Source organism: Amycolatopsis eburnea, assembly GCF_003937945.1.
Lineage (GTDB): Bacteria > Actinomycetota > Actinomycetes > Mycobacteriales > Pseudonocardiaceae > Amycolatopsis > Amycolatopsis eburnea.
On sequence record NZ_RSEC01000021.1, the window covers coordinates 1 to 55648 of the forward strand.

Genomic DNA, 55648 nt, shown 5'->3' on the forward strand with positions numbered 1-55648 from the left:
CGACGATGGGCTGCTGAGCGGGCATTGAAACTCTCCTTGAGCTGGGGAAACGGATCGAACGGGTAGACATATGCGATAGGCGGAACCGCGCGACCCTGCAGTTCTTCTTCAGCGCGCCCGCCGGGACGAACGGCGTCTACAACATCGCCGCCGCGCCCCGGGTCGACGAACGCGCGCTCGGCATCGAGTTCAGCGACGGCCCGAACGTCAAGCACCGGTTCTACATCCCGCGCGGCGTCGTCACCGAGACCGACGAAACCGCGATCACGCGGACGTCGGCGATCAAGCTCGGCGTCACCTTCACCGCCATGACACCGATCAACAGCACGTCCGAGCCGCTCGCGCAGTGGTCGATCAACCCGGCCGCCGGCGCCACCGCCGCCGCCGAAGCCGAAGAACAGCCCGCGTGAGCGGGCGAGGGGGAACGCACGAAATGGCGAAGTACAACGTCAACGCCGTCCGCGCGCAGCGCCTGGAAGCGCTGGGGGAGCGCTGGGAGTTCGAGCTGGACGGCGACACCTTCAGCCTGCCGACCGAGCTGCCCCGGGAAGCGGTGGCGCAGTTGTCCGGCCTCGATCCGTCCGATTTGGACGGTCTGCTCGAGGTGCTGCTCGGCGCCGAGCAGTTCGAGCGGCTCGGCCGGCACGCGCTGAGCGTGCAGGACGTCCAGGCCCTGCTGGAGGCCTACGGCCGGGACACCGGTATGGCGCTGGGGGAATCCTCGGCCTCGACGCGCTCCTGAGCGAGCACGGCGAGGCCGTCGAAGCCGACCTGCTCCGGTTCTACCGGGTGGACCTGCTCGACTACTACCGCGGCAAGCTGACGCCGAGGCGGCTGCGGGTGCTGATCCGGCACCTGCCCCGCGAGTCGGCGCTGGTGCGCGCCCTGCACGGCGAGGCGGCCGAGTGGGGCCTGACCGAGCACCTGCTCGCGGGCGCGGTCGACGAGCTCGCGGTGGGCAACTGGCTGTTCGTCGCGGCCAATTCCGCCGAGGGCGCCGACCAGCCGGACCGGCCGCGCCCGGTCCCACGGCCGGGCCTGGAGCCCGAACCCGACCCCGCGGCGACCACCGACGAGATCGCCGCCTTCTTCGGCACCCCAGGGAGGTGAGTTCGTGACGCAGCCGACGTCGGCCATCACCAGCGCGGCGCAGGCCCAGGTGACGGCGTTGATCGACGGCATCCGCGAGTCGATCACGAGCGCCGTCTCCGACGCGGCGACGAAGCTGACCGAAGGGTTCACCGAGCACGTCAACAAGGAACTCGGCGAGATGACCGCCAAGTTCAAGGAGACGCACCCGGCGGTGACCGCGGCGGTCACCGACGTGGTGGGCTTCGCCGACGCGATCAACACCGCCTCGACCGCCGTGCGGGACACCGTCGGGCAGGTCAAGGACGCCGCGGCCGCGATGAAGGAACTGCCGGGCGCCATCAAGGACCTGCGCACCGGGCTGCGGGAAAGCGCGACCGAGGTGCGGAAGCTCGGCTCGGACCTGAAGTCCATGGTGAAGAACGCCCCGGGCGCGATCCGCGACCTCGGGACGTCGCTGCGCGGCGCGCTCACCCAAGGGCTGAACACCGCTCGCCAGGCCGCGACGAGCGCGGGGCAGGCGATCGGCCGGTTCGCCGCACAGGCCCGGAGCACGGCACTGGCCGCCGCGGGCGCCGTGCGGAACCTGGCGCAGCTCGCCGTCGCCTACGCGAAAACCGCGGTCCAGGCGGTGATCGCGACCGCCCGGACGGTGGCGATGGCCGTGGCGCAACGCGTCGTCGCCGTCGCGACCCGCCTCTGGTCCATCGCGCAGGGACTGCTCAACGTCGTCATGCGGCTGAACCCCATCGGCCTGATCATCACCGCGATCACGCTGCTCGTGGCGGCGGTCGTGCTGGCCTACAACCGCAGCACGACGTTCCGGAACATCGTCAACGCCGTGTTCACCGCGGTGAAGAACGTCGTGCTCGGGGCGGTGAACGCGATCCGCGGCGTCGTCGCGGTGGTGTGGCCCTACATCGCGAAGGTCATCCAGGTCGCGGTCACGGTGATCCGCACCTACGTCACCACCTACTTCAGCATCGTCCGGACCGTGGTGACGGCGGTGTTCAACGCGGTCAAGGCGGTGGTCACCGCCGCGATCCACACGGTCGTCGCGACGATCCGCGGCGTCGGCCAGGTGGTCGGCATCGTGCGGAACGCCTTCGACCAGGCCAAGTCCGCGGTGAGCAACGCGATCTCCGGGGTCGTCTCGTTCGTGCGCGGGCTGCCCGGCCGGGTCGTCTCCGCGCTCGGCAACATCGGGAAGACGCTCTACGGCGCCGGGAAGTCGCTGATCGAAGGGTTCATCGGCGGGATCCGCGACATGGCGGGCAACATCCTCTCGGCGATCAAGAACTTCATCGTCGACAAGATCCCCGGCCCGATCAAGAGCGTGCTCAAGATCTTCTCGCCGTCGCAGGTGATGGCGGACATCGGCCGCAACATCGGGGCCGGGCTGACGGTCGGCATCGAGGCGAGCGGCGACCAGGTGTCCGGCGCGATGACCCGGCTGGTGCCGCTGCCGGGCTCCTCGACGATCCGGCCGGCGGTGGCGAACCTGACGAAGACGGTCGCGGCCTCCGCCGTGGGTCCGGTGGCCCGCTCCGCGCCGGGTGGCTCGGTGACGGTCAACGTGCACCCGCGGGCGGGCCAGTCCGAATACGAGATCGGCCGCGTCGCGGCCCGGGAGGTGGCATGGGCGGCGAAACGCTGAGTGCCGTGTCGCTGGCGCTGCCGGTGTACGAAGTGGACGGCTGGGCGGGCAACGTCGTGGACGCCGACGGCGTCGAGTGGTGGGTGACCAAGGAGGACGGCTGGTCGACCGGGCCCGGCGTGCGGCTCGAACTGTCCGACCGGCCGCAGCGCGACGGCGCCTTCGACGCGCCGTCGTTCCGCTCGGCGCGGGTGATCACGTTGGAGGGCACCGCCGTCGCGCCCGACGAAGACGCCCACGAGCGGGCGAAGGACCGGATCGCCGCCGTGCTCGCCGACGGTTCGGTGCCGGCGGAGCTTGTCGTGCGGGAGCGGACCGTGACCCGCCGGGCGCTGGTCCGGCTGTCCGCGGGCACGAAGGTCTCCGACACGACGCCGGTGAGCTTCGACTGGTCCCTGCAGGTCACCGCGCCCGATCCGCTGCGCTACGGCGAAGACGTCCACGAGCTGTCGTGCGGGCTGCCGGAACCGGGGCAGGGCATCACTTTCCCGCTCCGCTTCCCGCTGGTGTTCGGGCAGGCGCAGGGCGGCACGCTGGCACTGGTGAACGCCGGCACGGCGACGACGCGTCCGGTGTGGACGATCACCGGGCCGTGCACGCAACCGGTGATCCGCAACGATTCGACCGGCGAGCGGCTCGCGTTTTCGCTGAGCCTCGCCGAAGGGGACGTGCTGACCGTCGACACGGCCGCGCGGACGGTGTTCCTCGGCACGGCCTCCCGGCGTTCGGTGCTGCAACCGCGGTCGAGCTGGTTCGGGCTCCCGCCGGGCAGCACGGCGATCGGGTTCGAAGCTTTCGACGACGGCGAAGCGGGCACGCTGACCGTCCGCTGGCGCGACGCGTGGATCTGAAGAGCGAGAAGGGGAGCTGGCGATGGCGGAACGGCACGCGGGGTGGGTCGACGGCGTCGACTCGGCCGAAGCGCGGTTGATCACCGGGGCACTGGTGCAGGCGGACGCGACCGGCGACGCGCTCGACCCGCTGCGGGCGCGCCCGGGGATCCGGGACGCGCCGGGCACGCCGGGGACGGTCGCGATCGCGTCGAACAAGCTGCGGGTCAACCCGTTCCAGGCCGTGCTCGCCGACCGGGCCCGGCCGGGCGACGGTCCTTACATCGTCACGCTGGACGCGGTGAAGGAACTGCCCTTCGGCGCTGCGCACGCGTCACTGTCCAGGGTGGACCTCGTCGTCGCCGAGATCGTCAGCGGCGCCTTCGCGGTCAACGTCTACGTGGGGGAGAACGCCGCTTCCAATCCGGTCCGGCCGACGCCGGCCGGATCGCCGGTGCTCGTGCTGGCCGAGGTCCAGGTGCCGCCGGCGGGCACCGCACCCACGGTCGTCGACCGCCGCCAGTTCACCGCCGCCCTCAGCGGGATCCTGCCGGTGCGGGGCGAAACCGACCTCCCGCCCGTCGCGACCACGCACAGCAGCCAGTTCGTCTACCGCCTCGACACCGGCGTGCTGCTGTGCAAGCGCGGCGGCGCCTGGGCGCCCTACCGGCCGCCGCGCGGGGACACCTGGCGCACCCCGGCGCTGCAGAACAGCTGGGTCAACTACGGCAGCGGGTTCACCACGGCCGCCTACACGCTGATGGACGATGGCTGGGTGCGGCTGCGCGGCCTGGTCAGGAACGGCGTCTTCGACAAGCCGATCTTCACGCTGCCGGTCGGCTACCGGCCGGTCGCGCACTGGCTGCTCGGCGTCTCGACCAACCCGGACGCGCACGGCCGCGTGGACATCCTGCCGACCGGTGAGGTGATGGCGACCACGGGCAACGCCGGCTGGTTCTCCCTCGACGGCCTGACGTTCTCCACCTACTAGGCGCCGCACGTGGCCACGTCGTACACCTACCTGATCGCGGACCTGCGCACCGGCGCGATCCTCGACGAACTGCCGCTGGCCGGCGTCCAGTTCGACAAGAAGCTCAACGACACCGGCACGCTGCGCGGGCGGCTGCGGGTCGACGACCCGGAGATCCGGATCCGCGAACCGCGGCTGCTCGCCGAGCCGGGCCGCACCGCGCTCTACGTCGACCGCGACGGCGACCTGGTGTGGGGCGGCATCGTCTGGACCAGCCGGTACAGCGCGGCCGGCGGCGTGCTGGAGCTGACCGCCGCGGACTTCGCGTCCTACTTCGACCACCGGCTGGTCCTCGACCCCACCGACCTGACCCGGCCGGTGTCGTTCACCGCCACCGACCAGCTCGCGATCGTGCGGGGCCTGCTGGACCTCGCGCAGGCGGCCGACGGCGGCGACCTCGGGGTGGCGGTGACCGGCACGGCGACCTCCGGCGTCCTGCGCACGGTCAGCTACGCGTCGGCGGACCTGAAGTCGGTCGCGGAGGTCCTGCGGGACCTGGCCAACACCGACACCGGCTTCGACTTCGCCTTCGACGTCCGCTACGACGAGAGCGGGCAGCCGGAACGCCTGCTGCGGCTGGGGTACCCGCGCCTGGGCCTGCCGGGCGGGGAGCGCGCGTACGTCTGGGAGTACGGCGCGAACCTCGTCGACTTCGTCTGGCCGAGCGACGCCGCGAGCATGGCGACCCGGGTGCTCGGGATGGGCAACGCCGGCGCCGGCGGGGTCCCGGTGGTGCGGTCGGACCCGGGCGCGACGGCGGGTGGCTGGCCGCTGCTGGAAGCCGCGGCCGCGGCGGTGGACACCACCGACGCCGCGATGCTCGCCGCGCACGTCGCCGGGGAGCTGGCCGCGCGGCGGCGGCCCGTCGTGCTGCCCGAGCTGACCGTGCGCGCCGACCTCGACCCGGTCGTCGGGACGTACTCGGTCGGCGACGACGCGCGGATCGTCGTCGACGACCCGTTCTTCGCCGGGGACCAGCTCGACGTCACCGTCCGGCTGCTCGGGCTGTCGGTCACCCCCGGCGACGACGGCGGGCAGGAAGAGGTCGTGCTGACCGTCGAGCCGTTCTTGGAGCCGTCGTGAGCCGCGTCAACCACCCGGACACCCTCGTCACGCTGCTGCGGGAGATCCAGCGGCGCCTGCGCGTGCTCGAAGGCACCCGCCACACCGCCGCGGCGTTCGCGGCGGCGGCCGCCGAGCCGGCCCCGGCCCTGGCCTTCCAGCCCGCGCGCCCGCAGGACTGGCCCGGCACGACCGCGACCGACTGGACCCCGCTCGTCCGGCTGCTCACCCGGCCCGGCGCGTTCGTGGTCGTCCTCGAAGCCGTGGCCGACAGCGGGGGCGAGGTGCGGGTGGTCGTCGACGGCGAAGTGGCCGAGACCGTCGCGGTCACCGGCGACGTCGGCCGCCACGAAGTCGCCGTCACCGCGAGCGCCGAGCTGGTGGTGGCGGCCCGGCGGACCGGCGCGACGGGATCAGTGCGGGTGACGGCCTTCGCGCTCCCCGGCTGAGCGCTGTCCGGAACGAGACAGGTATTCACCGCCCCCTTGACCGGTTCGTCGGGCGTTGCCGAAGGTGTCGGGAGGATGACATCGTTGGCAGGAGGCTCAGTGAAGAGCAAGGTCCTGGCGGGCGCGCTGGCGCTCGCCGTGGTGGCGACGGGGGTGAGTCCCGTCGTCGCTGCGGCTGCCGGGGGTGACGCCCTGGACGCCGTCAACACGTTCATCGGCACGCAGGACGAGGGCAACACCTTCCCGGGTGCCTCGGCGCCGTTCGGGATGACGCAGGTCAGCCCGATCACCTCGCACTACGCCGGCTACCGCTACACCGACACGGCCATCCGCGGGTTCGGGCACTTCTTCCTGTCCGGCGCGGGCTGCTGGGAGCAGGGCGGCCTCGTCTCGACGTTGCCGACGACCGGGGAAGTGGGCCCCGGCAAGGCGTTCGACACGACCCAGCCGTCCACTTTCGACCAGAAGCGGTACGCGGCGCCGTTCACCCACGACGGCGAGGTCGGCAAGCCCGGCTACTACAAGGTCCACCTCACCGGCTACGGCGGCGTCGACGTCGAGACGACGGCCGCGACCCGGGCCGGGGCCGAGCGGTACACCTTCGCGAAAGCGGGGGACGCCAACGTCTTCGTCAACGTCGGGCAGGCGAACGACAAGGAACCGGTGACGGGCAGCAGCGTCCGCGTCGTCGACGACCGGACCGTCGAGGGAACCGTGGAGTCGCAGGCGTTCTGCGGCGGCAAGGCCTACACGACGTACTTCACGACGAAGTTCGACAAGCCGTTCAAGGCGTTCGGCACGTGGTCGCCGACGGGTGGCGCGCCCGGCTCCCGCTCCTCCGAAGGCGGCGCGGGCCTGCGCGGCGCGTGGCTGACCTTCGCCGGCGGCGGCCAGGTCACCGCGACCACGGCGATCTCCCAGGTGGACGCGCAGGGCGCGCGGGTGAACTTGGCGGCCGAGCGGATCCGGTCGTTCGACGCGGCCAAGGACGCCGTCCAGCTCGCCTGGCGCCACGAGCTGTCCACAGTGGACATCAAGGGCGGCACGACCGACGACCGCACGGTGTTCTACACCTCGCTCTACCACGCGCTCCTGCAGCCGCTGACCGCGAACGACGCCGACGGCCGCTACTACGGCTTCGACAAGAAGATCCACCGCGCGGTCGGCTGGACGTACTACGACTTCTTCTCGCTGTGGGACACCTACCGCTCGCAGAACCAACTCCTGGCGCTCCTGCGGCCCAGCCGCGCGAAGGACATCGCGAAGAGCATCCTCGCCATCCACGACCAGGGCGGCTGGCTGCCGCGGTGGGCGTACGCGAGCCAGGAGACGAACACGATGACCGGCGACCCGGTCACGCCGTTCCTGGTCGACCTCTGGCGCTTCGGCGCGCTGTCGGGCGAGGAGGCGCACGCCTACCAGGCGCTCCTGCAGAACTCGCGGGAGATCCCGCCCGCGTCGTCGCCGTTCCAAGGACGCTCGGGCAACGCCAGCTACCAGGCCGACGGGTTCGTCCAGTACGACCCGGACTTCCCCAAGAAGGGGCAGGACACCGACCCGAACCACGGCGCCTCGGCCACCCTGGAGTACGCGCTCGGTGACTGTTCGCTGTCGGTCATGGCCGCCGCGCTCGGCAAGAAGGACGACGCCGCCGCGCTGAAGGAGAAGGGCCGGACGTACCGGACGCTGTGGGATTCCACGCAGACCGACCGCGGCTTCACCGGCTTCTTCCGGCCGAAGGTCCTCGGCGGCGCGTGGTTCTCGCCGGCGGACAAGCCGTACAGCCCGCAGAGCCAGGACGGCTTCCACGAGGGCACGGCCTGGCAGTACCAGTGGCTGGTCCAGCAGGACGTCCCCGGGCTCGTGCAGCGGATGGGCGGCGCGGCGAACACCGGCAAGCGCCTCGACGACTTCTTCGCCTACGACGAGCTGCTGAAGAACCCGGCGACGGCGGTCCGCGAGAACTGGGTCGTCGGCCCGTACGACTACTACGACCAGTTCCGCTACAACCCGAACAACGAACCCGACCTGCACTCGCCGTGGATGTACGCGCTCACCGGGCAGCCGGCGAAGACGTCGGCGGTCGTGCGGGCCGCGCACACGCTGTTCACCAACGCGCCCAACGGCGTCACCGGGAACGACGACCTCGGCACCATGTCGGCCTGGTACGTCTTCAGCGCGCTCGGGTTCTATCCCGCTGTCCCAGGGACCGGGAACTTCGTGCTCAACGCGCCGCGGTTCGGGAAGTCCGTGCTGCACCTGGAGAACGGGCGCGACATCACGATCACCGCGCCCGGCGCCGACGGCTCGAAGCTGCAGTACGTCTCGGGCCTGAAGGTCGGTTCGCGGCCGAGCGACCAGGTGTACGTCGGCTTCGACCAGCTCAAGCGGGGCACGACGCTGGACTTCTCCTTGACTGCCGATGGTGCGAAGGCGACATGGGGCACTTCGCCGTCCTCGGCACCGGGTTCCCCGTGTTCTGACTAGACAGCGGCGCTCACGGACGTGGTCCCGGCCACAGTGGACCACGTCCGTGAGCATCGTCACGGGACCCGGTGTTCCGGTGAGGGCCGTCACGCCTCACACTGGTATCAGCACGTCCGACAGCGCCGTTGACGTCCACAGGCAGTCCGCCGTGGACGGTGCGTCGGGCGTTTTCTGTGTCTAGACCAACGTGGTGAGACCCCACAGGAGGAAGAAGTGTCCAGCAAGGCCGCTCTCGTGTTCCGCGTGGCCGCAGTAGCCGAAGCCCTTTCCTGGGCCGCGCTGCTGGTCGGGATGTTCCTCAAGTACGTCGTCCACTCCGCCGGCGAAGGCGGCGTGCCCGTCATCGGCATGGTGCACGGCGTGATCTTCGTCCTCTACGTGGTCGTCTCCCTGTCCGTGGCGAAGCCGCTCGGCTGGCGCCCGAAGACGCTGGTCCTCGCCCTGCTCGCGAGCATCCCGCCGCTGTTCACGTGGCTGTTCGAGAAGTGGGCGCTGCGCAACGGCAAGCTCGACGGCCCGCAGCGGCTGTCCCACGGCGGTGTCGGCCTGTTCCAGGTGAAGGAACCCGTCGCCGCCTGATCCCAGGACGTGAGAAAGGCCCGCACCGCCCGGTGCGGGCCTTTTCGCTATTCGGTGAAGTCGCCCGCCGCCCGGCGCACCTTCGTCAGCAGGTCGGTCAGCTGCTCGGTCTGCCGCTCGGTGAGCCCGGACAGTCCGAAGTCGATGGTCGTCACGGCCTCGGTCGCGGTCTCGCGGCGCTTGCGGCCCTCGTCGGTGATCTCGACGAGCGTCGTGCGCCGGTCGGTCGGGTGCGGGACGCGCTTGACGAGCCCGTCCTTCTCCAGCCGGTCGACTATGTTGGTGACACTGGTGGGGTGCAGCTGGAGCCGCTCGCCCATCACCCGCATCGGCAGGCTGGCGCTGCGGGCGAAGGTGAGCAGCACCAGTGCTTCGTACCGGGCGAAGGTCAGGCCGTGCGGCTTGAGCGCGCCGTCCACCGCGGACTGGATGATCTGCTGGACCCGCATCACCCCGGTCACCGCGGCCATGGTCCCGGAGGGCCCGATCCGGTCCTCCCAGAGCGCGGCCGCGCGGGCGATCGGGTCGAACGGCAGCGGACGGTTCATGACACGCGAAGTTACCAGCGGGTACCGGCGCGTGTCCTGCGACCGGCGGAAAGAGCACCGAAGAAGGGACTTCCGACCATGATCGTCGCGTTCAGCGTGAGCCCGTCCGGCGGGGAGCCCGACGGCGGAGTCAGCGAAGCCGTGGCCCGCGCCGTCAAGGTGGTCCGCGACTCCGGGCTGCCCAACTCGACCAACGCGATGTTCACGAACATCGAGGGCGAGTGGGACGAGGTGATGGACGTCGTGAAGCGCGCGGTCGAGGCCGCGGGCGAGGGCTCGGCCCGCGTCGGCCTCGTCCTGAAGGCCGACATCCGGCCGGGCTTCGAAGGCCAGCTGGAGGCCAAGGTGGAACGCGTGGAAGCGCGGCTGCGCGAGTCGTGACTACGGCAGCGGCGGGGTGAAGGCGACCGTCCAGCGGCCGTCTTCGCTCGTCACCGTCAGCGGGTAGCTGAACGGCCGTCCGTCTCCGAGCGTGCCCGTCACCGTGGCGCGCGAGGGCGCGGCGGCGTCCGGTCCGAGCGCCACCCGGACGTCGTGGACGCCGTGGTCGGTCAGCACCGCGACGTAGTCCTTCGCGAAGTCGCCGCCGCCGGAGCCGGGGTAGTCGAGGAGGCCGGCGAAGGCGTCGGCGTCGTGCCCGGAAAGCGCGGTGGCCAGGCGTTCGCCCAGCTCTGCGGGCGACGCCGCGCCCGGGTCCGGCTCGTGCACGATGAGCAGCGTCACCGCGCCGATCCACGCGGCGGCGGCGGCGATCGACAGCCCCACCTTCACGTCACGCCGGATGTGCACCCGGCCGAGCCTGCCCCAGCGGCGCCGTCCTGCCAAGCGGACCGGCCGGGGCACCCGGTGAAACTCCTCCGGCGCGCGTGCCAGGATGGAGGGCGTGACACAGCCACGCGGATCTGCAGCGAAGTCAGCGGCCTTGTCCGCCGCCCTGTCCGGCGCGGTCGACCTGTCCGCGCTCAAGGCGCGCGCCGATGCGGCGCAGCGGCAGCCGGCCCCGCAGGCCGGCCCGTCCGGCGGCGAGGGGCCGCCCCCGCCCGTCTCGACCGACGCCGTGATCGATGTCACCGAGGCCACCTTCCAGACCGACGTCGTCGAGCGGTCGCTGCGCCAGCTGGTGGTCGTCGACCTGTGGGCCGAGTGGTGCGGCCCGTGCAAGCAGCTGTCCCCGGTGCTGGAGCGCCTGGCCGCCGAGTCCGGCGGCGCGTGGGTCGTGGCGAAGGTCGACGTCGACGCCAACCCGCGGATCGCGCAGCTGTTCGGCGCGCAGTCCATCCCGACGATCGTCGCGATCGCCGGCGGCCAGCCGGTCGACGCGTTCTCCGGCGCGCTGCCCGAGCCGGAGATCCGCAAGTGGATCAACGCGCTGCTGGACGCCCTGCGCGACAAGCTGCCCTCGATCCGCGAGGCGGAGGCCAACGGCGGCGGCCCCGCCGAGGAGCCCGAGGACCCGCGCTTCACCGAGGCGGAAGAGGCCTTCGAGCGCGGCGACTTCGCCGCGGCCCAGGCGGCGTACGAGCGCATCCTCGACGTCGAACCGGCCAACGAGCTGGCGAAGAACGCGCTGGCCCAGGTCAAGTTCACCGCCCGCGCGGAGAACGCGGACCCGTCGGCGCGCGAGCGGGCGGACGCGGACCCGTCGGACCTCGCGGCCCAGCTCGACGCGGCCGACCTGGAGATCGCGGCGAACGACGTCGAGGCGGGCTTCAAGCGCCTGATCGACGCGGTCCGCCGCACGGCGGGGGAGGACCGCAACAAGGTCCGCGAGCACCTGGTCGCGCTGTTCGACCTCTTCGACCCGGCCGACGACCGCGTGATGAAGGCCCGCCGCGACCTGGCGTCCGCCCTCTTCTGAGCCCGAATGCCGTGAAGGCCTCCTTACCGGCACTTATGACCGGTAAGGAGGCCTTCACGGCGTTTCAGGTCAGGCGTACTGTTTCGAGCAGACCGACGAGCCCTCGAGGTAGCCCTTCCGCAGCGACTCGACCCGGTCGAAACCGCTGTCCGGCCGCTTCCCGTTGACGTCCGCGGACACCAGGCTCTCCGGCTGCAGCAGGTCCGCGATGGCCTCGTCGAGGTCGCCCGCGGACAGCCGCAGGTCACCCGGGCGGTTCGTGAACGCCGCCCACGCGCCCACCAGGCACGCCGTGCGCAGGCCCGCGTTCGCGTTGTCGATCGACGCGCCGACGCCCTTCTGGATGCCCAGCGCGTACCGCGAAGCGACCTCCGAGAACGCCGCGAAGTCGCCCATGCCGCCCGGGTCCTCGCCCTTCATCTCGGCCTCGCGGTCGATCGGCTGGGCCAGCTCCGCGAGCTTCGCCAGGTCGATGCTCACCGTGTTGTCGCCGGGGCAGTACGAGGCCGGCGGCGTGGTCTGGCAGCTGCCGCCGTCGGTGATCTCCGGCGCGGCGACGCCGGCGCCCTCGAAGGCCTTGTCGAGGCTCTTCTTCAGCAGCTCGACGGCCTGTTCGTTGAACTTCGCGTCGCCCTTGCCCTTGTCGCCCTTGTCGAACGGGCGCTCGGTCAGCCGGGCCTTGACGTTCTCGTTGTTCATCGCCGCGCACTCCTTCGGGCCCTTCTCGAACCCGGCCTGGAACGCGTACGTGCGGTCGAACGCCGTGCCGTGGGCGCCGCGGTCGGCGGCGCTGGTGCCCGCCTGGTCGCGGATCAGGAACATCGACGCCATCACCTGGTTCAGGCCCTCGGACGTCGACACCCGGTAGAACTTGCTCTTGTCCTCGGCGACCCAGCGGAAGTAGCCGCCGGCGAAGCAGTCGGCCTGCTGCTCCTTGACCACGGTCGGGGTGCTCTTGGTGATCCCCGCCTTGTCGCCGAGCCGGTACTGGACGGCGTGGCCGAACTCGTGCGCGAGCACGACGACCACCGACATCGGCCCGAACCGCTGGCGCAGCATCGGCAGCAGCACGCCGCGGTCCCACGCCACCGAGTCGTCGACCGGGCAGTAGAACGCGTTCACGAGCTTCTTGACGCTGCCGCAGCCGGTCTCTTCGGTGTCGGACTGCGCGTCGTAGGACAGCAGCGACTTCACCGGCTCGAACTGCTGCCCGAAGTCGGCCTGCAGGTGCTCGGCCCAGTACGTCTGGACGTCGGCGATCGCGGCGGTGGCGAGCTTGTCGTCCTCGCCGCCGTCGGCGTTGCGGACGTTCAGGTCCGGCGACGGCGCGTCCGGCTTGAGGCCGCTTTCGAAGTGCGTCACCGGCAGCCCGGACACCGAACCGGCGCCGGTGTCCTTGCCCGGGTCGCCGCTCGCCGTGCCGCCCTTGTCGTTGCACCCGGTCACGGCCACGGCCGCGACGGCGAGCAACGCGACCAGCGTGCGCCGTCCTCCCCCTGGGATCATCTTCTTCACTCGCTCTCGTACCCACCCGTACCCGACGGGCAGGACCATACCCAGGGCTTACGCGGAGCGTGCACGTTATCCCCGAACTCCTCCCTGCGCACGACCGCCCGCGGCCCGATATCGTCGCTTTCCATGCGTGCAGTCCGCCGGTTCACCGTCCGCGCCAGCCTCCCGGAGTCCCTGTCCGGCCTCGGCGCGCTGGCCACCAACCTGCGCTGGACCTGGCACCCGCCGACGCGCGACCTGTTCGCGTCGATGGACGCCGAGCTGTTCAACGCCGTGCGCGACCCGCTGCGGATGCTCACCGCGCTGCCGCCGGCCCGCCTCGACGAGCTGGCCGTCGACGACGACTTCCTCGCCCGGGCGCGCGAAGCGGCCGAAGACCTGGACAAGTACCTCTCGGAGCCCCGCTGGTACCAGCAGCGCGAGGACGCCGACCTGCCGCCGGCGGTCGCCTACTTCTCCATGGAGTTCGGCGTCACCGAGGCCCTCCCGAACTACTCCGGCGGCCTCGGCGTGCTGGCCGGCGACCACCTCAAGGCCGCGTCCGACCTGGGCGTGCCGATGGTCGGCGTCGGGCTGCTCTACCGCAACGGCTACTTCCGGCAGTCGCTGTCGCTGGACGGCTGGCAGGTCGAGCACTACCCGGTGATCGACCCGAACGCGTTCCCCCTGGAGCTGCTGACCGCGGGCGGGCGGCCGGTGCTGATCGGCGTCGCGATGCCGGGCGGGCGCGAGCTGTGCGCGCAGATCTGGCAGGCCCGCGTCGGCCGGGTGCCGCTGCTGCTGCTCGACACCGACACCGAGGCCAACGACGAGGACCTGCGCGGCGTCACCGACCGGCTCTACGGCGGCGACGCCGACCACCGGCTGCGGCAGGAGATCCTGGCCGGCATCGGCGGGTTCCGCGCGGTGCGGAAGTACTGCGAGCTGACCGGTCACCCGCAGCCGATGGTGTTCCACACGAACGAAGGGCACGCGGGCTTCCTGGGGCTGGAGCGGGCCCGCGAGATCGTCCAGGCCGACGGGCTCGCGTTCGACGAGGCCATGCCCGCGGTCCGCGCCGGGACGCTGTTCACCACGCACACGCCGGTCAGCGCGGGCATCGACCGGTTCCCGGTGGACCTGGTCCAGCGCTACTTCGCCGACGGCAGGCTCGTCCCGGACATCGACCCGCGCCGCGTGCTCGCCCTCGGCGCCGAGGACAACCCCGGCCTGTTCAACATGGCGCACATGGGCCTGCGGCTGGCGCAGCGCGCGAACGGCGTCTCGCAGCTGCACGGGCGCGTCACGCGCAAGATGTTCTCGCGGCTGTGGCCGGGCTTCGACCACGACGAGGTGCCGATCTCGTCGGTGACCAACGGCGTCCACGGCCCGACGTGGGTGGCGCGCGAGCTGAGCACGCTGCTCGGCCGCGAGTGGGGCCTCGACGTCGGCGAGGGGCCGCTGCGCGACGGCGTCTCGGACGCGCAGCTGTGGGAGCTGCGGCGGGAGCTGCGCGAGAAGCTGGTGCACGAGGTGCGGCGCCGGGTGCGCGCGGCGTGGCTGCAGCGCGGCGCGTCCCCGCTGGAGCTGGGCTGGGTGGACTCGGTCTTCGACCCGGACGTGCTCACGGTCGGGTTCGCCCGCCGCGTCCCGACGTACAAGCGCCTGACGCTGATGCTGCGCGACCCCGAGCGCCTGCGCACGCTGCTGCTCAACGAGGACCGCCCGCTCCAGGTCGTGGTGGCGGGCAAGTCGCACCCGGCCGACGAGAACGGCAAGCAGCTGATCCAGCAGATCGTCCGCTTCGTCGACGGCGCGGACGTGCGGCACCGGATCGTCTTCCTCCCGGACTACGACATGTCGATGGCCCGCTACCTCTACCGCGGCTGCGACGTCTGGCTGAACAACCCGGTGCGCCCGCTGGAGGCGTGCGGGACGTCGGGCATGAAGTCGGCGCTCAACGGCGGGCTCAACCTGTCGATCCGCGACGGCTGGTGGGACGAGTGCTACGACGGCAGCAACGGCTGGGCGATCCCGACCGCGGACGGCGTCACCGACCCGCTGCGCCGCGACGACCTCGAAGCGGCGGCGCTGTACGAGCTGCTCGGCCAGCAGATCGCCCCGCTGTTCTACGACCGGTCGGCCGACGGCGTCCCGACCGGCTGGCTGTCGATGGTCTGGCACACGCTGGAGACGCTCGGCCCGCGCGTCCAGGCGTCCCGCATGGTCCGCGAGTACGTCGACAACGGCTACCTCCCGGCCGCCCGCATGGTCGCGGCGGCGACGGGCGACGGTTACCGCGGCGCGCTGTCGCTGGCGGACTACCGCACGAAGCTCGAGGTCTCCTGGCCCCGGCTGCGCATCTTCGACTCGGAGCTCCTGGTGGAGCAGACCGAGCCCCTGGTGGTCGGCACCGAGGTGACGATCCGCGCCCGCATCGACCTGGCCGGCCTCGACCCGTCCGAAGTGGACATCCAGGCGGTGGTCGGCCAGGTAGCCGACGACGACGAGCTGCGCGACGCGGTGACGGTCCCGATGACGGCGGACGGCATCGGCGCGTTCGCGGCCCGGCTGAAGCTGCCGCGGCCGGGGTCGATCGGGTACACGGTGCGGGTGCTGCCGAAGCACGGGTTGCTGGCGACACCGGCGGAGCTGGCGCGCGTCGTCCTGGCCTGAGTCACCAGTAGGGCGGCGGCTACGAGTCGGGCTCCCCGGCGCCGGCCAAGCTGGAGCGGCAGCGCGCCGAAGCGGCGACGCACGCGGCCGCGATGGTCGGTGATGCGGCCGGAGAACTGCAGAAGGTCCGCGTCACGCTGCCCGACCTCGCCAGCGACCTGCGGCGCGCGACGATGGCGGGTACCGAGCGGCCGCTGATGGGCCTTTCGGCGGCCTGACCTGGAGCAACTCCAGCCGGAAATCGCTGCGCACGCGGGCTCCCGCGGCGTTAGGTTGGCCCCATGCGCTTCGGAATCTTCGTCCCGCAGGGCTGGCGGCTCGACCTCGCCGGCATCGATCCCGCGGACCACTGGAAGACCATGCTCGGCCTCGCGAAGCACGCGGAGGCCGGGCCCTTCGAATCGATCTGGGTCTACGACCACTTCCACACCGTGCCGGTCCCGACCGAGGAGGCCACGCACGAGGCCTGGTCGCTGATCTCGGCCTTCGCCGCCGCGACGGAGACCGTGCGGCTCGGGCAGATGTGCACCTGCATGGGGTACCGCAACCCCGCCTACCTGGCGAAGGTCGCCGCCACCGCCGACACCATCGCCGGCGGGCGGGTCGAGATGGGGATCGGGGCCGGCTGGTACGAGCACGAGTGGCGGGCCTACGGCTACGGCTTCCCCGGCGCCGGTGAGCGGCTGGGGCAGCTCGACGAGGGCGTGCAGATCATGCGCGACCTCTGGACCACCGGAACGTCCACACTGGACGGCAAGCACTACCAGACCGACGGTGCGATCCTGCGTCCCCTGCCGCCGCAGGAGGGCGGGATCCCGCTCTGGATCGCCGGTGGCGGGGAGAAGAAGACGCTCAGGATCGCCGCGAAGTACGCGAAGTACACGAACTTCGCCGCCGATCCGGAGACCTTCACCCGCAAGTCGGAAATCCTCGCGCAGCACTGCAAGGATGTCGGGACCGACTACGACGCCATCGTGCGCTCGGCCAACCACAACGTCGTCCTCGGCGAAACCGAGAAGGACGTCCAGGACAAGCTGGCCTGGCTTAAGTCCCACCTCGACAAGTACGCCCCGGCCGACGCCGCCGAGCGCTGGCACGGCAACTTCGTGAACAGCCCGACCACCGGCACGCCCGAGCAGGTCACCGAGAAGCTCGCCGCGCTGGGCGAGCTGGGCATGTCGTACGCGATCTTCAACTTCCCCGAAGCCGCCTACGACCGCTCCGGCATCGACCTGTTCACCGAGAAGGTCGCGCCCGCGCTCGCCTAAGGAACCGCGGGGCTGCCGCCGGTCTGCACGGGCAGGCCGGCGGCGGCCCAGGCGCGGAAGCCGCCGTCGAGGTCCGTCGCGTTGGCCAGCCCGAGCCGCTGCAGGTCGGCCGCCGCGAGGCTCGACGCATAGCCCTCGTTGCACAGCACGATCACCGTCGAGTCCGCCGTCACCGACGGCAGCCGCCACTCGCTGTCCGGCGCCAGGCGCCACTCCAGGTGGATCCGCTCGACGATCACCGCGCCCGGGATCTCACCCTCCGCCTGCCGGTTGTCGAACGGCCGGATGTCGACCAGCAGCGCGCCGGCCTCCTGCAGCTCGCGGGCGCGCGGGGGCGCCACCCGGTCCAGTCCGGACCGGGCCTCGGCCAGGAAAGCATCCACAGCGCTCATGGCCGGACGATAGCGGGCAGGGGCGGGATTTCCGCCGGGACGTCGGCGAGCGTGGCGTACTCCCGCGTCGCCACCAGGGGCGGCGAGTACGCGTGGACGCTGGCCGCGGGCTGGTCGCCGATGCCGGTGACCTGGTGGGCGCGGCCGGCGCCGAAGCCGAGGCCCTGGCCGGCCACGTGCGTGCGGCGCCGGATCGGCCCGCCGGGATAGCGGTACTCCTCGCCGATCTCGCCCTGCAGCACGGTGAACGAGCCGGACGCGCCGCCGTGGTCGTGCGGCTTCGTGTGCTGGCCGGGCAGCCACGACAGCAGCCACAGCTCGACGCCGTCGGTCAGGGCCAGCCGGGCCCACCACCGCCGGTCTTCGTCGAAGCGCAGGATGCCCCGCAGGTTCGCGGTCAGCTCGGTGGTGACGGTGGCGGTCAGGTCGGCCAGCTCACGCGGGGTCCAGAGCAGCCGCGACGGGTGCAGCAGCTCGGGCAGCAGCGGGTCGGTCAGCTGCGGGTGGATCTCGACGGGCGGGCGGACGATCGAAGTGGTCAACGCGGGTGCTCCTCGGACGCGAAGTGATTCGGGACACGGGGGCAGCGCGGCACGCGCACGCGTCGGGGAGGACGCGGGGGATCAGCGGAGCCGCGCCCGCGTACACCCGGCCGAGGCGACGAGGAGCAGGTCGATCGTGCGACGGCGCCAGAACGAACCCCGGGTCACCGGGGTGGCGGGCGCGTCGGCTGACATGCCCGTGATCGTGCCACAACTCCGGCCCGAGCTGCTCTCCCGCGGTGCGGCGTTCCACGAAGTGGGCACGTTCCGACCTGCCGGATCGCCCACTCACCCGGGCGGGTGCGCACGCGCGCGCGACGGCAGACAGAATGGGGCTCGTGAGCGAGCCGATCCAGCCCAGCGAACTTGACGACCTCGTGGTCCGGATGGCCGGTGTCGGCGTCCGCCGGGGGACCAACGACCTCCTCAAGGGCCTCGACTGGTCCGTGGAACTCGACGAGCGCTGGGTGGTGCTCGGCCCCAACGGCGCGGGCAAGACCACCCTGCTGCGCCTCGCCGCCGCCGAGCTGCACCCGACGACCGGCGAGATCGACCTGCTCGGCGAGCGGATCGGCCGGGTCAACATCTTCGACCTGCGCCCGCGCATCGGCTTCACGTCGGCGGCCATCGCCCAGCGCGTGCCGGGCGACGAGCTGGTCAAGGACGTCGTGGTCAGCGCCGGCTACGCGGTGCTCGGCCGCTGGCGTGAGGAATACGACACCCTCGACACCGCGCGCGCCACCGAGCTGCTCGAAGCGATGGGCATCGGCCACCTGGCCGAGCGCACCTTCGGGACGCTGTCCGAGGGCGAGCGCAAGCGCGCCCTGATCGCGCGCTCGCTGATGACGGACCCGGAGATGCTGCTGCTCGACGAGCCCGCCGCGGGCCTGGACCTGGGCGGCCGCGAGGACCTGGTCGCGCGGCTGTCGGCGCTGGCCCTCGACCCGGACGCCCCGGCGCTCGTGCTGGTCACCCACCACGTCGAGGAGATCCCGCCGGGGTTCACCCACGCGCTTCTTCTCCGCGACGGCGGCGCGGTCGTCTCCGGCCTGGTCGACGACGTCATCACCAGCGAAAACCTGTCGAAGACGTTCGACCAGGACCTCGTGCTGGAGCGCTCCGGCGATCGCTTCTTCGCCCGGCGCCGCTAGGGTGGCCTTACCGGCCGGTAGCCTGCTGGCACTTGTTCAACGAGGAGGAGTGACGTGGGAGAGTTCGTAACCCTCGAGGTCAAGGACGGGGTCGGCACGATCCGGCTCGACCGGCCGCCGGTCAACGCCCTGAACGCCCAGGTCACCGCCGAACTGGCCGAGCTGGCCAAGGAGGCCACCGAGCGCGACGACGTCCGCGCGGTGATCCTCTACGGCGGCGAGAAGACCTTCGCGGGCGGCGCGGACATCAAGGAGATGGCCACCCGCACCTACCCGGAGATCGCGAAGTTCGGCGCGAACCTCACCGGCACGCTGGCCGCCATCGCGAACATCCCGAAGCCGGTCGTCGCGGCCATCACCGGCTACGCCCTCGGCGGCGGCCTCGAGCTGGCGCTGACCGCGGACTGGCGCGTCGCCGGCGACAACGTCAAGGTCGGCCAGCCGGAGATCCAGCTCGGCGTCATCCCCGGCGCGGGCGGCACCCAGCGCCTGGCGCGCCTGATCGGCCCGAGCAAGACCAAGGACATCGTCTACACCGGACGGTTCGTCAAGGCCGAAGAGGCGCTGCAGCTGGGGATCGTCGACCAGGTCGTGGCCCCGGACGACGTCTACGCGGCGGCCCACAAGTGGGCGGCGCAGTTCGCGAACGGCCCCGCCGTGGCGCTGCGCGCGGCGAAGGCGGCCATCGACGGCGGTCTCGACGTGGACCTGCCGAACGCGCTCCGGCTCGAGTCGCACCTGTTCGCCGCGCTGTGGGCGACCGAAGACCAGAAGAACGGCATGAAGTCGTTCATCGAAAACGGGCCCGGCAAGGCCACTTTCGAAGGGAAATGACGCCTTGACCGACGTGAACGACCCGGCCCCGAACCCGCACGCCACCGCCGAAGAGGTCCAGGCCGCGTACGCCGACCCCAAGCTGGCGAACGTGCTCTACCACGACTGGGAAGCCGGCACCTACGACGAGAAGTGGTCGATCTCGTACGACGAGCGCTGCATCTCCTACGCCACCGACGTGTTCAACGCCGTCGCGGGCGAGGACGGCCAGCCCTACCAGCACGCGATGGAGCTGGGCAGCGGTACCGGCTTCTTCCTGCTGAACCTCATGCAGGGCGGGGTCGCCAAGAAGGGGTCGGTCACCGACCTCTCGCCCGGCATGGTCCAGGTCGCGCTGCGCAACGCCGAGAAGCTCGGCCTCGACGTCGACGGCCGGGTCGCCGACGCCGAGCGCATCCCGTACGACGACAACACGTTCGACCTCGTCGTCGGGCACGCGGTGCTGCACCACATCCCGGAGGTCCAGGCGGCGTTCCGCGAGGTGCTGCGCGTGCTCAAGCCGGGCGGCCGGTTCGTCTTCGCGGGCGAGCCGACCAAGGTCGGTGACTTCTACGCCCGCAAGCTCGGCCAGTTCACCTGGTTCCTGACCACGCGCGTGACGAAGCTGCCCGTGCTGAGCGGCTGGCGCCGTCCGCAGTCCGAACTGGACGAGTCCTCCCGCGCGGCCGCTTTGGAGGCCGTGGTCGACATCCACACGTTCGACCCGTCGGAGCTGGAGTCGTGGGCCCGCGGCGCCGGTGCGCAGGACGTCCACGCGGTCACCGAGGAGTTCGCCGCGGCGCTGGCCGGCTGGCCGATCCGGACGTTCGAAGCCGCCGTGCCGCAGGAGAAGCTCACCGTGCGCTGGCGGCTGTTCGCCTACCACCTGTGGCTGCGGCTGTCCGCCGTGGACAAGAAGGTGCTGTCGAAGATCCTGCCGCGCGAGCTGTTCTACAACGTGATGATCACCGGGACCAAGCGGCCGTCCTGAGTTGGGTTATTCGTTCAGCCTCGGCGACGTCGCCTACCTGCGCTCCGGCGCGGGTATCGCGGCGCTCGCCGAGGTTTCGTCGTTGCCGCTGACCGACCGGATCGCCTCCGTCGCGGCCGTCCGCCGCCTCGTCGGCGAGGAGCACGCGGCCGCGGTGCTGGAAACCGTGCTGCTGCGCCGGAAAGCCGGGTCCAAAGTGGATTCCGACGGCTGGCTGTTCACTTCGGACGCGTTGCAGCAGGCGAGTGCCACGCCGGTCGCCCGGCATCGCGCCACGCGGCTGGCGGGTCTCGACGTCCACGACGTCACGTGCTCGGTCGGCGCCGACCTCGTCGAAATCGCCCGGGTGGCGCGCCGCGCGCTCGGGTCCGATCTGGACCCGGTGCGCCTCGAAATGGCGCGGCACAACGGAACCGCCGCGGGTGTCGCGTTCGGACTCGCGCGCGCGGACGCGCTGTGCCCGGTGAGCCGTTCGGGCGTCGTCGTCGCGGATCCGGCGCGGCGTGACTCGGCCGGTCGCCGGGCGTGGAAACCCGCCGACTTCGCCCCGCCGCTGGACGAGCTGGTCGACGCCTACCCGGGCCGGGCACTGTCCGTGAAGTGCGCGCCGGGACTGGACTTCGCGCTGACGCCGTGGGCGGACGAGGTCGAGCTGGTGTCCCTGGACGGCCAGGTGCGCGAATCCTGTCTCTGGCGCGGCTTCGGTGAAGGCGTCACCCGCCGGGCGACCGTGCTGCGCTCGGACGGGACACAGTGGACGGTCACCGACGCCGAGCCGGACGAACTGCCGACGCGGGCGCCGGGGGAGTGGATCGTCGACCCCGACGGCGCCGTCGTCCGGGCCGGGCTGGTCCGTCACTACGCGGCGCGGCACGGGTTGTGGCAGCTGGACGAACGCATCGCGTACCTGACCGGCGACACCCCGCCACCGGGCGTGCGGGCGTTCCGGGTGCTGGAGCAGGGGCCCTACAGCGAGAAGGCGCTCAAAGCCGTCCTCAAGCGACACGACGTCGGGCGGCTGGAAATCCTGGTGCGCGGCCTGGACGTCGACCCGGACGCGCTGCGGCGGCGGCTGAAACCCCGTGGTGGCGCGGAAGCTTCCGTGGTGCTGACCCGGATCGGGCGGTCGCCGGTGGCGTTCCTCTGCCGCGCCGAGCGGTGAACGGAAACTTTCGAGGGGTGGAACTCCGGGTGAACGTGACGTAGGTTCCCCCAGGTCGTCAAGTTCCACTGGAGGGTTCGCCGTGTCCGGAAAATGGTCAAGTCTCGTCAAGCTCGCCGCCGCCGCGGCCATCGGCGCCACCGTCGCCTCGGGCGCCACCGCGCTCGCCGGATCGGACGACGCGACCGCCGCCCGCGCCAAGGAGCCGGCCAACATCGGCCAGGTCAAGAACGACGTCAAGGCCTACTACGGCGACTACCTCGACGCCGCGGGCAAGCACCACTACTCCGAGACCAGCCAGTTCGCGAAGGACAGCAACCGCGTCGTCTCCGACGCCAAGCGCTACCTGCAGCAGCAGCTGGGCAAGGTCGAGAACCCGGCCATCGTGCTGGACGTCGACGACACCTCCGAGATCACGTTCGGCTGGGAGGCCGACAACGACTTCGGCTTCGACCCGGTCAAGCAGCAGCAGGCGATCGACAACGGCACGTTCGTCGCGAACAAGCCGGTGCTGGAGCTGGCCAACTGGGCCGTGCAGCACGGCGTCAAGCTGTACTTCCTGACCGGCCGCAACGAGTTCCAGGGCCCGCAGTCGCTGAAGAACCTGGCCAACGAGGGCTACCCGGCGCCCGCGGGCGCGTTCTTCAAGCCGAAGACCACCGCTCCCGACTACCTGCCGTGTGGCCTGACCTGCAACACCGTCCAGTACAAGTCGGGCACGCGGGCGCACATCGAGGCGACCGGCGCGAAGATCGTGCTCAACGTCGGCGACCAGTTCAGCGACCTCGAGGGCGGTTACGCGCTGCGCCCGATCAAGCTGCCGAACCCGATGTACTACCTGCCCTGAGCGCGGAATAACGGCCGGGCCCGGGGTGCTGCTCCTGGTACACGATTCTCGAGGAGCTGACATGCCGGAGAAGAAGGTGCTGGTCCCGGGCCCGGACCACCCGATCACCGTCGAGCCGACCCAGGCCCGCGTGGTGGTCAAGGCGGGCGGGCGCGTCATCGCGGACAGCCGCAACGCGTTCACCCTGCAGGAGTCCACGTACCCGCCGGTCCAGTACATCCCGCTGGCGGACGTCGACGCGAGCGTGCTGGAGCGGACCGACCACGAGACGTACTGCCCGTACAAGGGCGAGGCCAGCTACTACTCGCTCAACGCGGGCGAGGTGAAGGGCGAGAACGCGGTCTGGACGTACGAGAAGCCGTACGACCCGGTCGCGCCGATCAAGGACCACGTCGCGTTCTACCCGAACGTCGTGGACTCCATCGAGCTGGTCGAGGACTGAGCTGGACCTCGATCTGCTGCGCACGTTCCTGGCCGTCCACCGGGCGGGTTCGCTGACCGGTGCGGCACCGTCGCTGGGCCTGTCCCAGCCGACGGTGACCGCGCAGGTCAGAGCCCTGGAGGAGGAGCTGGGCCAGCAGCTGTTCGTCCGCCGAGCTCGGGGCGTGACCCCGACGTCGGCGGCCGACGAACTGGCCGCCCGGATCGCCCCGCACGTGGACGCGCTGGCCGCGGTGACCGTCGGCGACGACCCGTTCGCGGCCCCGGTGCACCTGGCCGGCCCCGCCGAGCTGACCACGATCCGGGTCCTCCCCGCCCTGGCCGGCCTGGTCGCTTCCGGGCTCCGCCTGCGCGTGACGTTCGGCCTGGCCGACGACCTCCTCGCCGGCCTCGCCGAGCGCCGCTACGACCTGGTGGTTTCGACGATCCGCCCCCGCCCCCGCCGCCGCGGCCTGGCGGCGACGCCGCTGACCGACGAGGAGTTCGTCCTGGTCGGCCCCCGCGGCTTCGACGGCGACCCGCGCACCGCACCGCTGGTGGCCTACGCCGAGGACCTGCCGATCATCCGCCGCTACTGGCGTTCGGTGCTGGGCGTCCGCCCACCGGCGGGTCCCGCGGTGGTCGTGCCGGACCTGCGCGGTGTGTTGACGTGCGTGCTCGCCGGGTTCGGCGTGAGCGTGCTGCCGCGGTACCTGTGCGCGGCCGAGCTGGCTTCGGGCGCGCTGATCGCGTTGCTGGAGCCGGAGGAGCCACCGATCAACACGCTCTTCGCGGTCACCCGCGCGGAACCCTGCCGGGCGGGGCCCGCGGCGGTGCGGGACGCACTGCTCGCGGACGCCGCCCGCTGGTGACTCAGATGAGCCGCCGGGTGTATCCCGCGCAGACCAGCCTCTCGAAGGCTTCGCGCACGCGGTCCGGCATTTCCTGGGGAATGGCGAACCCCTTGTCCGCGTAGACGTCGATCCGCTGGGTGTCACCGACCAGCATGTCGACCACGCGATCGACGTCTCCGATGCCGGCGACGTACTCGTCGAGCGGCAGGCTCAGCGACGCGCAGGTGACGGTGACTTCCGGCCAGAGCTTCCGGCAGGTCGCGTACGCACGTCGCTGCTGGTACGGCCTCGAGATCAAGACGGCGGAACCGACGTCGATGCCGCGCCCCGCCAGGACTTGGCGGGTGAAAGTGATGTTTTCCCCGGTGTTCCTGGCATGGGGTTCGACGAGAACGGCGTGTGGTGGCACCCCGAGATCCAAGGCGTGTTCCCGGTAGTGGACCGCCTCACCGCGAGGGAACCGCTCGATCGTGGTCGGGGCGTTCGCTCCGGTGAACACGATCAGCGGGAACGAGCCGGCCTTGAAGAGCCCGGCCGCGCACGTGGCCACCCCGATGTCGTGGCTTCCGAGACCGATGCCGACATCCGCGTTGCGTGGCTCGTGGTGCATGTCGTGGTAGTCCCAAAGTGTTTCGACGTCCGCGCGAAGCGAGTCAGGCAGGGACGCGACGGGCTCGGGCATGAACTCTCCGTCAGTCGGGGATCTTGAAGGTGTACGTCCACGAAAACCGGCTGGCGGCGTGCACTCCGCGGGCGAACTCGACGACGCGTCCGTCGACCGTGCACGTCCGCCGCCGCAAGACCATGACCGGTTCTCCGGCCGGCAGCCGCAGCTGATCCGCCTCGTCGGGGGTCGGCATTCGCGCGTGCACCGTCTCGGTCACGCTGTCGGGTTCAAGTCCGCGGAGGGTGAGGATCAGAAACCCGCCACCCCGGCCGGCGGGACCAGGCGCCGGATCGAGGAGGTGAGTGCCTTCGACGTCGGCGGGCCGGTAGTAGCTGGTCAGCGTGTGAGTGGGCTGGCCGTCGTCTTTCACCAGCCGTGCACGTTCGTACACGGGGGAGCCCACGGGTATCCCGAGCGCCTCGGCGACTTCCGAGTCGGCTTCGACCTGCTGGACCGACTGGGTCTGATCCGTGGGTTCCCAGCCCCGGCCGGAGGCTTCCCGGTCGGCGGCGAACGCCACGACATCGCAGTGCTTCCACTTGCTCTTGGCGTAGCGGTCCGCGCCCAGCCGCTTCATCGGCGGGTGTGCGCGGACGACAGTGCCTCGTCGGCGGACCGGGGTGACCAGCCCTTCGGCCTCGAGGACACCGATCGCCTTCCAGACCGTGTTGACGTTCACCCCGAACTCGGCTGCCAGCTCCGCCTGCTTGGGCAAGGTCGTCTCCGGCGCGTAGTCGCCTCGCTGGATGGCCTCCCGCAGGATCCCCGCCAGCTCCCGGTAGCCGGTAGTCACGCCTTCTCCTTCGCCAGTCGACCCGAATAACGCTATCTCTAGCGGTAGTTCTTGGGTGGCTCGAGGCGCGACGGGAGGAGAAGGGTAATGGGTGCGTCTGAGGAGCGATGGCCCAGGACGCTGCGTGAAGCCCACGACGACTCGCACTCGCGGATGCTGGACCGGGAAGCGCCGATCCGAGCGTGGGTGGAGTTCCGGAGGGTGAACGCGCAGAGCTTCGAGAGGTGGAACGGCTGACTGCGAAGCCGCAGTGGAAGTCCGATTGCGGAACGGGCGGCGCCCTTGCCGAGTAGCGGACGCCGCCCGCTGGTGACTCAGCCCGTGTAGCCCGCGAAGATCTTGCCGAACTCGTACTTCGACTGCGGCACGTTCGTGCACTTGTACAGCGCCCCCGTGCACGCGTTCGCGTCGCGGCCCGCCTCCCAGAACGACAGCATGCCCAGGTGGACGGTCTTCGCGAACGCCACCAGCGCCTTCGCGTCCTTCTGGTAGAAGATCTCGTTCTGCGAGTCGTTGACGCCGATCATCGGGGTCACGCCGACCTTCTTCCACGCCGCCGCGTCGCTCAGGCCGTACAGCGACTTGAGCTGCGCCTGCGTCGCCTTGGCCGCGGAAATCGCTTTCGCGCCCTGGTCGCCCGCGCCCTGGTAGTAGTCCATCGCCATGATGTTCACCAGGTCGAGGTTCACCCCCGCGTCCTTCGCGGACTTGACGACGTTGAGGCCGTCGGCGGTGAGACCGCTCGGAAGCACCGGCAGGGTAAGCGAAATCTTCAAGCCCGGGTTGTTGTTCTGCAGCGTCTTCAACGCCTGGGAGCGCCGGGCGATCGTCGTCGGATCCGCGATCGCCGCGCCCTCGATGTCGAAGTCGGCGTACTTCAGGCCGTACGCCTTGACGACGGCGTCGTACTCGGCCGCGACCTGGGCGGACGTGCTGCACGCCTGTGCCAGTTCGATGCCGGACGCGCCGCCGAAGGAGATCTTGACGTCGCCGCCCGCGTTCCGGATCTTGGCGATTTCCTCCTGCTGCCAGGCCGTGCGCGGGTCGTAGGCGCCGAACCAGCTGGCCTTGCAGCCGTAGGAGTTGACGAACGCGAGCGTGAAACCCTTGACACCGCTGGCGGCCGACATCGCCGACAGGCTGGGTGTCGGCCACGCGCCCATGTCGACGTAGGGCCCGACCGGGATCGGGGAGCCGGCCGCGGCGTTCGCGGGCGCGGAAAAGCCGGTGGCGAGCAGGGCCAGACCGCCCACGGCGGCCAGCAGGGAACGGAGACGCACGGTGGACCTCCACGACGACGAGCGCGGCGGCGGGAATCTGTCCCCATTGGTATAGACCAGTGACCGTGGTGTAGACCATAGACCGAACGGGGTACCCCGATCACCCGGGGTGACGAACGGAACCGGAGATCGTCCCCGCGAGTCCCAGTCCGGCAAGGCAGAGCCGACTGAGGGAGCTCGATGAACACCTGGAAGAGGAAGGCCGCCACGCTCACGGCGAGCGTCGCGGTCGCACTGGGGACGACCGCCGTCGCCGCCGGACCCGCGTCCGCCGCGATCAGCTGCTCGGAGACGTCGAGCGGGAAGCTCGCTTCGTTCTATTCCGGCCTTTCGGCGTCCTACGCCTACGACAGCCGCTTCGCCAAGGGGCCCGCGGTCCCGGAGCTGGACACGTACACGCCGCAGGGCATCGCGACCTGGTACAGCTGGGACGGCGGCAACGACCTGCTCGTCATCGGCGCCTACCGCGCCGGCCACGACGCGCACCTGATCGGCATCGACGCGAAGACCGGCAAGCACGTCGGCACGGTCGCGATCGCCGCCACCCACGCCGGCGGCGTCGCGATCACCCAGGGCTGGGCGTTCGTGGCGGGCGAGGGCAACACGATCCGCAAGTACAAGCTGTCCGAGCTCAAGGCCGCGATGAAGAAGTCCGGCACGCCGTACCTCAAGCAGGTCGGCGAGGCGCGCAAGGTCTACGCCGCGTCGTTCCTGACCAGCTACGGCGACAACCTGTACTCGGGCAAGTTCAACGAGAACGGCCGCGACAAGATGTACCGGTACAAGGTGGGCACCGACGGCTCGCTGACCACGCAGTCCGGCGCGTACGAGGTGCCGACGAAGACGCAGGGCCTGATGGTCACCAAGTCCCGCTTCGTGTTCAGCACCTCGTACGGCAACGACAACCGCGGCAACCTCTACGTCGTCGACGCGGGCTCGCGGGACATCGACAAGGCCTCGACCCGGTGCTTCCGCTCGCCCAGCATGAACGAGGGCATCACCGAGTCGGGCGGGTACGCCTACCTCGTCTTCGAATCGGGCGCCGCGCAGTACGTCGCGAAGAACCCGCGCAACATCATCCGGAACCTCCACAAGGGCAAGGTTTCCGGGCTGTAGGGCTCACGCCGGGGACGGCGCGCGGCGGCGTCCCCGGCTCCGGGTCAGCCACCACTCGGCGGCCAGCAGCGGGAGCACCCAGCCGGTCCACGTCGTCAGGCCGGCGATCGCCTGCCCCATCGCGAGTTCGCTGCCGCCGAACGTCGTCTCCAGCTGGCCGGGCAGCACGGTGGCCCAGACGATCGCCCACACGCGGTTGCTGATGATCGACATGCACAGCGCGAAGCTGCGGACCATCCAGCGGCGGTGCTCGCCGAACCGGCGCGCCCGCGCCGTCCGGTAGCCCTGCACGGTGCAGGTGAACCAGAGCGTCGCCAGCAGGACGTTCGAGACGGCGCCGACCGGGCCGAACGGCGCCGCGAGCGCGATCGCGAACCCCGCGATCGACGCCGGGACCGCGCCGGCGAAGACGTACACGCGGCCGGTGCGGCGGTGCACCACCGGGTGCTTCTGCCGCAGCCACGGCCAGATCTGCAGCGCGCAGGTCACCATCGCGATCGTCGCGAACCCGATGTGCGTCACCAGCACCGGGTAGTACCAGGCGGTGGGCGCCGGGATGCGGGACTCCGCGGGGTTCAGCCCGAGGTACGGCGGCAGGGAGTACACCAGGAACACCGTGACGAGCAGCCCCAGCGGGAACACCCAGGGGCGGCGCCACCACGGCGTCGCCCGCCGGACTTCGCCGATGCTCGCCGCGGTTTCGGTCGTTGTCATGGGATCCCCCTGTTCTCTTACGCTGTATCCGCACCGTATGAAGCAGCTGGTGACCGCGGCAATCCTTCGTGCGGACATTGGGGGAGTACCCTGAAACCGTTCTAGGTCGAGGGACCAAGTGTTCTAGTACGGATCGAGGGTGTTCGTGGCCGAAGCGCCGTACCTGCGGATCGCGGCGGACCTGCGCCGCCGGATCTCCGCCGGCGAGCTGCGGCCCGGCGACCGCGTCCCGTCGACGCGCGCGCTGGTCCGCGAATGGGGTGTCGCGATGGCGACCGCCGCGAAAGCGCTGTCCGCGCTGGGGGAGCAGGGCTGGGTGCGCGCCGTCCCGGGCAGCGGCACCGTCGTCGCCGAGCGGACGCCGGTCAAGCCGCCGCTGGGCCGGGACGTCCTGGTGCGCGCGGCGATCGCGCTCGCCGACGCCGAGGGCCTCTCCGCGCTGTCGATGCGGCGGCTCGCCGCGGAGCTGGGCGTCGGGCCGATGGCGCTGTACCGGCACGTGCCCGACAAGGACGAACTGCTCCGGCTGATGGCCGACACGGCGCTGGGGGAGGCGGAGCTGCCGGAGCCGGGCCCGGTGCCGTGGCGGCCGCGCCTCGAGCTGGCCGCCCGCGCGCAGTGGCGCGCGTACCGGCGGCACCCGTGGCTCGCGCCGATCCTGCTGAACTCGCTCGTCCGGCCCCCGGTACTGGCGGCGGGACTGCGGCTGCTCGACTGGTCGTTGCCCGCGCTGGACGGCACCGGCCTGCGCCGCCGGGTGAAGCTGCAGGTCCTCATGACGCTCAACGGCTGGGTCGGCGGCTTGGCGGTGAGCAACGCGTTCGAGGTCCAGACCGAGCTGGACACGGGCATCACCGGCGACCAGCGGCTCGCGGCGGACCTGGCGCTGCTCACGGGGTACCTGGAGTCGGGCCGGTTCCCGGTGCTCGCCGAGGTGATGACCGGCCTCGAGGACGTCGGCATCGACGAGGCGTTCGAGTTCGGGCTGCGCCGCCAGCTCGACGGCATCGCGGTGCTGCTGGGCGAACACCAGTCGCTTTGACGGATGGCCGTTCGGGACGGCGCCGCCACGCTGGAAGCATGAGCGAGAACACGGAAGAACCCCGCCGCTACAGCCGTCGCCGCCTGCTGGCCACCGGCGGCATCGCGGCCGGCGTCGGCGCGGTGGCCGGGGTCGGGCTGGTGCAGGGCGGCGCGAAGACGCCGCAGATTGGGCCGTCGGCGGCCCGGCGGTTCGCGGGCAAGGTCGTGCTGATCACCGGCGCGACGTCGGGCATCGGCCGCGCGGCGGCCCTGCGGTTCGCGGCCGAGGGCGGCAAGGTCGGCTTCTGCGGGCGCCGCGAGAACCTCGGCGCCGCGCTCGAGCGGGAGATCCGCGCGTCGGGCGGCGAGGCGACGTACGTGCGTGCCGACGTCCGCTCGGAAGACGACGTGAAGCGCTTTGTCGACACGATCGCGGGCAAGTACGGCGGGCTGAACGTGTGCTTCAACAATGCGGGCGTGACGGTCCAGAAGCCGTTGCACGAGTACAGCGCGGCGGAGTGGGACGACGTCGTGGGCACGAACCTGCGCGGCAACTTCCTGGCGCTGAAGTACGAGGTCCCGCACCTGAAGGCGGCGGGCGGCGGCACGGTGGTCGTGACGGCGTCGTCCAACGCGCTGGCCACGGACGCGGGCCGCGCGGCGTACACGGCGTCGAAACGCGGCCTGGTCGGCCTGGTCCAGACGGCGGCGCTGGACTACGCGGCGGCCGGGATCCGCGTCAACGCTCTGGTGCCGGGCACGACGAACACGGAACTGGTGCGCCGGGCCGGCGGCGCGATGGCCCTCCCGGACCCGGTCTGGGAAGCGATGGCGGCGAACTGGGCGCTGTCGAACGTGCCGGGCCTGAAGCGGATGGCCACGGCCGACGAGATCGCGGTCTTCGCGCTGGCACTGGCGTCGGGCGACTTCCCCTACATGACCGGCGCGCAGCTGGTGATCGATGGCGGGAAGACGGCGCACGCCTAAACTGGTGCCGGTGTTGATCACCACGGAACGCCTCACGCTGCACGCGTGATCCGAAGCCTGCTTCGACGGCTTGTTCGCACTGGCCCAGCTCCCGGAGACGGTCCGCTACGTCGGCACCGGCGAGCCGTGGAGCCACGAATACACCCTGGGCAAGCACCGCGCGACGCTGTCGCACTGGGCATCGCACGGCTTCGGCTGGTTCGCGGTTTCGGCTTCCCCGGGCTCGTTCGACGGCGTGGTGTCCTTGGTCCGCCGCAGCGCCACCGAGTCGGGCTTGGGGACGCCCGCGGTGGAGATGGGCTGGTGGATCGCGCCTTCGGGCTGGGGCCGGGGGTATGCCACCGAGGCGACGTCGGCGGTGCGGGACAAGGCTTTCGAGGCAGGCTGGGCGGACCGGCTGCTGGCGGTGTACGAACCGGCGAACACGGCGTCGGCGCGGGTGGTGGCGAAGCTGGGGTTCACCCCGCACAGCAAGTTCACGCTGGACGGGCGGGTCGAGCAGCGGGCGGTGCTGGACCGCCCGCCTGGCTAAGCGGACGCCGGGACCGGCGCGTCGCCCACCCACCGCCGCACAGCCTCCGCGAGCCCGGTGTCGTCCGTACCCTCGGTCACCCAGGCAACATGCCCGTCCGGCCGCAGAAGCACCCCGCCGATGTCCAAACCGGACGAAGCCGCCACCACCTCGACCTCCCCCGACCAGCCGCCGAACGCCCCGGCCAGATCCACCAGCACCGGCCGCCCGGCGTGCAGCAGCGCGGCCAAGTGCGTCGGCCGCCCCGAAACGGTCAACGGCACATCCGGCGCCAACCGCCCCAGCCAAGGGTGTTCACCGGTCTCGTACCGGGCGTCCAGCCCGGTGATGATCTCGGCCAGCGCCCGGTTCCCCGCCGGGTGCGCCGCCACCCGCCGCAGCAGGTCGGCCCACGGCTCGTCGCCCGCCTCCTCCACGGCGACCTGCGCGCGGGTGTTGGCCAGAATCCGCGCACCCGCGGCATGCCGCTCGGCGTGATACGTGTCGAGCAGCCCCGCGGGAGCCGTCCCGCGCACCGTCGCCGCCAGCTTCCAGCCGAGGTTGAACGCGTCGTCCAGCGCCACGTTCACGCCGATCGCGCCCGCCGGTGGGTGGATGTGCGCCGCGTCCCCGGCCAGCAGCACGCGACCGGACCGGTAACTCGACGCCAAGCGGGCCGCGTCGCCGAAGCGGCTCAGCCAGCGGGGTGCGCGCAGCGGAACGTGCCGTCCCAGCACCGCGTCCACCTGGGCCTGCACCAGCTCCAGCGTGACCGGCGTGTCCTTGTCCGCGGGCGGCTCGTCCTCCCGGACGACGATGCGGACGTACCCGGGGCGCGGGATCACGAACACCGTCCGGCCGTCCGGACCGGCCGAAGGTCCGTACGGCAGCTCGCATTCGACGTCGGCGAGCAGCGCGAACCAGCGCGCGGCCACGCCGGGGAAGCCGATCCCGGCCTGCTTGCGCACCGTGCTGCGCCCGCCGTCGCAGCCGGCCAGGTACCGCGCGCGGACCGTGAGTCCATTGTGGAGCGACGTGGTGACCCCGGAATCGTCCTGGGTGAAGGAAAGCAGTTCGTGGCCGCGCAGGATTTCGGCGCCGAGCTCCTGTGCCCGGGCCTCCAGGACCTCCTCGACGCGCGTTTGCGGGATGCCCAGCGAGAACGGGTGATCGGTCGCCGCGCCGTCGAGCAGCAGCGGGCCGGGCAGGCCGGTGACCGGGGCGTGCGGCACCCGGTGTCCCTCGGCGACCAGGCCGTCGGCCAGCCCGCGCCGGGCCAGCAGGTCCAGCGCGCGCGAGTTCAGGTTGAAGCCGCGGCAGTACGGCGGGCGTTCCGGGTGGCGTTCGACGATCGTGGTGCGGACGCCCGCCAGCGCGAGCTCCGCGGCGAGCAGGAGGCCGGCTGGGCCGGCGCCGGCGACGAGGACGTCGGTTTCGAGCATGGTCTTCCCCTCAGGGGTGTTCGGGCCAGGGCAGGGAGCCGGCGCGGATTTCGGCGGCCGTGCGGCGGGCCCAGTCGAGCTCGGCCTGCCAGGCGTGCCGGACGAACTCGACCTCGATCATGAACAGCCGCGGCGCGCCCTTGCCGACCGTCTCGGCCAGCGCGGTGTCGGCGCCCTCGATGCGTCCGGCGAGATGACGCGCCCGTTCCTCGAGCGCGTCGGCGGCGCGCTCCGGGCCCAGCGCGCCGAGGTAGCTCACCGCCGCGACGAACTTCGGGTACTCCGCGACCGGTTCGCGGACCAGTTCGTCGAGCCACGCGATGAACTCCTGGCGGCCGAGTTCGGTGTGCGCGTAGACGGTCCGCTCCGGCCGATTGCCCTCGCGGACGGTCTCGACCGGCTCGATCCAGCGGTGCTTCGCCAGCGACTCCACGGTGTCGTAGAGCGAGCCGGGGTTGATCTTGAAACTCGTGTCCTTGTACCGCTCGCGCAGCGTGGACGCCATTTCGTACGGGTGCATCGGGCGTTCCAGCAGCAGGCCGAGCAGGGCGAGGGCGAGGGTGTTGCGGATCTTGCGGGCCACTAGTCGCTCCCTATCAGTCGGAACCGACTATATGCCCGTCGTCAAGCCCGGCTAGAAGCGCGTGTGCGCCAGCCAGTGCCGGAACAGCTCCGCGTCGCCGGACACGCGGATCCGCGTGTCGTCCGCGGCGAGGCGTCCGCTCAGCGCGAGGAGCAGGTCGGCGGCCCGGCCTTCGACGACCACGTCGGCGGCGGCGGGCTCGTCGCTCACCTCGACCGCCGACGGCGTCCGCCGGGCCAGCCAGGCGACGTCCGGTTCGGTGGCGTGGAACAGCAGCGTCTCGCCGGTGCCCCGCAGCGGCGTCCGGTCCAGCGCCGGGTGCTGCAGCCGGGAGAAGACGGAGACCAGGCCGAGGCCTTCGGCGATGCCGTCCGCGGCGAGCTCGGCGTCGACGGCGTAGGGCGCGCCGGTGGTGAGCGCCGCGTCCGCGCGGTGGACGACCGTCTCGTGGGTCAGCCGCCGCGTCCAGAACCCGGCGCGGCGATCGGGGGTCCAGGTCGACGTCGGGGTCTCGGGGCCGACTTCGGTCACCGCGGCGACGAGCCGCGCGGCGCCGTCGCGGAGCCAATCGCCGAGGCCGGCGAACGCGGGCGGCTCGTCGATCGTGACGGCCTCGAACGGCACGTAGGCCGCCGGGCGGCTCAGGATGATCGCGGCGGACTTGTGGTACGCCACGCCGACGTGCAGGGTCAGGTCCCGCAGTGTCCACTCGGGACACGTCGGGACGCGCGAATCCGGTGCGGCGCCCGCGATCGCCGCCCCGAACCGGTCCGCTTCGCCGAGGAGTGCGACGGCCAGCCGGTCGTGGCTCAAGGTCTTCACCCCGCCACGGTAGCCCGGTCCGCGGCGGCCATGGGGTCATGATCCGCTGCCCCGAAGGGCGGCCGGTCCGTAAGGTAGCGGGGTGACGGGAGAGCTGAAACGCGCCCGCCTGGGGGTTTCGGTCGTGTTCGCGGTGTGCGGTGCCGCGTTCGCGACCTGGCTGGCCCGGGTGCCGGCGGTGCAGGAACAACTGGGTCTGAGCACGGGCGCGCTGGCGACCGGCCTCTTCGGCCTGGCCGCCGGGTCGGTGCTGGCGTTGCTGGGCGCGGGCGCGCTGCTGACCCGGATCGGCAGCCGCGCGGCGGTCGTCCTGGGCGCGGTCGTGCTGTGCGCGGGACTGCCGCTGGTCGCGTTCGCCTGGTCGGCGCCGGTGTTCGTCGCCGCGCTCGTCGTGCTCGGCGTCGGCAACAGCGTGCTCGACGTCGCGATGAACGCGCACGCCGCCCGCGTCGAGGAGGGCTACGGGCGCCCGATCTTCGCCGGGTTCCACGCCTTCTGGAACATCGGCGGCCTCGCCGGTTCGGGCGTCGACGCGCTGATGGAGGCCGCGCACGTCCCGGTGGCGGTGCACTTCCCGCTCGCCGGCGCGGCGCTGCTCGCGCTCGCGCTGTGGGCGGCCCGCACCCGGTTCCTGACCGGCGCCGACCGCGGCCAGGGCGACGCGGCGTTCGCGTGGCCGAGCCGGGCGCTGGTGCCGCTGGGCGTGATCGCGTTCTGCGGGTTCGTCGCCGAAGGCGCGGTCAACAGCTGGAGCGCGGTGTACCTCGCCGACGTCACCGGCGCGACGCCCGCGCTGGCCTCGCTGGGCTATTTCGCCTTCTCGGCGACGATGATCGCGGTCCGCCTGGTCGCCGACCGCGTCGTGGCGCGGACGGGGCCGGTCGCGTTCGTCCGCGTGGCGGCCGCGGTCGCGGTGCTCGGGTTCGCCGTGGTCCTCGCCGTGCCGTGGCCGGTCGTGGGCGTGCTCGGCTTCGCGGTGGTGGGGCTCGGCGTGGCCGGGATCGTGCCGATCGCGTGGAGCGCGGCGAGCCGGAAGCAGGCGGACGCGCCGGGCCGGGCGGTCGCGGCGGTCGCGGCCTGCGGCTACCTGGGCTTCCTGGTGGAGCCGGTGCTGGTGGGCGCGCTGGCGACCCGCGTCGGCCTGCACTGGGCGCTGTCGTCGGCGGTCGTGGTCACGTTCGGGATCGTCTTCCTGGCGCCTTCGCTGCGGGTCCGGTCACGCCAGCCGCTCGCGCAGTAGCCGCCGGAGGGCTTTCCGGTCGCCGCTCGCTTCCACCCGGCCGTCCGCGATCGCGGCGTCGAGGCCGGACGGCTTCTCGAGCAGCGCGTTCAGCGTCGGCGGGTCGGTGCGGATCGCGGCGTCCGGGTTTTCGGGTGCACCGGGCTCGACCGTCAGGCGGCCCGGCTCGGTGCGGACCGTCCACACGCGAGCGTCGAGTTCGACGCGGTAGCAGGCGGCACGGCGGGGCCGCGCGGCACCGCGGAGGAACAGCAGCACGGACGTCGTGCCCAGGTGCGCGTCCGGTGGTCGCGGAATGCCGCCGCCCCACGCCCCGAGGGCGAGCACGACGGGTTCCAGCTCGCGCCCCCAGCCGGTCAGTTCGTAGACCGTGGACCCGGCCGGCGGCGGCAGCTTCCGCCGCGCGACGACGCCGTGCCCTTCGAGTTCCCGCAGCCGGTCGGTGACGAGGTTGGAACTGGCACCCGGCAGCGCGCGCCGGACGTCGGAGAACCGCTGCGGCCCGAGGAGCAGCTCGCGCACGACGAGCAGGGCCCACCGTTCCCCGACGACGTCCAGCGCGCGGGCGATCGTGCAGGCGTCCCCGTAGCTGCGGCTCGTCGGCATGCTTTCAAAGTACAACTTAGTGGTTGTTTTTAACAACTAGAGCGGCGTACGGTGCCGGTATGAGCCGACCTGTCGTGCACTTCGAGATCATCGGACCCGACCCGGCGAGCCTGCGCGGGTACTACGGCGAGCTGTTCGGCTGGGACTTCGACACCTCGGCCCCGGTGTCACCCCAGGTGTCGGAACCCGGCTACGGCTTCGTGGAGTCGGGAACCATCCCCGGCGGCGTCGGCGGCGGCGCGGGGTACGAGAGCCACGTGGTGTTCTACGTGGGCGTCCCGGACGTCGAGGCGGCGCTGGCGGAGGCCGAGCGCCTCGGCGGCACCCGCCGGCTGGGCCCGGACCGCGCCCCGGGGCGCGACCTGGTGGTCGCCCAGTTCACCGACCCGCAGGGCAACCTGGTGGGTCTCGCGGGCCCGGCCGTCGCTCAGCCGGCTCCCTGAACATCGGCGCGGCACGCCGCCAGGAACCGGTCGCCGGCGTCGCTGATCCCCGACAGCACCCGGTCGAGGCTCTCCCGCGGCACGGCCGACGCTCCGGCGTCCAGCTCGGCGAAGATGTCGTTGACGCCGTTGCGGGCGGCCTTCCACAGCTCCTTGCCGCGCCGCCGCGGTTCTTCGGTCCCCAGCAACGCCACCTGGTTGTGCGCCTTGCGCAGCTCGGAGCGCCGCTCGCGCCACCGGGCCTCGATCTCGGCCCGGTTCTCGGGCAGCTTGAGGAACTCCGACCGGACGAGCTGGAAGGCTTCTTCGCTCGCCGCCGACAAGCTCGCGTAAGCCTTCACGCGCTCGTCGCGCAGCCAGCCGGCGTGGTCCGCCGCGCGCTTGCGCTCTTCGGCGCGCTGGGCCGCCTTCAGCTTGCGGCTTTCGACGAACGTGGTGGTGAGCAAGGTGAGCACGACCCCGCCCAGCGTGGCCCCCACGGTGATCAGCTGCGTGGTCGTCCCCGAGTCCATGACGGGATTCTCCCAGCCCGGCCCCGGTCAGGCCGTCGGGCGGCCGGCTCCCGCGTAGTCGTCGCCGTCCTTGCGGTACGAGTGGACCTGGACCGCCTGGCCGGTCTGCGGCGCGTCGATCATCTGCTGGTTGCCGATGTACAGCCCGACGTGGTGGATCTTCGTCGACGGCTCGCCGTAGAAGATCAGGTCGCCCAGTTGCGGGTCGGTCACGTGCGGGACGCTCCGGAACTGCGTGTCGGCCGTGCGCATCAGCTTGACCCCGGCGCTCGCGTACGCCGCCGTCGTCAGGCCCGAGCAGTCGAAGCCCGGGTCGTTGCCGCCCGTGCCGTTGCCGCCCCAGATGTAGGGGAGGCCGATCTTGTCGATGGCGAAGTTGACCGCGCTCAGCACGGCCGCGTTCGGCGCCGCCGCGCCCTGGCCGACCGTGCCGTAGACGTTGACCGTCGCCAGCGTGCGGTGCAGGAACAGCGGCGCCGCCTGCAGCGTGCTGACCGAGTCCCACCACACCTGGCCCTGGGACAGGTCGTGACCATCGGCGCAGAGCGCGCGGCCGGTGGTCAGCGCGGCGTCGTCGATGTTCTGGACATCGGGCTTCCCGCCCGCGTAGCTCGCCTGGTACCTGCCCCAGATCGCCGGGGACAGCTGCAGCGGCCCGGCGGCGTTCGCCGTCGAGACGACCTTGTTGTAGAAGTCGCGCACCTCGATGGTGCCGAGCGCCTTGTCCAGCACGCCGGTGGCGCCGAACTGCCCGCCCTGGGCCCGCCCGTGGTCCGTGGTCACTTTTCCGACCGCGGCCAGCGTCACCCAGGAAAGGTGGCACCCGGGGACGTCCTTGCCGAGCTTCGTCGTCGCCTTCGCGTAGCCGACCATCGCGCGCAGCGGGATGTCGAGCCACTGGCTGGTCTTGGACGCCCAGGCGTCGAACTCGCTCGCCTCCGGCACCTTCGGCGGCGTCGACGTCTGGGGTGGCGTGGTCGTTTTCGCGACAGACGGCGTTGGCGTGCCCGTCGCGGCCGCGTTCGCCGGCTCCTGCTGCTGCTTCGGCGCGAACTGCACCCCGACCACCAGCGCGGCGGCGACCACGACCACCGCGGCGACCACGACGGCGGCCTTCCGGCGGCGGGGCTCGGGGGTCTCCTCGGGCGCTTCGCTCACCGCGCGGCCCCGGTCAGCCGGTCCAGGACGAAGCCGCGCAGGCCGTCGAGGTCGGTGTCCACCGCGACCTCGATCGGGCGGCCGGGGGAGAACTGCGGATCGTCCTCGCCGAGCCGCCGCCGGTCGACCAGGGTCTGCCCGCGCGCCGGGCCGAGCCCGCAGTCGACGTCGACGCGGTAGGTCTCGGTCTTGAGGATGCCCGGCGAGATCGCCTCGGCGACCGCGACGGCGTCGTGCATGACCATCCGGTCTTCGCCGAACACGCGCGTGTAGTGCTGCCGGTAGGTCGAGGTGAGGCCTTCGAGCGTGGCGCCGATCGGGCCCGACGCCGCGAGCTTCGCCAGCCATTCGCCGTCGACGGCGCAGCGGTGGGTCAGGTCGAGCGGCACGAGCACCACGGGCACGTCCTCCTCGACGAGCACCCGCCGCGCCGATTCGGGGTCGCTCCAGATGTTGAACTCGGCGGCGGTCGTGCTGTTGCCGAACGTCACGCCCCCGCCCATGATCACCAGCCGCGCGATCTTCGCCGCCGCGCCCGGGTGGGCCGCGAGCAGCGCGGCGATGTTCGTCAGCGGGCCGATCGGGGCGATGGTCACCGGCTCGTCCGACGCGTCCAGCAGGTCCGTCATCAGCCGGACGGCGTCGCGTTCGTCGAGCGGGCGGCTCGCCTCGGGCAGCGTGTAGGAGTGCCCCGACAGGCCGTCGCCGCCGTGGACCTCCTTCGCGTCGCGCGGCTTGGAGTACACCAGCGGGCGCGCCGACCCCGCGGCCACCGGCACGTCGTCCCGGCCGAAAAGCGCCAGCAGCCGTCGCGCGTTCGACGTCGTGCGGTCCAGGGGGACGTTGCCGAACACCGACGTCACGCCCAGCAGGTCGACGTCGGGCGACAGCGCGGCCAGCGCGATCGCCAGCGCGTCGTCGACGCCCGGGTCGGTGTCGATGATCAGCTTCGTGCCCATCCACGCTCCCCTTGCCTGTGAACCCGTCCCGTACACAGGTTACGGTCACGGGCATGACGTCGATGTGGGGTGCGCCCGCGCTGTCGCGGGTGCGGGCCTGGCGCCGCGCCCGGCAGGACCCGCGGCAGGCGAAGTTCCTGACCGCCGACTCGCTGCGCTGGGTGCTGCGCAACCGCGCGTACACGCCCTGGTACCTGGTCCGGTACTACCGGCTGCTGAAGTTCCGGCTCGCCAACCCGCACATCATCCTGCGCGGGATGCTCTTCCTCGGGAAGAACGTCGAGATCCACTGCCGCCCCGGCTACGGCCGCCTGGAGATCGGCCGCTGGGTCCACATCGGCGACGGCAACGCCATCCGCTGCCACGAGGGTTCGCTGCGGATCGGCGACAAGTCGGTGTTCGGCCGCCAGAACGTCATCAACTGCTACCTCGACATCGAGCTCGGCGCGGCCACCCTGGTCGCCGACTGGGTGTACATCTGTGACTTCGACCACGTCATCGCGGACATCCACGTCCCGATCAAGGACCAGGGCATCGTGAAGTCGCCGGTCCGCATCGGCCCGGACACCTGGCTCGGCACCAAGGTCAGCGTCCTCAAGGGCACCCGCATCGGCCGCGGCTCGGTACTGGGCGCCCACGCGGTCGTCCGCGGCGACATCCCGGACTACTCGATCGCGGTCGGCGCGCCGGCCCGTGTCGTGCGCAACCGCGAAGAGGACTACGCGGCCGACGCGGCCCGTCGGGAAGCCGTCGCCGACATGGCGCGGAAGGCGAACAAGGCGCTGCAGAAGACCCTCGAGCAGTAGATCTACTCAGGACGTTCGTCGCTTTTCCGGCCAGACTGGGTCCGTGGGGGAGATCCGGACCGCGTGGGTGTCGGTCGTGCTGGCGTTGTGCGCGGTGGGCCTGCTGCTCGTCGTCCCGTTCCTGGTGCTGCTGGGCTTCCTGGCGAGCATCCCGGTGTTCGGCGAGACGAGCGGCGCCGCCACCGGCTACCTGACCTGGGCGGCAGTGCTCGGCGCCGGGCTGCCGCTGGTGGGCGTGGTCGTTTCGGCGACAACGCGGCGTCGCGGCTGGACCTGGTTCTTCGCCATCTGCCTGACCCTGGCGGCGGCGGTCGCGGTGTTGTCCTGGGCCGACGACCTCCGGCATGCCCCGCCGCCACCGCCGGGGCCGCGCCACTGCGTCGAGCGCAGCGGCGGCGACACCGACTGTCCGGGCGGCTGACGCACTGCCCGCAGCCTGGCCCGCCCAGCCGTCGTCGACTTCTGCCCACGGTCCGGAAGTCGCCCAAGTCCCAGCTCGCGAGCCCTGGTCGAAATCCGGCCACGTCCCATCCCGGCCGTTCGGCGGCCACCATCGGCTGATCGGCCGATCTCCCCACCAGCCGCACCCGGCAGCCTGAGCCCCATGTCGATCACCCGGTTCACGGTCCCGCTGCTCGCCGCCGCGGCGCTGCTTCCCGTCGTCCCCGCGGTGGCCACCGCCGGTGAGGTCGCGTGGCAGCTCTGCGCCACCGTCGCGAAGGGCTGGGATCCCGGTGACCGCCGCACCGAGTGCGCGCTCGTGCCGGTTCCGCTGGACTACGCCGACCCCGGTGGTCCGAAAATCGACATCGCCGTCAGCCGGATCCGGGCGACCGGGGCGCGCACCGGGGCCGTGCTGCTGAACCCCGGGGGTCCCGGGCAGTCCGGGCTCGACATGCCTCGCAGCGTCGCCGACAGCCGCGCCGGGGGCATCGGCGTCCACCACGATCTCGTCGGCTTCGATCCCCGCGGGGTCGGCTACAGCGCCGACATCCCCTGCGCCGTCGACGTCCCGGAGCCGGACCCGGGCGTTCCCGACAAGGCGAAGGCTCGCGAAGCCGCGGAGCGGGCTGCCCGGGCCAATTGGCGTTGCGTCGCCGCGCACCCGGATTTCGTCCGGAACCTGACCACGCCCACCATCGCCCGCGACCTCGACCGCATCCGCGTCGCGCTCGGCGAGGACAAGATCGGCTACTACGGCGTCTCGTGGGGCAGCGCGCTCGGCGCGCAGTACCGGACGCTCTTCGACGACCACGTCGACAAGATGCTGCTCGACTCCGTCATGCCGCCCGACCTGAACGTCACCGCGATGGACGACGGCCAGGCGACCGCCGGCGAGAACACCTTCCACGACTTCGCCTCGTGGATCGCGAGGTACGACGCCGTTTACCGATTCGGGACCACCGAGCCCGCCGTCGCGAAAGCCCTGCTCGACCTGCGGGCCGAACGTGGCGACGTCAACGGCATGCTCGCCAACCCCCGCCGCGAATGGGCGGGCCTGGCGCGGCAGCTCGCCCAGATCCGCGACGGCGGCCCGATTTCACCCGAAAGTGCGAAGCAGCCCGGTCGGCTGGGCTGGGACGGCGAACCGCACGCGTTCAACCACTTCCAGCAGACGGCGCTCCTGTGCAACGAGTCCCCGAGCCCGCGCGACTTCGAGACCGTCTGGCAGCACCGGCTCGACCGCATGAAACGGCTCCCGGTCGCCGGCGGCTACGGGCTCTACGAACAGCTCTGCGTCGGCTGGCCCCTGCCCGCGCGGCCGTGGGCGCTGACCGCCGGCAAGAGCCCGCTGCAGCTCGTCGGCCACACCTTCGAACCCGTCACGCCGATCGGCTGGGCGTTCGCGATGCGGCAGCGGATCGGCGGCGACCTCATGACGATCGAGGACGACGTCCACGGCTCGCTCTCGGCCCTGACCTGCGCGAACGTCGCTGTCACATTTTTCGACACGGGCAAGACGACGACGGCGTCGTGCCCCGGGGCGCCGATCCCGGCGCCCTGAGTCAGATGCGGGCGCGCAGCTGCTCGCGGACCTCCATCAGGGCGAAGCCGAGCAGGTTCAGCCCGCGCCAGTAGTCCGGCTTGGTCGCGTTCTTCTCCTCGCGGGCGAGGCCCGAGCCCCAGACGAGGTCCTTCTTCGACGCCTCGACGATGACCGCGTCACCGGTGCCGAGCAGGAACCGGCGCAGGTCGCGGTGCTGCCGGAACTTGGCCAGGTTGCCGTCGACGGCGATGTCGAACCGGTGGCGCTCCCAGACGGCCGCGTCGAAGCCGTCGACCTCGCGGCCGAGCACCTTCGCCGTCTTCGGGTCGGGCGCCGAGCGGATCAGCGCCGCCTTCTCGTGGTCGCCGAACAGCTCGGCCTTGCCCGCCATCACGTAGTGCTCGGCGGTCGGGTAGACGACGCCGCCGTCCTCGAACGGGTCGAGCCACCACTGGCTCAGGCAGCTCGCGGTCACCCGCCCGGACGTCGAGGGCGCGTGCCCGTAGAACAGCAGGTATTCGGGCTCCGCACCCTCGTGGACCTTTTCGCGCAACGCCTCGACACTGCGGATCCCGTCGACCTTCACCATCCGCCTAGTGGACCACAACCCTCAGAGCAGGAAGTGGAACAGGGGGCTGCCCGGCTCGATCCGCTCCACCTGCAGCGGGCTCGCGGCCATCCGGGCCAGCAGTCCGGGCAGGTCGGACGGCCGGGCGATCTCGACGCCGACCAGCGCCGGGCCCATTTCGCGGTTGGTGCGCTTCACGTACTCGAAGCGGGTGATGTCATCCTCGGGCCCGAGGACCTGCTCGAGGAACCGCCGCAGTGCGCCCGGCTCCTGCGGGAAGCCGACCAGGAAGTAGTGCTTCAGCCCTTCGTGCATCAGCGAGCGTTCGAGGATCTCGCCGTAGCGGCTGACGTCGTTGTTGCCGCCGGAGACCACGACGACGACGGTCTGCCCCGGCTCCACCCGCACGACCGTCCCGAGCGCCGCCGCGGCCAGCGCGCCCGCGGGCTCGGCGATGATGCCGTCGGACTGGTACATCGCCAGCATCTCGGTGCAGATCGCGCCCTCGGCGACCGCGGTCAGCTCGGCGCCGCTGTCGCGGATCAGCGGGTAGGTGACCGCGCCGGCCTCGCGCACCGCGGCGCCGTCGACGAACGAGTCCAGCTCCGGCAGCCGTACCGGGTGACCGGCGGCCAGCGCCGCCGCCATGCACGCCGCGCCCGCGGGTTCGACGCCCACGACCCGGACGTCGGGGTGCCGTTCGCGCAGCCAGCTGCCGACGCCGGCGAGCAGCCCGCCGCCGCCGACGGGGACGACCACGACGTCGGGGACGAAGCCGAGCTGCTCGATCACCTCGGACGCGACCGTGCCCTGGCCGGCGACCGTGCGGACGTCGTCGAACGCCGGCACCAGAGTGGCGCCCGTGCGCTGGGCGTCTTCGTTGGCCGCGGCGAAGGCGTCTTCGTACGTTTCGCCGACGACGATGACCTCGATGTGCGCGCCGCCGAGGGCCGCGATGCGTTCGCGCTTCTGCCGCGGCGTGGTGCCCGGGACGTACACGCGGCCGTTCGCGCCGAGCCGCCGGCACGCGTACGCGACGCCCTGGGCGTGGTTGCCGGCGCTCGCGCAGACGACCCCGAGCGCGCGGGTGGCCTCGTCGAGCTGGACGATGAAGTTGTAGGCGCCGCGGATCTTGTACGACCGGACGGTCTGCAGGTCTTCGCGCTTCACCCAGACCTGGGCGTCCACCCGGGACGACAGTCGCGCGCTGGGCTCCAGCGGCGTCCGGGTCACCACCCCGGCCAGCCGCTCGGCGGCCGTTTCGATGGTCGCCGCGGTCACCGTGTCGATGTCGTGCACCCCGATGAATCTACGACTCGCGTGTCCCGGGCAACCTGGCGGGCTCCCGGGCGCATCAAAGGGGTGACGAACAGGATGGGGGACGCCGGTGGACGACTTCACCGAGTACGTGACCGCCCGCGCGGGCTGGCTGCGCAAGGTCGCGTACCTGCTCTGCGGCGACTGGCACCGGGCCGACGACCTGGTCCAGTCGGCGATCACCAGGCTCTACGCGAACTGGCCCCGGGCCTCCCGCGCGGGCAACCTGGACGGCTACGCGCGCCGGACGCTGGTCAACACGTTCCTCGCCGAACAGCGGACGTCGTGGTGGCGCCGCGTGGACCTGCGCGGCACCGAGCACGAGCGGCCGGTGCCCGGCTCGGACGTCGAAGGGGCGCTCGACCTGCGGGCCGCGCTGGACCGGCTGCCCGGCCGGCAGCGCGCGACCGTCGTCCTGCGCTACTTCTGCGACCTGCCGGTGGCGGAGACCGCGCGGGCCCTGGGCTGTTCCGAAGGCACCGTCAAGAGCCAGACCTCGAAGGCCGTGGACGCGCTCCGCGAGCTGCTGGGCGAACCGATCCGGGAGGGACGAGCATGACCGACCACGAACTGGCCACCAGGCTCAAGGAACTGGCCGACGTGCCCGCTCCGCCGTCCCGCCTCGACATCGACCGCGCCCGCCGGGCCGGGGGACGCCGCCGTCGCGCGCGGACCACGGCGCTGGTCGTGGGCTGCGCCGCGGTCGTGACGGCCGGCGGGCTGACGGCGGTGTCGCTGTTCCGCACCGACCCCGCGCCCGCGCCGCCCGCCGTCCAGCCCCAGCCGCAGCTCCAGCCCGTCGCGCCGGGGCCCACCGACAACCCGCTGGTGGCGAAGTCGAGCTTCGGCTGGCTGCCGGAGGAGATCACCGGCGTCGAATACGCCGCGGGCGGGCACGGCGACACGACGCTGGCCATCGGCCGGGGCGAGCTGGCCCCGATGATGTGGCTTTCGGTCGCGGACCGGGAGCCGCCCGCGCCGCGCGACCTCAGCGGCGAGCCGAAGTCGATCCCGCAGCGCGTGGGCGACCGCGACGGCCACTGGGTGACGGCGGACGCGAACGACCCGCTCAACCACGGCGACAGCTACCTGCGCTGGCCGACCGCCGACGGCCGCTGGGCCCAGCTGCACACGTACTACCTCGCCCGGCCCGACCTCCAGCAGGTGCTGGTGCGGGTGGCCGAAGGGGCGACGTTCGCGAACCGCGGGGTGCCGCTTCCGCTGCGCATCGCGAGCCTGCCGCCGTCGTTCCACCTGTCCGACGCCTACACCTCGCGGCGGCCGGACCAGGACGGCGTCCCCTGGAAGCTGGTGCTCCAGTACTCGGCGAACGGCGCGCTGGCGACCATCGACGTCGCCCCGCCCGGATCCACCCGCAAGGACGGTCTCGGCGTGCCGCGGTGCGTGAAGAAGAACGGGCTCGAGGCCTGCGTCGCGATCGACAAGGAGAAGGCCGCGGGCATCACGGCGCAGGAGCTGCTGAGCCGGATCACGCTCCTCGGCACGGACGAGTCGAAGTGGACGACGCACGTGCTCAGCCCTTAGGCACCGCCGGGTAGGGGACGAAGGTGCTGGTGTTCTCGTCCACGGTGAGCTGCTTGCCGATGGTCGGGAACGCGCGCTGCGAGCACGCCAGCCGTTCGCAGACTTTGCAGCCCATCCCGATCGGCGTCGCCGCGGCGGGCTCGTCCAGGTCCAGGCCGGTCGAGTAAACGAGCCGCCCGGCGTGCCGGAGTTCGCAGCCCAGGCCGACGGTGAACGTCTTGCCGGGGCTGCCGTAGCCGCCGATGTTGCGCGACACCGTGCGCGCGATCCAGAAGTAGCTCTTGCCGTCGGGCAGGGTCGCGATCTGGGTCAGGATCTTGCCCGGCTGGGTGAACGCCTCGTAGATGTTCCACAGCGGGCACGCGCCGCCGACGCGGGAGAAGTGGAACCCGGCCGCGGACTGCCGCTTCGACATGTTCCCGGCCCGGTCCACCCGCACGAACGAGAACGGCACCCCGCGCTGCTTGGGACGCTGCAGGGTGGACAGCCGGTGGCACACCGTCTCGAAGCCGACGCCGTAGTGGTCGCACAGCCGCTCGATGTCGTAGCGGAACCGTTCCGCCGTCGCCAGGAACGGGCCGTAGGGGAGGATCAGCGCGCCGGCGAAGTAGTTCGCCAGGCCGACGCGGGCGAGCGAGCGCGCGGCCGGGCCGGAGAACGCCCACGAATCGGCCAGCTCGGTGATCAGGTCGTCGTACTCGAGCAGTGCGATCTGCGAAGCCATGCGAAACGCCTGCTGCCCGACGCGCAGGCTCGGCGCCAGCCGCAGCACCCGCGTCACCGGCTCGTAGCGGTGTTGCTGACCGGCCGATTCGTCGATGCCGTCGCTGGTCACCTCGACGCCGTAGCGCTGCCAGAGCCGTTCCTTCAGCGCGCTCAGCACCTGGCCGCGCTGCAGCGGGATCTCCGCGGCCATCTTCTCGGCGCGGTCGTCCAGCTCGGCGACGTAGTTCTCGCGCTCGTAGAAGAAGTCGCGGACCTCTTCGTGCGGCAGCGGCGCGGCGGCGCTGCCGTGCAGGCCCAGGCCGTTTTCCGTGGTCAGCGCGGCGGTGCTTTCGACGGCGTTGCGGTAGCTGCGGTGCAGCTTGACCAGCGCCTGCGCGATCGCCGGCAGGTTCGTGGCCAGGTCGTTGAGCTCGCCGGTGGTGACGTCGACGCCGAGCACCTCGTCGAGCAGCGCTTCCTTGACGTCGGCGACCAGCCGGGACGTGTCGTTGTTGGCGAAGAACTCGGTGTCGACGCCGAACGCCTGCGTGATCCGCAGCAGCACCGGGACGGTCAGCGGCCGCGAGTTGTGCTCGATCTGGTTGAGGTAGCTCGGTGAGATCTCCAGCACACGGGCCAGATCGGCCTGGCTCATCGAGCGGCTTTCGCGGAGGTGGCGCAGCCGCGCGCCGGCGAAAGTCTTCTCCATTCGAGCCCTCCTTCCCGGAAGGTTTCCGGCCCTGAACGGTTACGTGAACGGTCAAGAACGCGGATTTTCGATCACTTGCGAACCGGGTGATTCGCAACCTTTGCAAAGAGCGTACGTACCCTTCGCACAAATTGGCAAATTGGACAGCTGGACCGGATTTCCCCTGGCGTGTGAGGGTCGAATCAGGCAAGGCGAGCAATCGCAAACTTCGCAACACCGGGAGATCCGATGACGGAACAGGCCAAGCAGGCGGCCGCGGAGCTGGCGGCGCAGTGGGCGAACGACCCGCGCTGGGCGGGCGTGCAGCGCTCCTACTCGGCTGAGGACGTCGTCAAGCTGCGCGGCAGCGTGGTCGAGGAGCACACCCTGGCCCGCCGCGGCGCGGAGAAGCTGTGGAACCTCCTCCACACCGAGGACTACATCCACGCGCTCGGCGCCCTCACCGGCAACCAGGCCGTCCAGCAGGTCCGCGCGGGCCTGCAGGCCATCTACCTGTCCGGCTGGCAGGTCGCGGCCGACGCCAACCTCTCCGGCCAGACCTACCCCGACCAGAGCCTCTACCCGGCCAACTCGGTGCCGGCCGTGGTCCGCCGCATCAACAACGCGCTGGGCCGCGCCGACCAGATCAACTGGGCCGAGGGCAACACCGACATCGACTGGTTCGCCCCGATCGTCGCCGACGCCGAGGCCGGCTTCGGCGGCCCGCTCAACGCGTTCGAGCTGATGAAGGGCATGATCGCGGCCGGCGCCGCGGGCGTGCACTGGGAAGACCAGCTCGCGTCCGAGAAGAAGTGCGGCCACCTCGGCGGCAAGGTGCTGATCCCGACCAAGCAGCACGAGCGCACGCTGAACGCCGCGCGGCTGGCGTCCGACGTGCTGAACGTGCCGACCCTGGTCGTCGCCCGCACCGACGCGCAGGCCGCGACGCTGCTGACCAGCGACGTCGACGAGCGCGACCAGCAGTTCCTCACCGGCGGCCGGACCGCCGAGGGCTTCTACGAGGTCCGCAACGGCATCGAGCCCTGCATCGAGCGCGGCCTGGCCTACGCCCAGTACGCCGACCTGCTCTGGATGGAGACCTCGGAGCCCGACCTCGAGGTGGCGCGCAAGTACGCCGAGGCGATCAAGGCGAAGTTCCCGGACCAGATGCTGGCCTACAACTGCTCGCCGTCGTTCAACTGGAAGAAGCACCTGGACGACGCGACGATCGCGAAGTTCCAGCGCGAGCTCGGCCACATGGGCTACAAGTTCCAGTTCATCACGCTGGCCGGCTTCCACGCGCTGAACTACTCGATGTTCGACCTGGCGCACGGCTACGCCCGCGAGGGCATGACCGCCTACGTCGACCTGCAGGAGCGCGAGTTCGCTTCGGAGAGCCGCGGCTACACCGCCACCAAGCACCAGCGCGAGGTCGGCACCGGCTACTTCGACAACGTCGCGACGGCGCTGAACCCGGAGAGCTCGACCACCGCGCTCAAGGGCTCCACCGAAGAAGCCCAGTTCCACTGATCCCGGCCGCGGCCTGACGGCGGCACCCCCCTCCCGTCGTCAGGCCGCGTCCCTCCCTTTCTTTCCTTCCCTGCACAGCTCGTGGAGGCACCCCATGGTTGATCGGCTGAACTACCGCATCGAGGTCACCGGGCCGGTCGAGGGCCGGTTCGCGGAGATCCTCACCCCGGCGGCGCTCGACTTCCTGGCCAAGCTGGACAACACGTTCGCCGGTCGCCGGCGCGAGCTGCTCGACGCCCGCCGCACGCGGCGCGAGGAACTGCAGTCCGGCGAGAAGCCGCTCGGCTTCCTGCCCGAGACGCGCCGGATCCGCGAGGACCGGTCGTGGCAGGTCGCCCCGACGGCGCCGGGCCTGGAGGACCGCCGCGTCGAGATCACCGGCCCGACCGACCGCAAGATGACGGTCAACGCGCTGAACTCGGGCGCGAAGGTCTGGCTGGCGGACTTCGAGGACGCGACGTCGCCGACGTGGCACAACGTCATCGACGGCCAGCTCAACCTCTTCGACGCGATCCGCCGCAACATCGACTTCACCACCGAGGCCGGCAAGCGCTACACCATCGGCGACGACCCGGCGACGATCGTCGCGCGCCCCCGCGGCTGGCACCTGGTGGAGAAGCACATCCGCATCGACGGCCGCCCGGTGTCGGCAAGCCTGGTCGACTTCGGCCTGTACTTCTTCCACAACGCGCGCCAGCTGCTTGCCCGCGGCGTCGGCCCGTACTTCTACCTGCCGAAGCTGGAGAACCACCTCGAAGCGCGGCTGTGGAACGACGTCTTCCTGATGGCGCAGCGCGAACTCGGCGTCCCGCGCGGCACGATCCGCGCCACCGTGCTGATCGAGACGATCACCGCCGCGTTCGAGATGGACGAGATCCTCTACGAGCTGCGCGAGCACGCCGCCGGTCTGAACGCCGGCCGCTGGGACTACATCTTCAGCCTGATCAAGAACTTCGCCGCGCACGGCGCCGACTTCGTGCTGCCGGACCGCGCGCAGGTCACCATGACCGTGCCGTTCATGCGGGCCTACACCGAGCTGCTGGTGAGCACCTGCCACCAGCGCGGCGCGCACGCCATCGGCGGGATGGCCGCGTTCATCCCGAGCAAGGACCCGGCGGTGAACGAGATCGCCGTCGAGAAGGTCCGTGCCGACAAGGAACGCGAGGCCGGCGACGGGTTCGACGGCTCCTGGGTCGCCCACCCGGGCCTGGTCCCGATCTGCCGCGAGGTCTTCGACGACGTGCTCGGCGGCTGGCCCAACCAGCTCGGCAAGCTGCGCGAGGACGTCCACGTCACCGCCGAGGACCTGCTCGACGTCGCCAGCGCCGGCGGCGAGGTCACCGAAGCGGGCGTGCGCGCGAACATCAACGTGGCGCTGCGGTACGTCGACGCGTGGCTGCGCGGCACCGGCGCCGCGGCGATCCACAACCTGATGGAGGACGCGGCCACCGCGGAGATCGCGCGCTGCCAGGTGTGGCAGTGGATCCGCAACGGCACGAAGCTCGAGGACGGCACCGCGCTGACCCGCGAGCTGGCGGTCGAGTTCCTGGACGACGAACTGGCTTCGGTGCGCGCCGAGCTGGGTGCGGGCAACCGCCTCGACGACGCGTACGAGATCTTCACCGAAACCGCGCTGGGCGAGAAGCTGCCGAGCTTCCTCACCACGGGTGCCTACGCGCGGTACCTCACGGACGCCCGGTAGCAGGGGCCCCGCCCGCCCCTACCTGACGAGGGGCGGGCGGATTCCACACTGTTTGGGATGGTGTGGGTCCGGACCGGTCCCGGTGGCGGCGGCTCCCCGCCACCGGGACCGGTTCATTTTTCGCGTCAGCCCACCGCGTACGCCCGGATCACCGTCTGCCGCACGGTGTTCCCGCGGTTGTCGGCCGCGCTCGCCCGCAGCGAGACGAACCCGCCCGCCGGGTTCCGCACGGCGACCGTCCAGTGGTCCCCGGTCCGGAGCGACGGCGCGGGCCGCCAGGTGCGTCCGTCGTCAGTGGACACTTCGACGGCCAGTTTCGTCCCGCTGCCACCGCCTTGCCGCTCGACGAAGGCCGGGAACGTGAAGACCCGGCCGGCCGGTGCGCTGTTGCGCAGGTCGACCGCGGGCGCGAACCGGGCGCTCAGCAAGGGAAGCGCCTGGCCGTCCGCGGCGGCCGACGAGCGGAAGCCCCACTCCGCGGTGACATCCGTCCACAGTGGCCACCAGCCGGGGTGCCGGTGCGCTTCGGCGGTGAGCCGGTACGCGCCGTCGGCGTCCGGCACCGGGATCTGGGCCAGCGTCGGTTCCCCGGAAGGCTCCACGGGAATCGCGACACCGTCCTTGGCGAGGGTCACCGAACCCGTGTCCCCGGCGGCGGATTCGGGCTTGCGCGGCCGGCCGGCGGCGTCGCCGAACAGCGGCAGCCACAGGTCGAAGACGCCGTCCTTGCGCCACGCCCACGGCCGCGGCTGCTCGCCCGAGTGCGTCACGGTCAGCCCGCGCAACGACGGCCCGGCCACGGCTTCGTTCCAGCTCAGCTGGTACTTCTTGCCCGCGGCCAGGTCCAGCCGCTCGGTCAGCTCGCCGCGGAACCCGGACGTCCACACGCTGTCCCACTGGCCGGGGGAGTAGTACTCGAGGCGTTCCTGTTGCGCGGCAACGGGTTCGGTGTAGCCGTACCCGACCATCCGGCCGAAGAACTCGCGCCCGGCGACGTACCGGACCTCGCCGGGGGCGTTGTCGTGGTAGGCGGTGCGCACTTCGGCGAGGTCGCGGGTGCGGGGCCGCTGCACGCGCGGAGCCGTCAGCTGGCCCTCGACGCCGTCGCCCAGTTCGTAGCGGAAGCGCGGCGCGGGACGGCTGACGACCGTCGCGGTCGCGTCGCCGGTCTTCGCCAGTTCCGTGAACCGCTGCGCGGTGACGCCCGGCCCACCCCAGATCACCGGCAGGTGCAGGACCGGCAGCCCGCCGCCGAGGACCGTGGTCCCGGCCGCGCCGCCGGAAAGCGCGACGAAGCCGAGTTTCGCGCCGGCGTTCTCGACGTTGGCCAGCCGCTGGTACGCCTCGTCGACCCGGATGCCCACCGGCAGCCGGAGGACGACGAGCTTGCCGCGCGCGTCGATCTCGGCCAGGTCCGCGGGCGTGCCTTCGCCGCCGGACACGACCGGGAGCGTGCTGGAGCCCTCCGGAGCGGCCGACTCCAGCCAGACGCCCCGGACGGCGAACGGCTGCCCGTCGTCCGCGGTCAGCTCCAGGTCCGGCTCGGTGGCGCGGCGCTCCTGGCTGAGGGCGAAGGTCGCCGACGACGTGCCCGGGACCGTCGCGGCGAACGCTTCGTGGAAGCGCGGGTCGAGGTCGAAGCCGTCGGCGAAGACGCACCCGCAGGCCGTGACCCGGCTCAGCCGTTCGACGCTTTGCGTGCCGCCGCGCGCGGCCGGGTTGTCCGGCTCCAGCGACACCGGCTTGCCCTCGCGCGCGTCCAAGGTCTGCGTGACGGCGTGGTCCAGGACCAGTTCGGGGTGGGTGAGGAAGCTGTACGACGGTTCCCGGCCCGGCCGCGGCGTCTCGATGACGCTGTTCACGACGTAGCGGCCGCGCGGCAGCCGGAAGGTGCCCGGCTCGCCCTGGGTGAGCGCGCCGGTGTCCAGGTCGAGGATCGTCACCGGCGGGTAGCCCGTCGGCGCCCATGGGTGGCCGTCGCGGTCCACGAGGCCGACGGTCAGGTCGTAGGTCTCGGCTTCCTGCCGCAGCGACAACGCGGTCCGCGTGGTGACGCCGTCGCCGGTCGCGGTCAGGACGCCGGAGCGGGTGCCCGGGTGGCCGTCCTGCGCGGTGAAGGTCAGCTCGACGGGGGTGCTCCCGCCCGCCGGAACGGTGACGTTCGGCGGGAAGCTCACGCCCTCGACGGACGCCCCCAGCGACAGCGTGACCGGGGTGGCGCCGGAGTTGTACCAGGTGACGGTGGCCTTCTTCGTCGTCCCGCGGTTGGGCCAGGGGAGGTACGCGGACGCGCTGCCGGTGGCGGTGACCACCGTGGTCGTCGCGCGGGCGACGTCGACGCGGCCGGTGCCGACCGCGGCCGGCCCGGCGTCGACCGGGGCCGCGGTGCTGGTGAGGGCCGCCTTGAGCCGGTCCGCGGTCCAGTCCGGGTGCTGCTGGGCGAGGATCGCGGCCGAGCCCGCGACGTGCGGCGTCGCCATCGACGTCCCGCTCAGCGCCTGGTAGCCGCCGCCGGGCCAGGCCGCGGTGATCGCCTCGCCGGGCGCCGCGACGTCCGGCTTCGCGGTGCCGTCGCCGATCCTCGGGCCACGGCTGGAGAACGGGCTGAGAATGTCCTTTTTGGACACACTGGCCACGGCGAGCGCCGCGTCCGCCGCGGCCGGGCTCGCGACCGATTCGTCCGCGCCGAAGTTGCCCGCGGCGACGACGAAGAGCGTGCCGTACTGCCGCGACAGGGTGTTCACGGCTTCGGACACCGGGTCGGTCCCGTCCGACGGCCCGCCGCCGAGGCTCATGTTCACGACGCGGGCGTGCGCTTCGGTCACCGCCCACTGCATCCCGGCCAGCACGGTGTCGAGCGTGCCGTCGCCGGCGTCGTCGAGGACCTTCCCGACGGCCAGCGACGCGCCGGGCGCGACGCCCTTGTACTTGCTGCCGGAGCCGGCGATCGTCGAAGCGACGTGCGTGCCGTGCCCCGCGCCGTCCTCGACGCTGCCCTTGCCGGTGAAGTCCCTGCTCAGCGCCACGCGGCCGGCCAGGTCCGGGTGCGTGCCGTCGATCCCGGTGTCGAGCACCGCGACGGGTACACCGCGGCCGGTCAGGCCCGCCTGCCACGCCGTGGGCGCGCCGATCTGCGGCACGCTCTGGTCGAGCGTCGCGCGCACCTTCGCGTTCAGCCACACCTTCGCGCCGCCCGCCGCGAGCGTGGCGGGTTCGGTGGCGAGCCGGTTCCAGAACGCCGCGGCGCCGGACTTCGGTTCGTCGAGCGCGGTGTAGCCGAGCGCGGAAGCGCGAGCGGTCACGCCGGTGCGTGCCGCGAGCGCCGGACCGGGTGAGCGGACCAGCAGCGGCACGTGCGGGGTGTGCGCGTCGTCGTAGCCCTGGCGCAGCAGGCCGGTGACGTTGAACAGCTGCTCGTCGAGCCTTCCGGCGCCGACCAGCCCGGCGGCGTCGCCGGGCAGGACGTACTGATCGCCGTGGCGGACGTACTGCCGGAACGGCACCGGCCGGTCGCGGCGGGCGGGCAGCACGCGGACGTTCGCGCCGTCGAGGAGCACCTGGTCGCCGGTGACCAGCGTGATCCGGGCCGGCGTGACGAGCGCTCGCTCCGCCGGGGCGGCCGCCGCGCCGGGTGCGGACAGCACGCCCGCGGCCAGTGCCACCGCGACGACCGCGGTGATCGGTTTCCTCATGGGATGGTTCCTCACTGTCGGGGTCCCTCAGCTCGTGGAACGGCACCGGCGCGCCCGCGGGTTGCCCGGATTCCGATGCCGGAGCAACCCCGAAGGCGGCGCACCCCGTTCCACCGGGTGTGGGGGCGACGAGGAGGAATCGGTGAAACGGTCCGAAGAAGCGGGGTACCGCGACTACGTCACGGCGCGGATGGAGGTCCTGCGCCGCACGGCCTACCTGCTGTGCCGCGACTGGCACCTCGCCGACGACCTGGTGTCGATCACCATCGGCAAGCTGTACCGGCACTGGCCGCGGGCCCGCCGCGTCGAGCACCTCGACGCTTACGTGCGCCGCATCCTGGTGCGGACCTGGCTGGACGAGAAGGCCAGGGCGTGGCGGCGCGAGGAACCGGCGGACACGCTGCCGGAGCCGGCGGTGCTGCCCGCCGACGACGTCGTCGAGCGGATCGGCCTGCTGGAACTGCTCGACGCGCTGCCGCCGCGGCGCCGGGCCGCGGTCGTGCTGCGCTACTACTGCGACCTTTCCGTCGAGGAGACCGCCGAGATCCTCGAGTGTTCGACCGGAACCGTGAAGAGCCAGACCGCGCGCGGGCTCGACTCGCTGCGCGCGCTCGTCGCCGCGAGCCAGAGCTGAAGGAGGCACCATGAGCAAGGACCAGTTCGACGCGGCGATCGGCGTCGTGCCACCGTCCACAGTGGACGTCGAGGCGGTGCTGGACCGCGAACGCCGCCGGGCGCGGGTGCGCCGGGTGGCGAACCCGTGGACCGCCGCGGGCGCGGGCGTGGCGGCGGTCGCCGCCGGGGTGGCGGTGGCGTTCGTGCCCGGGGCTCCCGCACCAGCGCTCGTGCCGCCCGCGGCGAGCAAGACGCCGTCGGAGAATCCCTGCGCTGTCCTGCCGTACCCGCCGCAGACCGGCGCGCCGATCCCGGAGACGTCGGCGGCCGCGTCGAGCCGGCTCACGGCGGTGCTCACGGCCGCGGTCCAGCAGCGGCTGGCCGCGGGCACCACGCTCGGCCCCCACGAACACGGTGTCTACCCGAAGGGGGTCGCGCACGGTCCGCTCGAGTTCTTCCACGTGTTCTCGGCGCCCGTTCCCCACGAAAGCACGTGCAGCGGCGGCGAGGACTACTTCACGTCGTCGGCCACGACGGCGAAGGGCGAGCGCAAGGGCAACCTCATGGCGATCGTCACCCGGCTCGGCGGCAACGCGACGCCGTCGACCGAATGCACGCCCCCGCCCGAGCGGACGGAGGGATCGTGCCACCGCCGGACCGGGCCCCACGGCGAAACGATCCTGGAATCCACGGTGCGCCAGCCCGGCGGCCCGACGATGTACCGATCGGAAGTCACCAGGCCCGACGGCACCGGCGTCATCCTCGACGCGGAGAACGTCGCCGGGGACGCCAAGCGGGGCGGTGCGCCCGACATGCCGTCGCCGCCGTTGAGCCTCACGCAGTTGACGGAGATCGCGCTCGACCCGGGTCTGACGCTCTACCCCTGAGCGGCCAGCAGCACCTTCGCGGCTTCGCGGGCCGTGTTCGCCTCGCCCGGGTCACCGGTGATCGCGGCGAGCACGGTCGCGCCCTCGACCAGCGAAAACAGCTGGTCGGCCACCCTCTGGTCGGAAATCAGACCACGCAGGTACGCGCGCACCTCGTCCTTGTGCAGCCGGATCGCGGCGGCGATGCCGGGCGCCGGTTCGCCGAACTCGCCGAAGGAGTTGATGAACGCACAGCCCCGGAAGCCGGGTTCGGCGAACCACTCCGCGAGCCAGTCGAAGACGGCGAGCGGGTCGTCGCCGCGGGCGTGGACGAAATCGCGCAACGACTTCCGCCAGCGCTGGTCCCGGCGGCGCAAGTAGGCCTCGACCAGGTCGTTCTTCGCCGGGAAGCACTGGTAGAGCCGCTTGAGCGAGACGCCGGAGCGCTCGCGGACGGCGTCCATCCCGACCGCCTGCACCCCGTGCGCGTAGAAGAGCTCTTCGGCGGCTTCGAGCAGCCGGCCGGTTGCTTCCGTGGAATTCACGTCACCTGCCTCTGGCGCGGAGAATGAGCG

58 protein-coding genes and 1 pseudogene are annotated in these 55648 nt (G+C 71.8%); 37 read left to right on the forward strand and 22 right to left on the reverse strand.

From position 1 onward, the window contains the following. On the reverse strand, positions 1–215 hold a 215-nt coding region (locus EIY87_RS48245), incomplete at its 3' end, for a hypothetical protein (protein ID WP_225439689.1). Here EIY87_RS48245 and EIY87_RS49380 point away from each other — a divergent pair. The 10 genes and pseudogenes from EIY87_RS49380 to EIY87_RS03915 form a co-directional block, all read left to right on the forward strand. Then, positions 144–302: pseudogene (locus tag EIY87_RS49380) on the forward strand (phage tail tube protein); the annotation flags it as partial. The gene EIY87_RS48245 and the pseudogene EIY87_RS49380 overlap by 72 nt on opposite strands. 131 nt (positions 303–433) lie before the next feature. Beyond that, positions 434–742: a hypothetical protein gene (locus EIY87_RS03875; RefSeq protein WP_125306258.1), complete on the forward strand. Its 309-nt coding sequence runs from the start codon at positions 434–436 to the stop codon at positions 740–742. A 47-nt stretch (positions 743–789) separates the two neighbouring features. Further along, a complete protein-coding gene (locus EIY87_RS03880) occupies positions 790–1110 on the forward strand; it encodes a hypothetical protein (protein WP_125306259.1) in 321 nt (106 codons plus the stop codon). A gap of 4 nt (positions 1111–1114) precedes the next feature. Further along, positions 1115–2746: a phage tail protein gene (locus tag EIY87_RS03885; protein ID WP_125306260.1), complete on the forward strand. Its 1632-nt coding sequence runs from the start codon at positions 1115–1117 to the stop codon at positions 2744–2746. Beyond that, on the forward strand, positions 2728–3597 hold the full coding sequence (locus EIY87_RS03890) for a phage distal tail protein (RefSeq protein ID WP_125306261.1): 870 nt from the start codon (positions 2728–2730) through the stop codon (positions 3595–3597). The genes EIY87_RS03885 and EIY87_RS03890 overlap by 19 nt, the downstream gene beginning before the upstream one ends. 22 nt (positions 3598–3619) lie before the next feature. Continuing rightward, on the forward strand, positions 3620–4567 hold the full coding sequence (locus tag EIY87_RS03895; protein ID WP_125306262.1) for a hypothetical protein: 948 nt from the start codon (positions 3620–3622) through the stop codon (positions 4565–4567). Between the two features lie 9 nt (positions 4568–4576). Next, positions 4577–5689 (forward strand): hypothetical protein, encoded by a 1113-nt coding sequence (locus tag EIY87_RS03900; protein WP_125306263.1) that lies wholly within the window; start codon positions 4577–4579, stop codon positions 5687–5689. Beyond that, positions 5686–6117, forward strand: a complete 432-nt coding sequence (locus EIY87_RS03905) for a hypothetical protein (RefSeq protein WP_125306264.1) — start codon at positions 5686–5688, stop codon at positions 6115–6117. Before EIY87_RS03900 ends, EIY87_RS03905 begins: the two co-directional genes overlap by 4 nt. A 75-nt stretch (positions 6118–6192) precedes the next feature. Then, positions 6193–8604: a GH92 family glycosyl hydrolase gene (locus tag EIY87_RS03910; RefSeq protein WP_125306265.1), complete on the forward strand. Its 2412-nt coding sequence runs from the start codon at positions 6193–6195 to the stop codon at positions 8602–8604. 213 nt (positions 8605–8817) lie between these two features. Next, positions 8818–9183 carry a DUF3817 domain-containing protein gene (locus EIY87_RS03915; RefSeq protein WP_125306266.1) on the forward strand — a complete coding sequence of 122 codons (366 nt, stop codon included), beginning with the start codon at positions 8818–8820 and terminating at the stop codon, positions 9181–9183. A 47-nt stretch (positions 9184–9230) separates the two neighbouring features. On the opposite strand, the gene EIY87_RS03920 is transcribed toward EIY87_RS03915, so the two are convergent. Then, positions 9231–9731 (reverse strand): MarR family winged helix-turn-helix transcriptional regulator, encoded by a 501-nt coding sequence (locus tag EIY87_RS03920; protein ID WP_125306267.1) that lies wholly within the window; start codon positions 9729–9731, stop codon positions 9231–9233. 78 nt (positions 9732–9809) lie between these two features. Here EIY87_RS03920 and EIY87_RS03925 point away from each other — a divergent pair, with 78 nt between their 5' ends. After that, positions 9810–10112: a thiamine-binding protein gene (locus EIY87_RS03925; protein WP_125306268.1), complete on the forward strand. Its 303-nt coding sequence runs from the start codon at positions 9810–9812 to the stop codon at positions 10110–10112. Here EIY87_RS03925 and EIY87_RS03930 read toward each other — a convergent pair whose 3' ends face one another. Continuing rightward, positions 10113–10574 carry a hypothetical protein gene (locus tag EIY87_RS03930; protein ID WP_225439690.1) on the reverse strand — a complete coding sequence of 154 codons (462 nt, stop codon included), beginning with the start codon at positions 10572–10574 and terminating at the stop codon, positions 10113–10115. It abuts the gene before it with no gap. A gap of 40 nt (positions 10575–10614) precedes the next feature. Here EIY87_RS03930 and EIY87_RS03935 point away from each other — a divergent pair, with 40 nt between their 5' ends. Next, positions 10615–11589, forward strand: a complete 975-nt coding sequence (locus tag EIY87_RS03935) for a tetratricopeptide repeat protein (RefSeq protein WP_125306269.1) — start codon at positions 10615–10617, stop codon at positions 11587–11589. A gap of 69 nt (positions 11590–11658) precedes the next feature. On the opposite strand, the gene EIY87_RS03940 is transcribed toward EIY87_RS03935, so the two are convergent. Continuing rightward, on the reverse strand, positions 11659–13095 hold the full coding sequence (locus EIY87_RS03940) for a neutral zinc metallopeptidase (protein ID WP_191983972.1): 1437 nt from the start codon (positions 13093–13095) through the stop codon (positions 11659–11661). Positions 13096–13227: 132 nt separating this feature from the next. On the opposite strand from EIY87_RS03940, the gene glgP reads away from it, so the two are divergent. From glgP to EIY87_RS03950, 3 genes are all read left to right on the forward strand, one after another. Beyond that, positions 13228–15756 (forward strand): alpha-glucan family phosphorylase, encoded by a 2529-nt coding sequence (gene glgP, locus EIY87_RS03945; RefSeq protein WP_125306271.1) that lies wholly within the window; start codon positions 13228–13230, stop codon positions 15754–15756. 92 nt (positions 15757–15848) lie between these two features. Then, complete coding sequence (locus tag EIY87_RS48870) at positions 15849–15974, forward strand: hypothetical protein (protein WP_263855598.1); 126 nt, start codon at positions 15849–15851, stop codon at positions 15972–15974. Positions 15975–16037: 63 nt separating this feature from the next. Beyond that, a complete protein-coding gene (locus EIY87_RS03950; RefSeq protein WP_125306272.1) occupies positions 16038–17024 on the forward strand; it encodes an LLM class F420-dependent oxidoreductase in 987 nt (328 codons plus the stop codon). On the opposite strand, the gene EIY87_RS03955 is transcribed toward EIY87_RS03950, so the two are convergent. Together EIY87_RS03955 and EIY87_RS03960 are read right to left on the reverse strand one after the other, a co-directional pair. After that, the gene (locus tag EIY87_RS03955) at positions 17021–17416 is read right to left on the reverse strand and encodes a rhodanese-like domain-containing protein (protein WP_125306273.1); all 396 of its coding nucleotides are present in this window, start codon (positions 17414–17416) and stop codon (positions 17021–17023) included. The genes EIY87_RS03950 and EIY87_RS03955 overlap by 4 nt on opposite strands. Further along, positions 17413–17958, reverse strand: a complete 546-nt coding sequence (locus EIY87_RS03960; protein WP_125306274.1) for a cysteine dioxygenase — start codon at positions 17956–17958, stop codon at positions 17413–17415. Before EIY87_RS03960 ends, EIY87_RS03955 begins: the two co-directional genes overlap by 4 nt. Positions 17959–18287: 329 nt before the next feature. Here EIY87_RS03960 and EIY87_RS03965 point away from each other — a divergent pair, with 329 nt between their 5' ends. From EIY87_RS03965 to EIY87_RS03995, 7 genes are all read left to right on the forward strand, one after another. Further along, positions 18288–19109: an ABC transporter ATP-binding protein gene (locus EIY87_RS03965; RefSeq protein WP_191983944.1), complete on the forward strand. Its 822-nt coding sequence runs from the start codon at positions 18288–18290 to the stop codon at positions 19107–19109. 54 nt (positions 19110–19163) lie between these two features. Beyond that, positions 19164–19943, forward strand: a complete 780-nt coding sequence (locus tag EIY87_RS03970; RefSeq protein ID WP_125306276.1) for an enoyl-CoA hydratase/isomerase family protein — start codon at positions 19164–19166, stop codon at positions 19941–19943. Between the two features lie 4 nt (positions 19944–19947). Beyond that, entirely contained in the window at positions 19948–20913 is a 966-nt protein-coding gene (locus EIY87_RS03975; RefSeq protein ID WP_125306277.1) for a class I SAM-dependent methyltransferase, read from the forward strand. Position 20914: 1 nt separating this feature from the next. Beyond that, positions 20915–22075 carry a class I SAM-dependent methyltransferase gene (locus tag EIY87_RS03980; protein ID WP_125306278.1) on the forward strand — a complete coding sequence of 387 codons (1161 nt, stop codon included), beginning with the start codon at positions 20915–20917 and terminating at the stop codon, positions 22073–22075. 82 nt (positions 22076–22157) lie between these two features. Then, a complete protein-coding gene (locus EIY87_RS03985; RefSeq protein WP_125306279.1) occupies positions 22158–22922 on the forward strand; it encodes an HAD family acid phosphatase in 765 nt (254 codons plus the stop codon). A 61-nt stretch (positions 22923–22983) separates the two neighbouring features. Further along, on the forward strand, positions 22984–23364 hold the full coding sequence (locus EIY87_RS03990) for a DUF427 domain-containing protein (protein WP_125306280.1): 381 nt from the start codon (positions 22984–22986) through the stop codon (positions 23362–23364). A 16-nt stretch (positions 23365–23380) separates the two neighbouring features. Next, positions 23381–24214, forward strand: a complete 834-nt coding sequence (locus EIY87_RS03995; protein WP_263855600.1) for a LysR family transcriptional regulator — start codon at positions 23381–23383, stop codon at positions 24212–24214. 1 nt (position 24215) lies between these two features. On the opposite strand, the gene EIY87_RS04000 is transcribed toward EIY87_RS03995, so the two are convergent. The 3 genes from EIY87_RS04000 to EIY87_RS04010 all read right to left on the reverse strand — a co-directional run bounded on the left by EIY87_RS04000 (position 24216) and on the right by EIY87_RS04010 (position 26936). Continuing rightward, positions 24216–24878 carry a YdcF family protein gene (locus EIY87_RS04000; protein ID WP_125306282.1) on the reverse strand — a complete coding sequence of 221 codons (663 nt, stop codon included), beginning with the start codon at positions 24876–24878 and terminating at the stop codon, positions 24216–24218. A 10-nt stretch (positions 24879–24888) separates the two neighbouring features. Then, the gene (locus EIY87_RS04005) at positions 24889–25656 is read right to left on the reverse strand and encodes a GntR family transcriptional regulator (RefSeq protein WP_125306283.1); all 768 of its coding nucleotides are present in this window, start codon (positions 25654–25656) and stop codon (positions 24889–24891) included. Positions 25657–25970: 314 nt separating this feature from the next. Beyond that, positions 25971–26936, reverse strand: coding sequence for a chitinase (locus EIY87_RS04010; RefSeq protein WP_125306284.1), 966 nt, complete (start codon positions 26934–26936; stop codon positions 25971–25973). 180 nt (positions 26937–27116) lie between these two features. Between EIY87_RS04010 and EIY87_RS04015 the strand changes: the two genes are divergently transcribed. Further along, positions 27117–28052, forward strand: coding sequence for a hypothetical protein (locus tag EIY87_RS04015; protein WP_125306285.1), 936 nt, complete (start codon positions 27117–27119; stop codon positions 28050–28052). A 3-nt stretch (positions 28053–28055) separates the two neighbouring features. Here EIY87_RS04015 and EIY87_RS04020 read toward each other — a convergent pair whose 3' ends face one another. Continuing rightward, a complete protein-coding gene (locus EIY87_RS04020; protein ID WP_125306286.1) occupies positions 28056–28766 on the reverse strand; it encodes a DUF2306 domain-containing protein in 711 nt (236 codons plus the stop codon). Positions 28767–28911: 145 nt separating this feature from the next. Between EIY87_RS04020 and EIY87_RS04025 the strand changes: the two genes are divergently transcribed. From EIY87_RS04025 to EIY87_RS04035, 3 genes are all read left to right on the forward strand, one after another. Next, complete coding sequence (locus EIY87_RS04025) at positions 28912–29808, forward strand: GntR family transcriptional regulator (protein ID WP_125306656.1); 897 nt, start codon at positions 28912–28914, stop codon at positions 29806–29808. Positions 29809–29846: 38 nt separating this feature from the next. Beyond that, a complete protein-coding gene (locus EIY87_RS04030; RefSeq protein ID WP_125306287.1) occupies positions 29847–30776 on the forward strand; it encodes an SDR family NAD(P)-dependent oxidoreductase in 930 nt (309 codons plus the stop codon). 70 nt (positions 30777–30846) lie between these two features. Then, positions 30847–31308: a GNAT family N-acetyltransferase gene (locus tag EIY87_RS04035; RefSeq protein ID WP_225439692.1), complete on the forward strand. Its 462-nt coding sequence runs from the start codon at positions 30847–30849 to the stop codon at positions 31306–31308. Here EIY87_RS04035 and EIY87_RS04040 read toward each other — a convergent pair. Genes EIY87_RS04040 through EIY87_RS04050 form a run of 3 tightly spaced genes read right to left on the reverse strand, consistent with a single transcriptional unit; the run spans position 31305 to position 34134 of the window. Continuing rightward, on the reverse strand, positions 31305–32729 hold the full coding sequence (locus EIY87_RS04040) for an FAD-dependent monooxygenase (RefSeq protein ID WP_125306288.1): 1425 nt from the start codon (positions 32727–32729) through the stop codon (positions 31305–31307). The genes EIY87_RS04035 and EIY87_RS04040 overlap by 4 nt on opposite strands. A 10-nt stretch (positions 32730–32739) precedes the next feature. Continuing rightward, entirely contained in the window at positions 32740–33312 is a 573-nt protein-coding gene (locus EIY87_RS04045; RefSeq protein WP_125306289.1) for a PadR family transcriptional regulator, read from the reverse strand. 51 nt (positions 33313–33363) lie between these two features. After that, positions 33364–34134: a maleylpyruvate isomerase family mycothiol-dependent enzyme gene (locus EIY87_RS04050; RefSeq protein WP_125306290.1), complete on the reverse strand. Its 771-nt coding sequence runs from the start codon at positions 34132–34134 to the stop codon at positions 33364–33366. 82 nt (positions 34135–34216) lie between these two features. On the opposite strand from EIY87_RS04050, the gene EIY87_RS04055 reads away from it, so the two are divergent. Continuing rightward, entirely contained in the window at positions 34217–35374 is a 1158-nt protein-coding gene (locus tag EIY87_RS04055; RefSeq protein ID WP_125306291.1) for an MFS transporter, read from the forward strand. Here EIY87_RS04055 and EIY87_RS04060 read toward each other — a convergent pair. After that, positions 35351–35980 carry a winged helix-turn-helix transcriptional regulator gene (locus EIY87_RS04060; RefSeq protein WP_125306292.1) on the reverse strand — a complete coding sequence of 210 codons (630 nt, stop codon included), beginning with the start codon at positions 35978–35980 and terminating at the stop codon, positions 35351–35353. The two genes, EIY87_RS04055 and EIY87_RS04060, sit on opposite strands and share 24 nt — an antisense overlap. Before the next feature lie 59 nt (positions 35981–36039). Between EIY87_RS04060 and EIY87_RS04065 the strand changes: the two genes are divergently transcribed. After that, positions 36040–36423, forward strand: a complete 384-nt coding sequence (locus EIY87_RS04065) for a VOC family protein (RefSeq protein ID WP_125306293.1) — start codon at positions 36040–36042, stop codon at positions 36421–36423. Here the strand turns inward: EIY87_RS04065 and EIY87_RS04070 are convergent. Genes EIY87_RS04070 through EIY87_RS04080 form a run of 3 tightly spaced genes read right to left on the reverse strand, consistent with a single transcriptional unit; the run spans position 36408 to position 39052 of the window. Continuing rightward, positions 36408–36935 (reverse strand): hypothetical protein, encoded by a 528-nt coding sequence (locus EIY87_RS04070; RefSeq protein ID WP_125306294.1) that lies wholly within the window; start codon positions 36933–36935, stop codon positions 36408–36410. The two genes, EIY87_RS04065 and EIY87_RS04070, sit on opposite strands and share 16 nt — an antisense overlap. A gap of 27 nt (positions 36936–36962) precedes the next feature. Then, a complete protein-coding gene (locus EIY87_RS04075) occupies positions 36963–38093 on the reverse strand; it encodes a C40 family peptidase (RefSeq protein ID WP_125306295.1) in 1131 nt (376 codons plus the stop codon). After that, complete coding sequence (locus tag EIY87_RS04080; protein ID WP_125306296.1) at positions 38090–39052, reverse strand: nucleoside hydrolase; 963 nt, start codon at positions 39050–39052, stop codon at positions 38090–38092. Before EIY87_RS04080 ends, EIY87_RS04075 begins: the two co-directional genes overlap by 4 nt. A 53-nt stretch (positions 39053–39105) precedes the next feature. Here EIY87_RS04080 and EIY87_RS04085 point away from each other — a divergent pair, with 53 nt between their 5' ends. The 3 genes from EIY87_RS04085 (at position 39106) to EIY87_RS04095 (ending at position 41863) form a co-directional block, all read left to right on the forward strand. Beyond that, on the forward strand, positions 39106–39858 hold the full coding sequence (locus tag EIY87_RS04085) for an acyltransferase (RefSeq protein ID WP_086864487.1): 753 nt from the start codon (positions 39106–39108) through the stop codon (positions 39856–39858). A gap of 43 nt (positions 39859–39901) precedes the next feature. Next, complete coding sequence (locus tag EIY87_RS04090; protein ID WP_125306297.1) at positions 39902–40279, forward strand: hypothetical protein; 378 nt, start codon at positions 39902–39904, stop codon at positions 40277–40279. 183 nt (positions 40280–40462) lie between these two features. After that, entirely contained in the window at positions 40463–41863 is a 1401-nt protein-coding gene (locus EIY87_RS04095) for an alpha/beta fold hydrolase (RefSeq protein WP_125306298.1), read from the forward strand. A gap of 1 nt (position 41864) precedes the next feature. On the opposite strand, the gene EIY87_RS04100 is transcribed toward EIY87_RS04095, so the two are convergent. Continuing rightward, a complete protein-coding gene (locus EIY87_RS04100) occupies positions 41865–42434 on the reverse strand; it encodes an NADAR family protein (protein ID WP_125306299.1) in 570 nt (189 codons plus the stop codon). Between the two features lie 21 nt (positions 42435–42455). After that, on the reverse strand, positions 42456–43712 hold the full coding sequence (ilvA, locus tag EIY87_RS04105) for a threonine ammonia-lyase IlvA (protein WP_125306300.1): 1257 nt from the start codon (positions 43710–43712) through the stop codon (positions 42456–42458). 88 nt (positions 43713–43800) lie between these two features. On the opposite strand from ilvA, the gene EIY87_RS04110 reads away from it, so the two are divergent. Both EIY87_RS04110 and EIY87_RS04115 read left to right on the forward strand, forming a co-directional pair. Beyond that, on the forward strand, positions 43801–44289 hold the full coding sequence (locus tag EIY87_RS04110; RefSeq protein ID WP_125306301.1) for a SigE family RNA polymerase sigma factor: 489 nt from the start codon (positions 43801–43803) through the stop codon (positions 44287–44289). After that, positions 44286–45275, forward strand: a complete 990-nt coding sequence (locus EIY87_RS04115; protein WP_125306302.1) for a hypothetical protein — start codon at positions 44286–44288, stop codon at positions 45273–45275. The genes EIY87_RS04110 and EIY87_RS04115 overlap by 4 nt, the downstream gene beginning before the upstream one ends. Here the strand turns inward: EIY87_RS04115 and EIY87_RS04120 are convergent. Beyond that, positions 45265–46689, reverse strand: a complete 1425-nt coding sequence (locus tag EIY87_RS04120) for a short-chain fatty acyl-CoA regulator family protein (protein WP_125306303.1) — start codon at positions 46687–46689, stop codon at positions 45265–45267. The two genes, EIY87_RS04115 and EIY87_RS04120, sit on opposite strands and share 11 nt — an antisense overlap. A gap of 228 nt (positions 46690–46917) precedes the next feature. On the opposite strand from EIY87_RS04120, the gene aceA reads away from it, so the two are divergent. Together aceA and aceB are read left to right on the forward strand one after the other, a co-directional pair. After that, on the forward strand, positions 46918–48198 hold the full coding sequence (gene aceA / locus EIY87_RS04125; RefSeq protein WP_125306304.1) for an isocitrate lyase: 1281 nt from the start codon (positions 46918–46920) through the stop codon (positions 48196–48198). Between the two features lie 94 nt (positions 48199–48292). Further along, a complete protein-coding gene (aceB, locus tag EIY87_RS04130; protein ID WP_125306305.1) occupies positions 48293–49900 on the forward strand; it encodes a malate synthase A in 1608 nt (535 codons plus the stop codon). 125 nt (positions 49901–50025) lie between these two features. Here aceB and EIY87_RS04135 read toward each other — a convergent pair whose 3' ends face one another. After that, a complete protein-coding gene (locus EIY87_RS04135; RefSeq protein WP_125306306.1) occupies positions 50026–53592 on the reverse strand; it encodes a S8 family serine peptidase in 3567 nt (1188 codons plus the stop codon). Positions 53593–53734: 142 nt separating this feature from the next. Between EIY87_RS04135 and EIY87_RS04140 the strand changes: the two genes are divergently transcribed. Further along, positions 53735–54226: a SigE family RNA polymerase sigma factor gene (locus EIY87_RS04140; protein ID WP_125306307.1), complete on the forward strand. Its 492-nt coding sequence runs from the start codon at positions 53735–53737 to the stop codon at positions 54224–54226. A gap of 10 nt (positions 54227–54236) precedes the next feature. Next, on the forward strand, positions 54237–55094 hold the full coding sequence (locus EIY87_RS04145; RefSeq protein WP_125306308.1) for a hypothetical protein: 858 nt from the start codon (positions 54237–54239) through the stop codon (positions 55092–55094). Here the strand turns inward: EIY87_RS04145 and EIY87_RS04150 are convergent. Next, positions 55085–55618, reverse strand: a complete 534-nt coding sequence (locus EIY87_RS04150) for a TetR/AcrR family transcriptional regulator (protein WP_125306309.1) — start codon at positions 55616–55618, stop codon at positions 55085–55087. The genes EIY87_RS04145 and EIY87_RS04150 overlap by 10 nt on opposite strands. Between the last annotated feature and the right edge of the window lie 30 nt (positions 55619–55648).

What these genes read in the sequence shown, in the direction of transcription:
- EIY87_RS03925 (WP_125306268.1), top strand. Translation starts at nt 9,810, where the DNA reads ATGATCGTCGCGTTCAGCGTGAGCCCGTCCGGCGGGGAGCCCGACGGC.
- EIY87_RS03875 (WP_125306258.1), top strand. Translation starts at nt 434, where the DNA reads ATGGCGAAGTACAACGTCAACGCCGTCCGCGCGCAGCGCCTGGAAGCG.
- EIY87_RS04145 (WP_125306308.1), top strand. Translation starts at nt 54,237, where the DNA reads ATGAGCAAGGACCAGTTCGACGCGGCGATCGGCGTCGTGCCACCGTCC.
- EIY87_RS04095 (WP_125306298.1), top strand. Translation starts at nt 40,463, where the DNA reads ATGTCGATCACCCGGTTCACGGTCCCGCTGCTCGCCGCCGCGGCGCTG.
- EIY87_RS04115 (WP_125306302.1), top strand. Translation starts at nt 44,286, where the DNA reads ATGACCGACCACGAACTGGCCACCAGGCTCAAGGAACTGGCCGACGTG.
- EIY87_RS04040 (WP_125306288.1), bottom strand. Translation starts at nt 32,729, where the DNA reads ATGCTCGAAACCGACGTCCTCGTCGCCGGCGCCGGCCCAGCCGGCCTC.
- EIY87_RS04065 (WP_125306293.1), top strand. Translation starts at nt 36,040, where the DNA reads ATGAGCCGACCTGTCGTGCACTTCGAGATCATCGGACCCGACCCGGCG.
- EIY87_RS04085 (WP_086864487.1), top strand. Translation starts at nt 39,106, where the DNA reads ATGACGTCGATGTGGGGTGCGCCCGCGCTGTCGCGGGTGCGGGCCTGG.
- EIY87_RS03950 (WP_125306272.1), top strand. Translation starts at nt 16,038, where the DNA reads ATGCGCTTCGGAATCTTCGTCCCGCAGGGCTGGCGGCTCGACCTCGCC.
- aceB (WP_125306305.1), top strand. Translation starts at nt 48,293, where the DNA reads ATGGTTGATCGGCTGAACTACCGCATCGAGGTCACCGGGCCGGTCGAG.
- EIY87_RS04120 (WP_125306303.1), bottom strand. Translation starts at nt 46,689, where the DNA reads ATGGAGAAGACTTTCGCCGGCGCGCGGCTGCGCCACCTCCGCGAAAGC.
- EIY87_RS04070 (WP_125306294.1), bottom strand. Translation starts at nt 36,935, where the DNA reads ATGGACTCGGGGACGACCACGCAGCTGATCACCGTGGGGGCCACGCTG.
- EIY87_RS03920 (WP_125306267.1), bottom strand. Translation starts at nt 9,731, where the DNA reads ATGAACCGTCCGCTGCCGTTCGACCCGATCGCCCGCGCGGCCGCGCTC.
- EIY87_RS04100 (WP_125306299.1), bottom strand. Translation starts at nt 42,434, where the DNA reads ATGGTGAAGGTCGACGGGATCCGCAGTGTCGAGGCGTTGCGCGAAAAG.
- EIY87_RS03990 (WP_125306280.1), top strand. Translation starts at nt 22,984, where the DNA reads ATGCCGGAGAAGAAGGTGCTGGTCCCGGGCCCGGACCACCCGATCACC.
- EIY87_RS04135 (WP_125306306.1), bottom strand. Translation starts at nt 53,592, where the DNA reads ATGAGGAAACCGATCACCGCGGTCGTCGCGGTGGCACTGGCCGCGGGC.
- EIY87_RS03910 (WP_125306265.1), top strand. Translation starts at nt 6,193, where the DNA reads ATGACATCGTTGGCAGGAGGCTCAGTGAAGAGCAAGGTCCTGGCGGGC.
- aceA (WP_125306304.1), top strand. Translation starts at nt 46,918, where the DNA reads ATGACGGAACAGGCCAAGCAGGCGGCCGCGGAGCTGGCGGCGCAGTGG.
- EIY87_RS03890 (WP_125306261.1), top strand. Translation starts at nt 2,728, where the DNA reads ATGGGCGGCGAAACGCTGAGTGCCGTGTCGCTGGCGCTGCCGGTGTAC.
- EIY87_RS04000 (WP_125306282.1), bottom strand. Translation starts at nt 24,878, where the DNA reads ATGCCCGAGCCCGTCGCGTCCCTGCCTGACTCGCTTCGCGCGGACGTC.
- EIY87_RS03955 (WP_125306273.1), bottom strand. Translation starts at nt 17,416, where the DNA reads ATGAGCGCTGTGGATGCTTTCCTGGCCGAGGCCCGGTCCGGACTGGAC.
- EIY87_RS48870 (WP_263855598.1), top strand. Translation starts at nt 15,849, where the DNA reads ATGGTCGGTGATGCGGCCGGAGAACTGCAGAAGGTCCGCGTCACGCTG.
- EIY87_RS04015 (WP_125306285.1), top strand. Translation starts at nt 27,117, where the DNA reads ATGAACACCTGGAAGAGGAAGGCCGCCACGCTCACGGCGAGCGTCGCG.
- EIY87_RS04060 (WP_125306292.1), bottom strand. Translation starts at nt 35,980, where the DNA reads ATGCCGACGAGCCGCAGCTACGGGGACGCCTGCACGATCGCCCGCGCG.
- EIY87_RS04030 (WP_125306287.1), top strand. Translation starts at nt 29,847, where the DNA reads ATGAGCGAGAACACGGAAGAACCCCGCCGCTACAGCCGTCGCCGCCTG.
- EIY87_RS03965 (WP_191983944.1), top strand. Translation starts at nt 18,288, where the DNA reads ATGGGGCTCGTGAGCGAGCCGATCCAGCCCAGCGAACTTGACGACCTC.
- EIY87_RS04080 (WP_125306296.1), bottom strand. Translation starts at nt 39,052, where the DNA reads ATGGGCACGAAGCTGATCATCGACACCGACCCGGGCGTCGACGACGCG.
- EIY87_RS03895 (WP_125306262.1), top strand. Translation starts at nt 3,620, where the DNA reads ATGGCGGAACGGCACGCGGGGTGGGTCGACGGCGTCGACTCGGCCGAA.
- EIY87_RS04020 (WP_125306286.1), bottom strand. Translation starts at nt 28,766, where the DNA reads ATGACAACGACCGAAACCGCGGCGAGCATCGGCGAAGTCCGGCGGGCG.
- glgP (WP_125306271.1), top strand. Translation starts at nt 13,228, where the DNA reads ATGCGTGCAGTCCGCCGGTTCACCGTCCGCGCCAGCCTCCCGGAGTCC.
- EIY87_RS03940 (WP_191983972.1), bottom strand. Translation starts at nt 13,095, where the DNA reads ATGATCCCAGGGGGAGGACGGCGCACGCTGGTCGCGTTGCTCGCCGTC.